We start from the raw sequence: 57,671 nt of genomic DNA, 5'->3' as shown, positions 1-57,671 counted from the left end.
CGGGGTTCCACTGCGAATCAGTTCTGCGAAGTCCTCGTTTGGAATCATGATACAAAGCGCATACAGCCGATCTGAACCTGTGTTGCGAATCTCATGAATTCCAGTCGGAGGCACGAGCAAACTATCACCCGATCGAATTGGAACTTCTTTCCCGTCACAGATCGCAATTCCTTCACCTTTCAGCACAAAGAACATTTCGATCGCGAGTTGATGTCGATTCGGGGGCGTTTTTCCTCCGATGTCGAAGATTTCAACACAGAGCGTAAGAGAAAAATTCGCGATCGTCGGATCAAATACGATCGCCAATCGGTTCGTATCTTGCGGACTGATGCGGTAGGCTTGATACTCCGTGGGGGATTTGATCACGGGAATCACACAAGATTCTTCCATCGAACGATCCTCAGCATGAAGGTCATTCGTAATTTATAGTTCGCAATTCGTAAGTTTTGTTTATTTATTACGATTTGCGAATGGATAAGTTTGAAGTTCAAGCGCATGACAGAAGCTATTGAGCCTATCAAGCAAAGCATTGTAATAAGGGTAAGCATCCTCGCGCTCAGTCTGAAGGCGGGCGTATAGCTTTAATTCTGGTTCTGGTGCTAAGTGTTGTCTTGGAATCTCTAAGCCCGCATTTGTCAGGCGAGTTGATGCGATCGCAATTAACAGCGCCCCAATCGTGTTCGTTCTTCCTAGACGAAGATCCTCTAATCCAGGCAGGATGATTTCTGCTCCTGGCAATTCTTCTAAATTCATGATGAATCGTCCTCTAGATTTTCGGCACACTGCTTAATAAAGTTCTCGACTTTAGCTCTAAGCTCATCCGGATCAAGCGAGGGAAATCGAATCAATTCAGGTGCAATGGCTTCAAAACAATCCTGTAGGGCTTCTAGGGAGAATAATTTTTGTGTGTACATCGCCCGAACATCATCTAAATCCCGATCGAATCCTCTCGATAACTTAGAGAGAGCTTGAGCGGTGAAATCGTAATGATAGAACGAGATTTGACCGCGTTTGCCAATAAAGACACTGCGGTCGCGCCATCCAGGAAGCGGCGGTAAAAAATCCTGTGGGGAAGCCAATTCGATATTAATGTTCAACTCTCGTTTGATTTTGGCAATCGCTTGGAAAATTCCTGGAGGCTCAGGATCGAGACGAATATCGATATCAACCGTAGAACTGCGCCATCCAACCAATAAGGCACTCGCTCCACCCGTGAAGTAAATGCTGCCTGAACCTTGAGCTTCCCTACCTAAGACTTGCATCAGTCGTTCTATCTTTTGAGGGTCAACGGTTGGACGCATATTTCACACACTGCATTTACTTGAAAGTGCGATCGCCAAAATATCAGAATTTCAGCGATCGCTTCACCGTTACGCTAATCCCACCAATTTCTCGCTCAATTCCCACATCCGTTGTCCTTTCGTATCATCACTTGCCTTTTCGGAAAGCTCTTGGACAAACGATTCGCGTCCTTCTTTCTGACGGTTGCCCCAACTCCAATGCACCCCAGATTGCTTAAATTGAGGATCAGCAACCACTTGAGCGACCCGCTCTCCAGCCAGTTCTTGAGACACATAGCCGCCCGTAATGTTCTTCTGGAACCAAGGGAAAACTTTTTGGAACACAGGCAAGCTATTCCGGAATAACGGAGTATCCGCGACACAGCCCGGATAGAGCGAGTTAAATACAATTCCGGTCGATTCGTGATAGCGACGATGCAGTTCGCGCACCGTAATCATGTTGCACAATTTACTATCTTTGTAGGCTTTTCCAGCTTTGAATGGCTTACCGTCGATCATTGCGATCGGGGCTTTGAATCCTGCCTCCAATCCTTCCAGGTTGCCCAAATCAGCCGGAGCCGGAATCGGAATCTTACCGCCTAATTCTTTCGAGTTCGCCGTGACAGTTCCGAGAATAATCAATCGGGGATCAGCGTGTGACGAATGCTTCAGGTCTTCGAGCATCAAATTGCACAGCAAAAAATGTCCGAAGTGATTCGTGGCAACACTGATTTCGTAACCTTCGGGGCTGCGCTGCGGCTCTTTGAGCAAAGGTAAGTAAACGGCTGCATTACAGACCAACGCATCCAGAGATTTTCCGCTTTCTCGGAACTGCGTCACAAACTTGCGAACACTATCCAGCGAACCCAAATCGATGTGCATCAATGTGTAGCTATCCAGTGACATCGAAAGCGATCGAGCGGCTTGGTCTGCCTTTTCTAAATTTCGACAAGCCATCACCACGTGCCATCCTCGATTGGAGAGCGCTTTTGCAGCGTACAAGCCGACTCCAGAGGACGCACCCGTAATCACGACGGTAGGTTTTTGATCTTGAGTCATTTTCTTAAATCTTCGTGAATCGTTGACTGACTTCATGTTCCCATAAGCGCGATCGCACGATTCGTTTCGCGGCGTTACAAAATGTTGAGTGGGGAGTAGGGGGTGGGGAGTAGGGGGTAAAGGCAAGTGCAAACAGAAATAGTGCAAAGAAAAATACTGAATTTCCTACACCTCACTCCCCACTCCCCACTCCCAATGCCCATTTCATCGCACAATAAGAAAGAAATCCTTCTATACTTTGTTCGCCCCCTTTTCCGCTTTTATGGATGCCACGCTTGAACTGACTTTGCAGATTGTCGTGACCGTAATGGCGGGAATTAGCGCTCAGGTTGTCGCGGAATGGTTAAAGATTCCTGCGATCGTATTCCTCTTACTATTTGGCGTAGTTCTTGGAGCGAGCGGAATCAATTGGCTACACCCGGATCAATTAGGTGCAGGATTAGAAGTTTTGATCGCGCTATTGGTTGCGGTAATTTTGTTTGAAGGTGGCTTTAATTTGCAGTTGCGAGAACTCGATCGAGTCTCCGGTAGCTTGCGAAATTTGGTCACGATCGGGGTTTTGGTGACGATTCTGGGTGGGGGAATTGCGGCGCACGTATTGAGCGAGTTTCCTTGGTCGATCGCCTTTCTTTACGCCTCATTGGTAGTGGTAACTGGTCCCGTTGTGATTAATTCACTGCTGCAATATGTGAAAGTCGATCGACAAGTGGCAACTCTGCTCGAAGGGGAAGGCGTGTTGATTGATCCGATCGGTGCAATTCTCGCGGTTGTTGTTTTGAATGTCGTGCTGAATGGACAATCGAACCCGTTGAATATTGCGATCGACCTAATCGTTCGATTGGGAATTGGAGCGGGAATTGGTGCGATCGGGGCGGGATTGATGGGCGTTTTGCTCAGACGAGCGACGTTTTTATCGGATGACCTCAAAACCTTAGTAGTCTTGGCAGGGTTGTGGGGCTTGTTTGGATTAGCTCAAACCATTCGCAGTGAAGCGGGATTAATGGCGACTGTGGTGGCGGGAATTGTTTTGAGAGCGTTTTCGCTGCCAGAAGAACGATTGTTAAAGCGGTTTAAAGGACAGTTAACGACGCTTGCAGTTTCAGTTCTGTTTATCTTGCTATCTGCTGATTTATCGATTCCTGGACTTTTTGCTTTAGGTTGGGGTGGATTGTCTACTGCATTCGTATTAATGCTCGTTGTTCGTCCGATTAGCGTTTTCATTTGTACTTGGAAAAGCGATCTCAATTGGCGACAAAAAATCTTTCTCAGTTGGGTTGCTCCCCGTGGAATTATTGCAGCTTCAGTTGCATCAATTTTTGCAATTCTGTTAACGCAACGAGGGATTAACGGGGGTGATTCGATTAAAGCCTTAGTATTTTTAACGATTATATTAACGGTCGTATTGCAATCTGTGAGTGCTCAAGTTGTTGCAAATCTATTAAAAATTACCGCAGAAGATACGACCGGAGCCGTGATTGTGGGCTGTAGTCCTCTAAGTTTATTAATTGCTCGATTGTTTCGCGATCGTGGAGAGTCGATCGCCCTAATCGACACCGAACCCGATTCTTATCCAACCGATGAAAACCTCAGAGTCTTTATTAGCAGTGCTTTAGACACCGAAGTATTAGAAGAAGCGGGACTCGCCTCTGTGGGCACATTTCTCGTGATGACGAACAATGGCGAAGTGAATTTGGTCTTGGCGCAAAGAGCGATCGAGGAATTTTCCCCGCCGCGTGTTTTCTCAGTTTCTCCTGCGGATTCTGCTGCTTCAGTCAAAATTCAACCTGCATTTGCACCTCAATTCAACTTAAAAACATGGAATCAGTTTCTATCCGATAACGCTGTTAAGCTCGGTGAGACTGAGTTTCAAGCGGATAACTTTGAAGTTCAGCAAGCTCGATTACGAGCAATGGTGGAATCGGAAACATTGTTGCCTGTGTTGTTAGAACGCGATCATAGTTTGCAAGTTTGTCCAGCGGATTCAAATTGGCAAGTGGGCGATCGATTAATCTACTTGCTGCATGATCCGAAGCCCAAATTGCTCAAAGTCTTGGGCGGCTCAAATCAGACTCGATTGACACTCGAAAAACTACCTGAAATCGAAGAAATTCCAGAGCCAGAAATGAAGCCTGAAGTGGTTCAATAACTCAGATTTTGAATCAGTCTCAACAAGCCATTTTCAAGGCTCTCGTTCATCGCCTTCGCCCGCCCCGGAATGAATTCGGGGCTAACAGAACAAAGTCCACTGAAGGGGACTAAGAGACGATTTCAGCTTCTTCAGTCCCGTTTAGGGGACTTCGCACCGATAGCCCCGAATTCATTCCGGGGCGAGATAGCGCAGAGGACGAAACGCCCAACATACCTCTTATTGAAAGTGGTGCAAAATTTAAGACAATCCTCTATTCCAGTTCCGCATCGCATCGATTTGATCCCTGCACTTTGAATATTGCTTTGTTACAGAGAATACATTTATTGCGATCGATGGCTTCTATAACTGTAGTCGTTGTTTCACTTCAGAAGACACATCTATCGATCGATAGATGTTGCAGGAAAACCTTGCTCCTTAGCAATCGTAAACAGCAAGGTTTATCAGTTGTTTCTTTTTTACTAAGGACATTCTACGATGCTGCGCGGATTACTGTCATTTCGAGGTCCGTATCGGATCTTAAATTTTGCTTGGTTTGCTTTCTTTCTAACCTTCGTCGTTTGGTTTAACTATGCACCATTCTCGACTGTGATTCGAGAAGATCTGCATCTTACCGTTGCTCAAGCGAGAACACTCGGACTGTGTAACTTAGCATTAACCATTCCAGCCCGAATCATTATTGGAATGTTGCTCGATCGCTTTGGTCCAAGAATTACTTACTCAGCATTGCTCATTTATGCAGCCCTTCCTTGTTGGGCATTTGCGGCAGCACAAACCTTTGATCAATTGGTTTGGAGCCGATTGGCGATGGGAATTGTAGGAGCAGGTTTTGTCGTTGGAATTCGTCTAGTTGGGGAATGGTTCTCAGCGAAACAGATTGGACTCGCACAAGGGATTTATGGCGGTTGGGGAAACTTTGGATCGTTTGCATCGGAGGCTTTCTTACCGTCGATCGCATTTGGCAGTGCCTTTCTCTATTCGGGACATGAAAATTGGAGATTCGCGATCGCGCTTTCTGGTGTGATTTCGCTAGTCTTCGGCATTCTGTTTTACATCAATGTTCGCGATACTCCGCCTGGTAAAGAGTATCAACGTCCTGCCCGGAATGGTGGCATGGAAGTGACTTCGAGAAAGAGCTTTTGGGCATTGGTTCTCACGAATGTTCCATTGTTTGCTGCAATGGGCTTGATTGCTTGGAGATTGCAGTTAGTGAAATTCCTCACTTCTACTGCAATGTATAGTGTTTGGTTTGGTTTAGTGCTGTTGTTTATATTGCAGACGTATCAAGCATTCAAAGTCAATCGTGAAGTTGTTCTTGGTGAAAAAACCTACCCGAATCGCGATCGATATGAGATCGGACAAGTCTTTGTGTTAGAGCTTGCGTATGCAGTGAGTTTCGGTTCAGAGTTAGCAGTCGTTTCAATGCTGCCAGAGTTCTTTGAACATACATTCAACCTGAGTCACCAAATTGCAGGTCCCGTTGCAGCAACTTATCCATTCATGAATTTGATTGCTCGTCCTGCGGGTGGCTTGATTTCAGATCGAATTGGTAGCCGCAAATGGACATTAACCGCGATGATTGCGGGAGTCGGAGTTGGGTACATGGTGATGAGTCAGATTCATTCGGGACTACCTTTACCGATCGCGGTTCTGTTAACAATGGGCTGTGCTTTCTTTGTCTTTGGGGGTGCAGGTGCGACTTTTGGAATTGCTCCTTTGCTCAAACGCCAGGTTACAGGACAGATTGCAGGGAATATTGGAGCTTATGGCAGTGTTGGATCAGTTCTTTATGCGACTACTTATAGTTTGTTACCGCATACGACTGAGGGAAGTCAGAGTTTCTTTCAAGTGTTGGGAATTGCGGGAATTGTAGTTGCATTCTTGTGTGCGTTCTTGCTGAAAGAGCCGAAAGCGACGAAGCAAGAGATCGCGGAAGCTGCAATGTTGGCTCACTAACGCTTCACTCGAATCCCTTGAGCATTGCAGTCTCGTAACCAAAGTTGAATTGCTTGTCCGATCGCTCCGTCGCGGCTGTCTCGTGGTGGAGTGATTGGCTGATTCGGGGTCGTTGTGCCGATTCGAGTGAACATGAGTGCGAGTTGCCACCCTTCTGAAGTTTGAGTGAGAAATAACCAGTGAAATTGTTGAATGTCGATCGCTTTTCCGCTAACAATTTCCCGCTCTAAAGTCGTGATGAAAACCTGCTTTAAAGTCGGATCAGTTGGACGATTACTATTCAATGGCAAAGGTTGAAATTCGGGTCGTCCTGCTAGAAGAACGGAATTTCTAGGGAGACGAATGGTTCCGAGGCGCGATGCCTCTGGCACACGCAGACGTGCCCGCACAATCACCCGATTGGCGTATCCAGGAAGATCAGGTAAAAGGGCTTGAACCAATGGCTCGATTTCTCTTGGACAGGCAATTCGAGCCGCTTGGACAGGGGAAATGGGGAATAGATTGGCGATCAGAATGCCGATCGCAATAATGCACGATCGCATGATTTAGTCCTCAAAACTACGCCAATTCCTCACAAATACGATCGAATGCCGCCACCGGATCATCTGCTGCTGTAATCGGTCGCCCAATCACCAAATACGAAGCTCCTGCCTGAATCGCCTGTTTCGGTGTCATAATCCGCTGTTGATCTCCCGCTGCTGCCCAAGTCGGACGCACTCCTGGACACACCAAAACAAATTCATCGCCGCAAACTTGCCGTAATTGAGCCACTTCATGCGGCGAACAAACTGCACCCGATAACCCGCTTTCTTTTGCCAATAACGCCATTTCGAGCGCATATTCTGGCAGTTCCAGCGGAATTTTCAACTCAAACGCCAGCGATCGAGCCGATAAACTCGTCAATACCGTAATCGCAATCAATCGAGAAGGCATGGAACCTTCGGGCGTATTTGAGACGATCGCTTTTTGTGCCTGTTCTAGCGCCGTTTTTCCCGCTGTGGCATGAATCGTAATGAGATCGGCTCCAAATCGTGCCGCTGCTCCACAAGCTCCCGCAACCGTGTTGGGAATATCGTGGAATTTCAGATCTAGAAAAATCCGTTTTTCGCGCTCTTTTAGAATCTTTAGAATATTCGAGCCGCTGCTGACAAACAGTTCTAAACCAACTTTCCAGAATGTAACTTGAGGAAGTCGATCGACCAGTGCGATCGCGGCTTCTTCTGACGAAACATCAAGCGGGACAATAATGCGATCGTTCATGGCACGAACCGGACGAATTTGTTTTTACCAAGCTGGAGAACTTTTCCAGTCAAAGCTTCTGGCGATTCAAACAGCAAATCGACCGTACTCATTTTTTCACCCTCAAGTTTGACTGCTCCACCTTGGATCTGTCTCCGCGCATCAGAACTAGATTTACACAAGCCCGCAGCCGCTACGAGATAGAACAATTTCGCTGGAAACTGTACTCCAGACAGCGAAAACTCTGGAACTGAATCACTTTGCGATCCTGCACCTTGAATGAGGCTTAGAGCGGCATTCTGAGCTTCTAGAGCGCGATCGTTGCCGTGATATTGAGAAACGACATCTAGCGCGAGTAATTTTTGTCGATCGCGCGGATTTTCCGGCAGTTGATCGAGCGGTAAATCGGTTAAAAGCTCGAAATATTGTTCGATCGTGCTATCCGGTACTTTCTCTAATTTCGAGTACATACTCAGCGGATCTTCAGACAATCCCACGTAATTGCCCAACGATTTCGACATTTTCTGAACGCCATCTAACCCTGGCAAAATCGGCATCAATAGTCCAAATTGCGGATTCTGTCCAAAGTGCCGCTGTAAATCGCGTCCCACTGCCAAATTAAACTTTTGATCCGTTCCGCCCAGTTCGACATCTGCTTCGAGCGCCACCGAATCGTAACCCTGCATCAACGGGTATAAAAACTCGTGCAGGTAAATCGGATTCTCCTTCCTATAGCGCTCCGCAAAACCTTCTTTTGCCAACATTTGCCCGACCGTCATCGTCGCCAGCAACTCCAGAATCTTGCTCAAATCCAGCTTTGACAACCATTCCGAGTTATAGCGAATCTCCAACCGTCCGGGCGTATCAAAATCCAAAATCGGGCGCAACTGTCTAAGGTAAGTTGCCGCATTCGCCTTCACGTCTTCCTCGGTCAATTGCTTCCGAACCTCTGATTTTCCAGTCGGATCACCGATTCTCGCGGTAAAATCACCGATCAAAAGCACTGCTGTATGTCCGGCATCTTGAAACTGTCGCAACTTCCGGTAAATCGTACTATGACCCAGATGAATATCCGTCCCCGTTGGATCAATTCCAAACTTAATCCGCAGCGGTTTATCGCTCTTTTCCAAGCGAACCCGTAAATTTTCCGTGGGTTGGTTTGAATCCGGTTGATCTGGGAAAATCTCCGTCGTGCCCCGAAACAACCAGTCAAGAGAGTGAGACATACTTTATACTTTTGAGAAAAATCAATGGTCTAAAAAATGGGCGGCTTGTACGAACCGGATCTTAGCCACATTACTATAAACGTTGGCGCTCTGAGCTTCATCGAAACTTTGTTCCATTTTTCCAAGTCTCAATTATCCTACTAGAGTTGCTTCACCTGATCCCGGAAATGCCCCAGTGTTCAAGCGTTTGGTTCAAGTTTTTGCGGAACGGTTCCTCAAATCCCTGAATCTAGTTTCTTAAGTTCCCTAAGTTCTTAGCTAAAAGAGAGTTTGCCGTGTCGTCGAATACCCTTAGACAAAAGCAGCAGAGACAACCCGAAACCACTCTAGAATTCGTCCAGTCGGTGGGCAAAGTCACAGGTGGAACGCTTCTAGCGATTACGATGCTGTCGAGTTCCGTGATCGCTGGAGGTCTGGTTGGACTGGCGATTAGTTTTCGGAATTTGCCCGATGTGCGATCGCTTCGAGGCTACAAGCCCAGCGAAACTACGCACATCTACGACATGAAAGGTAAAAAACTCGCCAGTATTCACGGAGAAGCCAACCGCGAAGTCGTGCCGCTCAATAATATTTCGCCCCATCTGAAGCGAGCGGTGATCGCGATCGAGGATAGCTATTTCTATTCGCACCAAGGGGTCAATGCGGGCGCGATCGCACGGGCAACGGTCGCTAACTTGTCAACGGGACGAACCGTGGAAGGGGGTTCTACCCTGACGATGCAGTTGGTGAAAAACCTGTTCCTGTCGCCTGAACGAGCGATTAGTCGAAAAATTGCAGAGGCGGTTCTTTCCCTCCGAGTAGAGCAGATTTTCAAGAAAGACCAAATCTTGGAAATGTACCTCAACCAGATTTACTGGGGACACAACAACTACGGAGCGCAAACCGCTGCTCGGAGCTATTTCAACAAAGACGCGGCAAATCTGAACCTGGCTGAATCCGCGATGATGGCAGGCTTGATTCAATCGCCGGAAGCGCTCAGTCCCTTTGCAAACATGAAGGCAGCAAAAGCGCGTCAAGCGGATGTGCTCAATCGGATGCGGGAATTGGGCTGGATTACGGCGCAAGAAGAAGCCCAAGCCCGAAAACAACCGATCAAACTGGGCAGAATTACCTCATTCCAAACGAGCCAAATGCCGTATGTGAGTGATGCGGTTGTCAAAGAATTAACTCAGAAATTTGGACGGGATGCGGTTCTCAAGGGCGGAATGCGGATTCAAACCACGATCGATTCGAGAATGCAGCGAATTGCAGAAGATACGGCGCGTCGCTGGCTTGGAACGCTGAACGCTCAAGGTGTGTATGCCGATCAAATGTCGATCGTTTCGGTTGATCCCCGGACTCAATTTGTGAAAGCGATGGTGGGTGGGGTCGATGCGAAAAAGAGCCAGTTCAACCGGGCGACTCAAGCGCTGAGACAACCCGGATCGGCTTTCAAACCGTTCGTATATTATGCGGCGTTTGCTTCCGGTCGATATGCGCCCGATTCGACGATTCTGGATGCGCCTGTGAGTTATCCAGATGGGTATGAAACGTATTCTCCCCAGAACTACGATCGAAGTTTTGGTGGTGCGATGACGCTCAGACGCGCTCTGGAAACTTCTCGGAATATTCCAGCGATCAAATTAGGGCAAGAAGTTGGCTTAAATAAAGTCGTCGAAATCTGTCGCAGTATTGGAATTAAAAGCCCGATCGATCCAGTCATTTCGCTCCCTCTAGGTTCGGTCGATTTAACTCCGTTGGAAATGGCGGCTTCTTACGCTGCGTTTGCGAATAATGGCTGGTACTCGGATACGACTCTGATCGCGCAAGTCACCGACAGCAGCGGCAATGTCATTTTGGACAATACGCCAAAACCAAGATTGGTACTGGATTCTTGGGCATCTGCGGCGTTGAATGATGCAATGCAAGGGGTGATTACTCGCGGTACGGCAACAGCGGCTCAAATCGGTCGTCCTGCGGCGGGTAAAACTGGAACCACTTCTTCTGAGCGGGATATCTGGTTTGTGGGCTATGTGCCTCAGCTTTCGACTGCGGTATGGGTTGGAAATGATGACTACACGCCGCTTGGACAGGGTGCGACTGGAGGAACATTTGTCGCTCCGATCTGGCGTGATTTCATGTCACAGGCGTTGCAGGATGTCCCAGTTGAACGGTTCCGTCCGCCATCGGATTTCGATCGACCGTAGAGCGAATTTGAGTAGAGGCACAGAATGTTGTACAGGTTCGCGTCTCTACGATAAATGCAGGCACGATTTGTGTAGCAGTAGAAGCTTAGAGTAGGACATCCTCGGAGTTGCCCCCAAACCCCCAATTCTGGGGGCTTAAGACTCTTGCTCCCCCAAACTTGGGGGCTGGGGGGCTTTTTAGAAGTTTCCTAACTGAAGTAGGTATCGCTACACTTTTCAAACACCCTCTAAAAAAACTCCGGTACAAAGACTCGGAGTTCCAAATATTATTTATCAATTTGCGATTTCATTCGTTCCAGCGTTTGAGTCATTTGATCAAACATCTGTTGTGGAGTCATTCCCGCCTGTCCTAGCTGAGTTTTAAGCTGCTCGACCATCATCTGAGCCGAGAAATCCTCAGAAAGCTCAAACCGCTTCATAAATACCTTATAGCGATCCATGATGGCTTCCATCTGTTCGATGTACATCAGTTTGCCTTCACGATCGAACTTTCCATAACTGCTACCTAACTGAATCAGCGATTGATAGTCCTGAAACAGTTTTTTCGCTTCTTCTTGAACAATTTCGGAGTCAAAAAATCCCATTGGTCTGAGCAAGGATGTAAATGGTGATCTATCCTGAACTCATCATATTCTATGGATTTGCCCCTCGGTAAGTAGTGTTTTCACTACCGTTTTAGAAACCATACAAAACTCGCAGTGACCATTCGACGATCGTGGGACTTGCCCGATTATTTGGATTTGAGACGATCGTAACGGAGGGACTAATATTTAAGCGATCGTTGAGCAATAATCCAAAAAATGCCTCAAAATTCGTCTGAGTTTCATTGCCTAAACGTCTCGTAATAAAGGGCTGTCCAACGGCAACTCCTGCTCTTGATCCTGGGATGAGAAAATTCTGAAAGGTCACTCCCAATGCCCAAGTTTTCGGATTGAGATCAAGGTCTTGCTGCAATAGCCTGTTAAATCCTTGATAGTTGCCAATTCCCAATCGTCCAAAGATTCCGAACACGCCAAATCGTTGTTGGATTGCCCACTCTGCACTAATCCCCGCTGCATTAATTTGAGTGCCATTGATCTCAGCATTTGTGTATTGAAGTTGAACTTTAATCGGTGCTGTCGGGACGGCGTATTCAGCTTCGACACTGGCTTGATAGCGATCGCGAAAGAGTCCCGCATTTGCATTCGAGGAATCCGCCGCAGCATATAGCGCTCTCAAAGTGAGATTACGATCGAGTGACCAAGCGATCGCGGCTCCCGCTCCTCCGAATCGATCGATTTCGTTCTGCACAATTAAGGGATTATTCGCAAAAAAGCTCGACCCGAAATTATCTCCGGTTTGATTGGCGAAAGAATTACGATCGATAAAATCACTCGGCGGCAAATTTGATCCGACTGCAATTTCTAAATTTTCAGTTGGACGAAACGCATAATACAGCTTACGAACTTTCAAATCGCGGCTTGCTCCAACCGGATCGAGTCCGCCACCATCTGCAAGAATTCCAGTCGTTCCGAGCAAATTTTGTCGATCGTTCTGTGCTCGTGCGATCGCATCTTCGCCATTGTTTCCTGCTTCAAGCTGAGTCACTAAGCGATCGTCACCTTGTAAACTGGTCAGTAAATTCAATCGCACACGAGAAATTACTGTCGTGTCTGAGTTTGTGCCATTTGTGACAACGTAATACACTTGCCCATTGAGCTTTGTGGTTGGTGAGAACTGCTGACGTTCTTGAGTGGCAATGCGGCTTTCGATATTATCAACCCGCGACCGTAGTTGCGATAATGCGCCACCATACGCATTGATCAATCGTCGAATCGTTTGCACATCGTCTGCAATCGTTGAGCCTGCATTGCCAGCGAGTAATTGCTCTTCGATCCTGCCGATTACCGTCGCGATCGTGGCTGCAAATTCATTTCGGGTTAAAGGACGATTGCCGCGAAATGTTCGGTCTGGATAGCCTGCAAGTACTCCATAGCGTTCGACGAGAGACTGTACAGCTTGAAATGCCCAATCGGTAGGACGCACATCAGACAATTCAGAAACCGAAGTCACTTGATCCATCGGATTAGACTCTTGTGACCTCGCAGGAGAAGCAATCAGCACTAAGCTACTCAAGCCGATTAAGAACCAATTCGCTTGTCTCACACACACACTCCTCACGGGCTGCCGAACTCCAATCAGTTATAACAGCCTGCGAGGAATTGTCTCAAATCAAGCGTTAGCTGTCGCAGCTTTTTTCTCAGATTCAGAGCCTTGTGTACCGAGTTGAATCAGTTCCACTTTGTATCCGTTTGGATCTTCGACAAAGGCAATCACAGTCGAGCCATGCTTCATCGGTCCCGGTTGACGAGTCACTTTTCCGCCCCGTTGTGCGATCGCGTCACAAGTTGCGTAAATGTCATCAACGCCGATCGCAATATGACCGTAAGCATCGCCTAGTTCATAGTTCTCTTTGCCCCAGTTGTAAGTGAGTTCTAGCACCGCTGTATCCGATTCATCTCCGTAACCGACGAATGCCAGCGTAAATTCTCCACCGGGATAGTCTTTTTTCCGTAACAGCTTCATGCCGAGCAAATCGCAGTAGAAATTCAGCGACTCATCAAGATTTCCGACTCGAAGCATCGTGTGTAATAACCGCATCTGATTCTCCTAATAAGCAGCGATCGACGAAAGTTCTAGACGAAATGATCCGGGTGTAAATCTCGGATTCAATCCGCCATCATATTCAAATTTACTTAGCATCAGTTGAAAAGAGCGAATCTGATTGGGAGAAATCTTCGCATCTGGGACAGTTTTTGCCCGAAATACTGGAATTAGCTCAGTGAACGGAATCTGTACCGTGATCCATTCATTCGCTACAGTATCAAACGAATGAGAATAGCCCACACTGTCCCAAGCATCTCCATCTCGGACTAAGAACTTATAGCGGTTGCCATCTCCTTTTAATCGAAGTTCGATCCCTGTGAAGTTTGAGAGATCGATCGGAGGTTCAAAATTGCGAGTCCGAATCGAGGCAAAACCGCCAGAATTTGCTGTAGAGACATTCCCAGAAAAAACTGCTGCTCCATTCTCCAATCGAACACCGCTATCACTCACGCCGCCCATCACGACATCATCGAGCGCACCCCAAGTATTTTGGATATCGATCGATAAACTGCTAAAGTCGAAAATCACTTGATTATCGTAAGTCGGTTGGGGATTGGGGCGAGGTTGAAACATTTTTTGCAGCCAACTAACAACAGGAATCGCTTCAAAGTAGTCTAATGTTTGCACGAATCGACCTAAATCCCATTGCGATCGTGGTTCATTCATGGCGTTCTCCAAGCTGAGGGACTGTTTTCATTGTAGGAAATCTACTCTTTGTCGATCAGAGTGATATCGCATTGTGATATCACTAAAAACGCTGCATATAGGAAGGACAATGCTGACTTATAAAGGCTACAGAGGGCAGATTGAGATCGATACGGATGCTGGTATTCTATTTGGTCGCGTCTTAGATATCAGAGATGTAATCACCTTTAGAGGTAAAACTGTAGAGGAAGCAGTACAAGCTTTTCAAGACTCGATCGATGATTATCTAGAGTTTTGCCAAGAACGAGGAGAAGAACCGAATAAGCCATTTTCTGGAAAGCTTCCATTTAGAACAACACCTGAGCGGCATCGACAGGTTTATATTGCGGCGCAAAAAGCAGGGAAAAGCATTAATTCTTGGATGGATGAAGTGTTAGAGCATGTTTGAAAAGTATAGGAAGATGCTTCACTTCGATGCCATTTCGCCCGTGATTGGAAATCACGGTCTATCGGAACAAAGTCCACTGAAGGGGACTGAAAGCCAGTTACAGCAAACTCTTCAGTCTGTTTCAACAGACTTCGTTCCGATAGCCCCGAATTCTATTCGAGGGGCGATTGATGCGATGAACGACTACTTTTCAAACACCCTCTTAGGTCGTGCAGCAGAAGAAGTATTGCGTGAAGGTTCTACCGAAAGTTAATTCTTCTGCCTCGATAGAATTTGCTGTAATGAAAGGGACGATTTTGGCGATCGACAAATATGCTAAGATTTCACCCCCCAGGATTCGGGCAAAAGTTCACCCAAACTAGCTTAGGCACGATCGCTTATTACACTCGCGCTCAAACTAGCGACGAAACGCCGATCGTATTCCTGCATAGTTTCGGTGGCGGTTCTTCAGCTTATGAATGGTCGAAGGTCTATCCAGTGTTTGATCCGATCGTGGCTGTGGATTTAATCGGTTGGGGAGATTCGAGCCATCCTGCTCGTGACTATCGACCGGATGACTATGTGATGTCGATCGAGGAATTTCTCAAAAAAATCTCAGACCAGCCTGTTCATTTGGTTGCCGCTTCGTTGACGGGTGCGTTTGCGATTCGGTTAGCGGTGCAGCATCCGGAATTAGTGCGATCGCTCTTTCTGATTTGCCCTTCTGGGTTCGATGATTTTGGGCAAAATGCAGGGCGGCGAATTCCGCTAGAGATCATCAATACGCCGATTTTGGATCGAATTATTTATACGATCGGGGCAACAAATGATTTGGCTGTGAGGAATTTCTTGGAAAATTTCTTGTTTGCGAATCGCGATCGTGTGACTCCAGAAATGATCAATGCCTATCTCGAATCGGCTCGAAAACCAAATGCGGATTATGCAGCGCTGTCATTTTTACGCGGTGATTTGTACTTCGATTTAGCACCTTATTTGCCACAGTTGAAAACACCAACCTCGATCGTTTGGGGTAGTCAGGCACAATTTACTGATGTGCAACTTGGACGAGAAATCGCAGCAATGAATCCGGATGCAATTCGAGAGTTTCAGATTGTGCCAGAATCGGGCGTTTTAGTGCATTTAGAACAGCCTGCGATCGTGGCTCGATTGTTACTTCAGTGGTTGAAAGCAGAAATTGATTGAGTAGATTTGTTCTGCCATTTCTCGATTAGCTGATTGAGAATTTGTCGATCGACATTCGTTAATACTTTGTGTTGCAATAGATTCGACAATTCTGTTGCCCATTCTTTGTAAGTCGATCGACCAATCACGCCCTCAGAAGTTTGAACATAATCGACTAGAACAGAGGGAAAAATGCAAAACTGTTTCCATCGATCGAGACACTGGAGAAAATATTCGTAGTCCGCAAACACTTTATAATCAGGATTCCAGCTTGGAGCATTCTCACGAAGATGGGCGAATCCATTGCTATCAAATAGAGCTTTATGCTGAACAAAATCGCTGACGGTGCTATTTAAATCTGGAGAAATAAACGGTTCTCCTTGTTTGATTAATTCACCATTTTGAACAATATTTCGTCTGCGATGTTGCTGAACCATGCAGCACCGAATTTGAGAATTTTGTTGGAAGAATGCTTTAATTTCTGCGACGAATTGAGGCGCGATCGCATTATCATCATCCAAATAAGCAACAATCTCACCTGTCGCGATCGATAACCCTAGATTTCGAGCAATACACAGCCCGAAACTTGTTTCAGAATGATCAATTTCTCGGTAAATAACGGTTGTGAATGGCTGGATTAATTCGCGGGTTTTCGCATCGCATCCGTCATTAATCACAATCCACTCGAACTCAGAATCAGACTGATTCAAAATACTGGGAAGGGCGCGAGTTTCGAGAAGATGCGATCGACGATGAGTAGCGGTAATTAGACTCAGCTTCATTCGTCGATCGCGCCTTCAATTTATCGATTTGCTGGCTGATTTGTCGGCTGATCCGCAGTCCGAGGATAAGCAACATCCACAAAGCCCATTTCGAGCAATTGTTGATAGGCTTGCTTACCTAAATCGCGGGTCGGTTGTTGGCTTCGGATAATCTGAACCAACAGCGGGACAGCTAATTCCGATTGATTCATTGCCCGATGCACCAATGCCAAACGGTAGGTCGCTTGATCTCGCAGTTGTGCAGCTTCCAACGCTTTCGTGCGCTGACTATCTGCCACACGGGTATCCACCCCAGAGAAGCTTGCCGCTAACTCTTGGTAGAAATTTGATAGCTGATTGTAGACCTGACGGGCTTCCTGGAGCTTTTTCATTGCCACAGGTAGATTCTGTGATTTGACAGCTTGATCGGCTTCATCCATCAGCCGCTGTCCACCCTGCAAACTTAATAAACCGCCACCCTGAGCAGGTGTTGGACGCACCACGTTTGGATCATTCGGACTGATCGGACGAGCTTGACCGCTTCCTGATCCGGGCGTTTGTGCCTGAACGGACGGGGCTTTGAGCATCACACCTGCAAGCATTGAGAGCGAAAGAATGCCAGCGATGGAAAGGGGTTGAATCGTTCTCAGATGAGCCATGAATTTTGCAGAATGCTAGTAGGACTACTTGGAACCTTCGGATCTTATCATTGTGAGATCCATTTTCAGGTGAAGTGATCCGATTCCTTTTTGTTCCCTAGCATTTAATTATCGGTGCAAAATCCAGTAGAAGAATGCGCTGAGAACGGCTGCGATCGGTAAAGTTAGCACCCAAGATAAGAGAATTTGAGTGAACACTTTCGCGTTTGCCTGCCGCGAAATCAATCCCACTCCAAAAATTGAGCCAACCGAAACATGAGTGGTAGACACAGGCAACCCAAATCGACTCGCAGCAATCACGAGAATTCCGGTGATCAAATTCGCGCTAAACCCTTGCCCAGAGTTCATCGCAGTGATGCGTTTACTCATCGTATCGGCAACTCGTCGAGCATTGAGCAAGCCCCCGATCGCCATTAGAACCGCGATCGCGAATGCGCCTCCCTGCATCGAAACTGCCTGAATTCCCATCATCAAAGGCACAATTTTCGGTGTATCGTTCAGACCTCTAGCAAAACTCACGACTCCAGCACTGAGAAAATGAGCGGCATCAATTAAGCGTTGATTTTTCACGCCCCATGCTTTGCCAACATAGCGTTGATTGCAATCCTCGATCGTTCCAGTGGTGAAAGACGGAGCACCTACTGCGATCGTACTATCCGCAAATTGCATCGTTGTTTCACCCACACAAACGCAATTCTCTTTCTCAATTCCAAGTTTAAGCCGAAGGTAATGGGTGATCGAATACACGATCATCCCCAACGGAATCGCTAAAACCGGACTCAATAACAACGGTAAGAGAAATGATTTTTGCAATGCTGCAAAATTAACACCCGTTCCAATTGCAACCAGTCCAGCTCCAACCAGCGCTCCGGTTAATCCATGAGTTGTCGAAATCGGAAATCCTAATTGAGTTGCCAAGATCACGGTAATTCCGGCAGAAAGCGCGATCGCTAAATGAAAGTCAGCCCCATTCGCGATCGCGTCGGGAACTAAGCCTTTCCCTGAGAAGCTTTTAACCAATGCTGAAGCTAAGAAAATCGAACAGATTGAGCCAGCGAAGGTTGTGATCGTTGCCCAAGCGATCGCGGTTTTGTAGTTGGTGGTTTGGCTGCCAAATAGGGTGGCAACTCCCTTGAAATTATCATTTGCGCCGTTGGAATAGGCTAGAAACAATGTGGCAAGAAAAAGCAGTGCTAGATACACGGAAAACTTTCCTGAAACGACATCCCAAAATCATCGAAGCAATTACCGTTTCTTGGTCTAGCATTAACTCTTTCTTAACCTTACTGTCAAAAATAAAGCGCGATCTTAATTGCAGGATCGCGCTCAAACCTAGAGTCAGCAACAACTTTGGGGGCTGCAACAATCGCTGCTAGATTGCTCGATCGTATCTCGATAATCCATTCCTTTTGTCACTTGCGGATCGCGAATTTGATCACCAGAACAGCGAAACGGTTCCGCTTCCTCTAATGAAATCTCAACACGAGGCTCAACCGGAATGATATCAGCTTGATAAGCACCATTTGGATTGGTGTAGATGTGAAACGTTTTATCACAGACTGCCATGCGTTCACCCCGATAAAGGGTATGTCCATCGTCGTCTTGCACCGCTTTCCAAGGACCGCGATAAATTACTGCTTGATTGCGTTCCCAACATTCGCCCTGTTTGCCTTTGAACGCTCGAACGGTGAGCGATCGAAATTCCACTCCATCAAGCACTTGCCAAGGTTCACTCTGCCGCGCCAAAATTTCCACTCCATAAAATCCAGCTTGCTCAAACATTTCTAGAAATTCGTGTTCGAGAAATGCTCCAGCAATACAACCGCTCCAGAGTTCAGGATCGTTCAGGATTTTTTCAGTTGGAGGCTCATCACAGACAATATCTGAGATTACAGCGCGTCCACCACGTTTGAGAACACGAAAGATTTCTTGAAACAATTGTTTTTTATCTTGAGGACGAACGAGATTAAGTACACAGTTGGAAATAACAACATCAACGCTATCTGAAGCGATTAAAGGTTGAGATTGACGTAAGCGATCGCATTCCGCTTCAAATGCTGCGATCTCGGCAACTGAACGGATAGGACTCTGATCTAGCCACTGTTGGACTAAATCTAAGTTCAGCGCTAAATCCTGAATCTTGCCTTTGACAAATTCTACATTCTGATAGCCGAGCTTTTCGCTCATTGGAAGCAGATATTTACGCGATAGACCGAGCATTTCATCGTTCATATCGACCCCGATGATCTTCCCAGTTGCGCCCACTTTTTGCGCCAGAATGTAGCAATTCTTTCCTGCTCCAGAACCCAGATCGACCACTGTTTCACCGGAATTTACATAGCGAGTTGGATCGCCACAACCATAGTCTTTTTCAATGATTTCCTGCGGCAAGATCTCTAGATAACGCGAGTCATAGCCATCAGTCGGACAACAGAGAGAAGCTTGAGGCTGCTGTGCGCCTGCTTCGTACCGTTCGCGGACGGCTTGCTCGATATCGTAAGGAATTGCAGTATCAGTCATGTTGGTAGCTCCTAAATTATTTAACGGTAAAAGAACGATCGCTAATTGATCGTTCTTCTACGCTCATTTTCACATTCCATTTCCCAGCTTGCGATTGGGGTGTGAGCGGTGCATTGCAAGTCACAACCCAAGGCGATCGACTAATTTCCTCAGTTTGGTAACGGCTTTGATGGACAATTTGACCTGTTGAATTACTCCACCGACAGCTAATTCTAAGTCGATTATTGATAGGAGCATTTTTTAGGGTCACGCGGTAAAAAATTTGCTGATCTTTTTGTCGATCGAATTGTGTCACGGGCTTGGCTGAACTTTCCAAAGTCACAATGTGCTGAATTGCTCCAATTCGATTGAGTTGATTTTCACGCTTCTGATGAACAACCGCGATCGTAGTGGTTAAGCCTGCAATCATAATCGCGATCGTAGACAGCACAATCTTCTTTCGCTGCTGTTTCTGAAACAACAATCGACGGTGATGAACCTGAGCGATCGCAGCTTCGAGCAAATCGTTTGGCAGGTCTAAGGTTTGGAGAATTTCTTTAATCTGGTGATCATCGAATTCGCTGTCGTCTTGTAAACGATCGAGTTCTGCGACGATTTGATCAAGTTGGGCTTCGGTCAGGGTAGCCATACGCAAAACAGGGAGGTATGGATCAGTCATACCATGAGAACTTTAGGCTGAATTTAACTCTTAAAGATTTCCTCGTAAAGCTTGCTCACGCTCGATCGCTTCAAATAACGATTTGAAATTTCCTTCGCCAAAACCTTGTGAGCCATGCCGTTCAATGATTTCAAAAAATAAGGTTGGTCGATCTTGAACCGGACGAGTGAAGATTTGTAGTAGATAACCTTCACGATCGCGATCGACTAAAATTCCAAGTTCCGCTAATTGCTCGATCGATTGATCAATCTTGCCGATTCTCGCTTCTAAATCGGTGTAATACGATCGCGGCACGTTCAAAAATTCAATTCCTAACTGTTTGAGTTTTGTCACCGTATCGATAATGTCATGCGTCAGATACGCGACGTGCTGCACTCCGCCGCCGTGGTTGTAATCGAGAAATTCCTGGATCTGAGATTTTCCTTTCCCGATCGCAGGTTCATTAATCGGTAGTTTGATCGCTCCGGTTGTATTCTGCATTACCGATGATGTTAGCGCAGAATAATTCGTGGTAATCACGCTTTCGTCAAATTGTACTAACAAATCTAATTCCAACACGTTTCTAAAGAAGTTGACCCAGTGTTCCATCTTTCCTTTTTCGACATTGCCAACCACGTGGTCAATTTTGATCAATCCAGCATTCATCTGTGATTGGGTCAAACGAGGAACAAATCCAGGCGCAAAGATGCCGTAATATCGATCGCGTTCCACAAATTTGATTAAGGTATTGCCATAGCCGTAGATTGTGGCATATCGATAAATTCCGTTTTCGTCTCGTTCTTCTGTGGGTGGAACGGCTGATAATGCTCCTCGTGCAGTACTGATAGAAAAAGCTCGATCGACGTTTTTCACGCTCAAGGCAATGATCGCAACATGATCGCCGTGTTTAGCTGTTTTTAATGCGATCGGATGGTCGGGATCAAGCGCAGCACTTAGAACTAATCGAATCTCACCTTGTTGCAGCACATAAGAAGCGACAGAGCGCGATCCGGTATCGAGTCCGCGATAAGCGATCGACTGAAACCCAAATGCGCGATCGTAAAACATCGCTGCCTGTTTTGCATTACCGACATACAGTTCTAAATGATCAAACGATTGAATCGAAACAGCATCACTCATGCAAAGCGTCACTATCCATAAAACTCAGCCTAGAGAAAGTCATAGCATTTCAGCAAGATCGACCCTGATTTTTTTACCGATAACTATAGAATTGTCGTGAAACGCTCTACTAGGCTATTCCTAAACTTAGGACAAATAAATATACCTCCAGAGAGATTGCCAGAATTTTGAACTATCCGACGTTTGTTTCAAAACTCGATGAATCATTCCTCAATGTCCCATCCTGATTCTGAAGATCGAGTGTTCTATTCCACCGTGGTCTTAGAACATATTGTCCCCAACTGTAATAAAGCTGCATTTCGGAATTGGCAACGCGCCTTAATTCGGAATGCAAAACAGCATGAAGGATTTGCTAGAGCAGATCTTTCTGCTCCGTTGCACTGTGAAAACGGGGTGATGAAATGGTATTCGATCGTACATTTCAACACGCCCGATCACTTAAACGACTGGCTGAATTCTGACGATCGCGCTGAGGTCGTTCAATCCGGTCGATCGATTTTCGAGAACTATAAATTTAAGTCATTCACGACGGGACTCGAAGGATGGTTTTCGACCGAAGTGGGAGAAGAGCGATCGAGCTTGGGTCCGCCACCTTGGAAACAAGTGATGGCAGTCGTTCTAGGACTGTATCCGCTGGTAATGATTCAGTCGAAATTGTTCGCGTTCTGGGGTTGGCAACCGTCCGCAAGCCTGACGCTATTGAGTAACTTCATCACATCCTCGCTCTTAACTTGGGCAGTGATGCCAAACATTACGAAAGGCTTCCGCTTCTGGTTGCAGCCTGCTTTTCGAGCCTCTGAGCGCAAAAATGATCTAATCGGTGCAGCGATCGTATTGACTGCACTCGGATTGATGGTGTCTTTGTTCTCTCAGCTTTAGGAAACACTCGATCGAGCTTCTTCCTCGGCATTGAACCAAGAGCGATCGACAGTGCAGCCCAAATACTCTTGAATCCGTAGTAAATCTTTTTCTGCGTTGCCCAAACAAGTCGTCGCACCCGGTGAAGGCGTGACATTAAATCGAATCCCGTTGCCAGGATCAATCTCGGCTTGTCCCAGAATCAATTTGCCCTGTGGTTTATCAATCAACTGTGGACGAATTCCACCCACACCATGAGCAAATTCCAAATCCTCAAGCTTCAGAGAAGGCACAATCTTCCGCGCATCTTGCAGGAACAATCGACGATTCACCCCTGGCACTTCAAACGCCATATTTTTGAAAATATAGTTGCGAATGTCCCGCACTTTGAACAAATCCCAAACAACAGCACTCACTGTTCGATCGAGCCGTAGTACTTCCAGATAATCCACAAAGGTTTGCAAGTTACGACGCTCTAACAATGGTAGCGGGAGCGCAGTCGGACCAAATCGAGTTTTTCCAGGCTGACTTACATCCGGATCACCATGAATCGCCGCAAACGGAAGCTTATCATTCTGAACGGTATAAACCTTACCATTTAGAACTTGCGGCGTGTAGTAAAAGTTTCCCGCCACAGGTAAACAAGAATATTCCAGCCCGATCCCCATCCGATGCGCGAACAATAAACTATGTCCGCCAGCAGACACGACTACATATCGAGCCATCATTGAACTATCAGCCGTGGTAATCCGATACTGATTGCCCACAGGCTCGATCGATTGCACTGGACTGCCCAATCGCAGATCAACAGTTTTATCGCTCACTGCTTGAGCTTGCTGAACCATCGATTGCGCCAAGGTTCCATAGTTAATTGCGGTGTAATCATCGAGAACCGCGATCGCTGCTAATTCTTCCGGTCGATCGTGCCCTTGGACTTTCACCACACTCGGCTCAATCTCTGCAATCTGAGCTTTGTCTAAAAGCTGCATTCCAGCAAAATGTGGCTTAAAAGTTTCATATCGTTGCCGGATTAAATCGCTTTCCGTCGCTCCCACCCCCATTACCATTTTGTGATAGCGGAAGATGACACGATCGCGCATTTCAGCAGGCAATTGAGCCGCATATCGAACCAGCATATTTGCCGATCGTCGTACCTTGAGTGCTTTTTCCAGGCTGTAGTTCGTTTCGATGTCGCCGCAGTGAATCGTTTGACTATTGTTGCTCGATTTAGAATTAACAGCCGCCACCTGGGGATATTTTTCGACCAATGCAACTCGCTTCAAATCCGTAAAGGTGGCAAGCGAATACAGTAAAGCGGCTCCCGTGACACCACCGCCAATCACCACGACATCATAAACCTGATCAGTCATCTCTTTGAAGTACGATACATAAGCTCATTCAGCCTATCGTAGCGCACTTCAAATGACTTCTGATGTTTGGGAAAATGTTGACGCAACAAAAAAACCGTCCGAGAATTGAACGGTGTCAAAATGATTGGATAGACCAGATTTGGGATTAGTTCCCAAATGTGCTTCTAAAGGTTTTCATGTTGGCATCCACCGCGTTCATAAAACCACGATCGCTTAAAATGCTCTCCGGTAAACGATTCGCTCGAATTGCGGCTCTCACGACATCGTTTGCAGTCAAAGTCCCTTGATTACAACCATCAGTAAACACTCCATAGCCCCGTAAGCCTTGCTCGCGGAAATAGCCTTGATAGGCTAGATTCACGACATTATAGGGAGTCAGGAGCGGAGTCGTAACTGTCGAAGCAGTCGAAGTGGTCGCGGCAATCGGTTCAGCTTTCGCGATCGAGACCGGAAGCAGAACAGAAGTTAGGATCAAGCCCAGCATGAGTTTCCAGTTGTACATATCCTTTCTCCCAAGGTTGCGTTCAAGAAAGTATGACATCTGCGGATGACTTAACTTGTAGCCTGAGAAACAAGCTGGAAACTGTAGCTTTTTCGCTGTTTATTTGTTGTTTAGACTAAAGTTTTAATCATAAGAACACTCAGCAAAGTCGCTACTCGATCGGTTGAAATCACAAAGCCTTTCTTTCTCCAGACAGATGCCCCCTATTTCTACGACCAAAATTGGCACTTGTCAACTCTCAAAACTTGATTGAAAGGATTGAAAAAAAAGAAGTCCGCATAGGCGAACTTTCTCAGGGAAAATAAATTTTCATGCTAGGCGCGAGCCTAACTTAGCTCTAGAAGAGCGCTTTGATGTATCTTCGATGACTTTATCTTCGATCGACTTAAAGACCGGGAGTTTCTTCTTTTTGAACTTCAGGAACGATATCGGGGCGTTCTTTATCTTCCCAACCCACCGGGCGCTTTGAGTTGTACCATGCGAGCGAACCGAACGTTACGGCAGCAATAAATCCAACCACATAAACAACAGTAAACGACACCGGGAACTGCATTCCAGGCTTCGTTGCGACTTCTAATAGAAGGTTCATGTAAAATGCTCCTGTGAATTTTTTTACTGAAACCAGAGTATCAGAGACATACCATCAAGTCATCTTTCGACAGTCCGATCATCTAGCCACAACCGGGTAATATTCCCTAGTTCCCAGGGGGAGGAAGGGGATCAGCCGATGCGGGAGGTGCAGGTTCAGGTGGAGCCGCAGGAGCACTAGGAGCAGCGGGTTCTGGAGCGGGGGCAGGTTCGGGAGGCGCAGCCGCCGCAGGAGGGTCTGGAGCAGGAGCAGGTTCGGGTTCAGGTTCAGAACGTCGTGGCTCAGAGTACGCAGGTTCAGAATAAGCGGGTTCGGGTGCAGGCTCTTCGTAATAGCGACCTCTACTGGGTTGCTCTGCTTCTGGATCAGGACCTTGACCGAGCGATCGAGTCCGATTCGGTTTGACAGGTTGCGGCTTGATCGTGCCTTTGCGATCTTCGATGTTCTCCGGCAGTTCGGCAAATTTCTGGACGGGCATTCCCTGAACGGCTTCTTTCATGAATTCGTGCCAGGTAAAGGCGGCGGTTCCACTGCTTCCCCAAGTCGGTGAATTATCGTCGTTTCCAAGCCAAACACCTGTCACCAGTTGAGGAATATAGCCGATAAACCAAAGGTCACGAGCATTTTCTGAGGTTCCAGTTTTGCCAGCAACAGGTCGATCGAGTCGGGCAGGTCTTCCGGTTCCTTCGCTGACCACTTCGCGCATCATCCAGTTGGTAATCGCTGCGGTGTCTGCATCTAAGACGCGCTTCGGCTTGTAATTGGAGTCGTAAAGAACATTGCCGTTACGATCGATGATTCGTCGAATGGCGTGGGGTTTGACGTGATTGCCTTGGGTTGCAAAGACTCCGTACGCGCTGGTTAATTCCAGCGGATTCACTTCATACGCGCCCAGTGCCAGCGAGTAAGTCGGTTCCATCTTCGATCCGATTCCCATACTCTGAGCCAGCTTAATCACAGGCTGGAATCCGACATCGATCAGCACTCTCACTGCAACGGTATTAATCGACTTGGTGAGCGCGGATTTCATGCTCTGCCAGCCCGAATACTTGTTGCCGTAGTTCTTCGGCTGATAGCCATCGACCATAAACCGTTCATCCAGGTACGATCGATTCGGAGAGAATCCAGCCCCGACTGCTGTGGCATACACGAACGGTTTGAAGGTCGATCCAGGCTGTCTTTGTGCCTGAGTTGCCCGGTTAAACTGACTTTCTTTGTAAAAATCGTAGCCGCCGACCATTGATCGAATTTCGCCATTGCGCGGATCGATCGCGACCAGTGCCGCTTGTTTGAATCCTTCGGCATTGCCATCGACCGTAATGGCGTTCCGAATTGCTTTGTCTGCCGCTTTTTGCCATCTCGCGTTCAGAGTAGTCTCAACCGTGACTCCACCTTCTGCAATTTTTTCTTTTGGAACGAGTTTCTCAAGCTCTTGCTGTACGTAGTAGGTGAAATACGGAGCAGAACTTTGAATATTTCTGGGTGTACTTGGCTTTACGGCAAGTATTTCAGCTTGTGCCGCTTGCGACTCTGCCTCGGTAATGTATCCCGCGACGACCATTTTATCGAGTACGACATTTCGCCGCTCTTGTGCCATCTCTAAACTAACCAAGGGCGAATACAAGCTCGGAGCCGGAGGCAATCCTGCGATCGTTGCCATTTCTCCAAGCGTTAACTGATCGACGGATTTGCTGAAATAAATCCAAGCTGCATCCGCCACACCGTAGGCATTTGAGCCAAGATAAACAAAATTAAGATACTTCTCTAGAATCTGTTTCTTATCGACGTTGCGTTCGAGCTTCTGAGCGATCATCGCTTCTCGAATTTTTCGTCCCATACTGCGATCGTCTTGATCGAGAAACACAATCCGAGACAACTGCTGTGTAATCGTACTGCCGCCTTCGACCACATTGCGTGAGGTCAAGTTCCGAAAAACGGCGCGTCCAATCCCTTGAAAATCGATGCCATTGTGGTCGTAGAAGCGGCGATCCTCAGAGGCAACAAAGGCTTGAACTAATCGATCGGGCATTTTGTCGATCGTTAATCGATTTCTGGTTGCAGGTCCTAACTGGTGTAGTACGGTGCCATCCGAGGCGCGAATCGTTAGCGTACCCGGACGGGCGAAAGTCTTGAGTTGTCCCGGATCAGGCAGAGTTTGATCAATCTCGATCGATGCGACTCGAATGGCGGTTGCGCCAAACACCACAACCGTACCCGCAACCAGAATGTTCCGCGCTTTTTTCGTCTTCAGGGGCGCGGGAATTCTTTGCTCCAAAGATTGGAGTCGGGCGGTCGTTCCATCGAGCCAGTTGCGGAATCCTGCAAGTCGCGGATGCTCCATCAGCTTTGCCACATTACGCTTTGCCCGTTCTCGTCTGCGAGATTTGGCTGGGCGTTTTTTTCCGTCGGTTCCGTCTGTCATGGAGTCCAACCCTTTTGGGGAATGATCGTTCCGAGTGGGTTTGCTGCTTCGCTTCGGGCTACTCTTCGCCACATTCGTGCCTCACACACAAATATCTAGTTTTCCGCAAGAATCAGGCTACAACCTTCGCTAGATTGACGGAAAGAAATCTTCACGTCAACCGTAGTCACTGTATTGAATTGCAATTCTTCTGCTGCGGAGACAGAAAACATTCTGTAATTCGTGGAATTACTGAGGTTTAGTTTACAAGAGATTAACTGATTTGCGATCGCACCCTCCGAATTTTCTAACTTGCGGTTCGTCATCCGGAGGAATTTGTTCACTGCTGTGAAAGGGTTATGAGCGCGGGAGTTCGATGAAAAAGGTCGTTCCTTGATTGACGATCGATTCACAGCGCAAATTGCCATGATGCTGTTCTGTAATGATTTGATATGCGATCGAGAGTCCTAATCCGGTTCCTTTGCCGATCGATTTTGTGGTGAAAAATGGATCGAAAATTTGTGCTTGTAGGTCTTCAGGAATTCCAATTCCGTTGTCGCGAATCGAAATCTGGATGTGCTGATTTACTTCTGTTTGAATGATAATTTGGGGATGGGCTTGATGTTCGATCGCATCGATCGCGTTACTCAGCAGATTGAGAAACACCTGGTTCAAAGCGCTGGCATAACATTCAATTTTGGGCAGATCGCCATAGTGCTTAATCACTTCAATTTTCGGATTCAATCGCGATCCAAGAATCATCAGTGTGCTATCTAGCCCTTCATGCAAATCGACTTCCTTAAGTTCTGCCTCATCCAGTCGCGAAAAGGTTCTGAGCAATCCGACAATTTCCTCGATTCGTTCCGCTCCAGTCTGCATCGATCGAAAAACTCGCGGAAAATCGTTCATCATAAACGGCAAATCGATCTCTTCGCTCAGCGTGTTCAATTCAGCGATCGACGCTTGAGATTGATATGCCTGGACAAGCTGCATCAAGTTTTCCGCATATTTCCGAGCATGGAGTAAGTTTCCATAGATAAAACTGATCGGATTGTTGATTTCATGGGCAACGCCAGCAACTAACTGCCCTAAACTGGACATTTTTTCGCTTTGAACGAGATGCGCTTGAGTTCGTTTGAGATCTGACAGAGCTTGTTCTAGTTCTTGGGCTTGATGTTGGAGCTTTTCATGGTTGTGTTGAATCGTGGCACGAGATGCCCGCAAATCTTGGATCGTTTTTCTGAGTAATGCTTCTTTACGATCGTTGGTCTGTTCCGCCTCAATTTGACTGGTGAGCGATCGCTGCAATTTTTTCTGCAAGATGCGATTCTCTTTTTCAAGCTGTTGGATGCGATTTTGAAGCTCAATTTGTTCCATCATTACGTCCCCAAAACGAGCGTCACAATGGTGTGATTGTGCAATCGAGTTATGCCAAATTCGCTCAGGGGAGACAGTTCGCCGTAAGTATAAAATCCGCTACAACTCACGCTGTCGGGTAAGGTCGATCGGATTAATTCGTATTCTTCTTTCACTCGGCTACCCAGTATTTTAAATCGACAGTCACAGCTAAAAATCAAAGCAACGTGCGGATTGCTTCCTGGATAGGTTTGTATTGCTTGTGAGATTGCAGTCTTCGAGGCTCCTAAAATTTCATCGCGGCTCGCAGTGCTGACTTGTACGATCGCACCTTCGGGCACTCCTGCGAGACATTTCAGTGTTCCATCGGCTGAATCAGGACGACATCCGCGCAGATAAAAGGAAGTCTCTTCTGGTTCAAACACTGCTAATGGATGTTCGGGAACTGGATCTAATCCACCCATTTGCGTTTTATAAAAAGGGAGTGCGGGTTGATCATCGATCGTGGAAATATCATTCCCGCCGCTCTGAGTGACTTGTCCAGGAGCGCTAATCGGTTGCCATCCGCTGAAGACACCATGCGAAAATTTCAGCGTTTCACCATAAAACAGCAAAATCGGAACCGCATCGGTGAGCACTTCAGTTTTATAAAATTGGTAAGTTGTTTCAAAGCGGTAGTCATCGGTTGCCATTCCGCCAAAAATCGGAAAAGTTTTACCAAGTGCTGTCTGCAAGCCTGTGAGAATTTCCGATCCGTTGATGCTAACTCCATCTGGAATCGTGATACAAAGTCGGGGTGGTCGATCGCAACTGGCTTGCTCGATCGCGCTTTGAGTCGCTGTGATCACATCTTGACTCATATTCCGCCCGATCCCTGCTCGAATCTCAATTTCATCTGAGCAAAAGAGCGTTAATACGATCGAGTCTTGCTGAAACCTTAATGTATCGGAGAGTTCAGCATCGCTCGTACAGCCAATCAATTCGAGATTTGGAAAGGCTTGATCGATCGCTTCTAAAATCAGTGCGTGATCAAAGTCGATCGCGCTAAACAGTAATCCAGCTTGAGGAGTTAACCCATTCAGCGCGATTTGGCATTGAGAAATGACTTCTGCGATCGCACCTTGGGAATCTGGATCGTCACTGTGTCCAAAAACGGCTGTAAACATCTTGATTTCGGGGGCTTGAAACTGGCTTTAAGGTTCCCGATTGTCTGTCAACTGCAACAGAATTTTTTACACTTCGTAATCTTGAACGGTTCCGATCCTGCCACGTTTTAGACTTGTAAAGAATCTCCAAAATTTACCCAGGCTTTGACATTCCTATGTTTCCAAATCACCGCCCTCGTCGGCTTCGCAATCATCCTCAACTGCGCCGCATGGTGCGCGAAAATGTTTTAACAACCAGTGATTTGATTTACCCGTTGTTTGCTGTGCCGGGTGACTCGATCGCGAATGAAGTCCGATCGATGCCTGGTGTGTATCAGTTATCGATCGATAAAATTGTCGAGGAAGCAAAGCAGGTTTACGATCTGGGTATTCCTTCGATCATTTTGTTCGGAATTCCCGATGATAAAGATACCGATGCGACTGGAGCTTGGCACGATTGTGGAATTGTGCAAAAAGCCGCAACTGCTGTAAAAGAAGCGGTTCCAGAATTGATCGTAATCGCGGATACTTGCTTGTGCGAATATACCTCACACGGACATTGCGGCTACCTCGAAGTCGGAGATTTAACCGGGCGAGTGTTGAATGATCCGACTTTAGAACTGCTGAAGAAAACGGCAGTCTCACAAGCAAAAGCGGGAGCCGATATCATTGCTCCATCGGGAATGATGGATGGTTTTGTCGCTGCGATTCGAGAAGGCTTAGACGAAGCAGGATTCCAAGAGATTCCGATTTTGTCTTATGCTGCGAAATATGCTTCAGCTTACTATGGTCCGTTCCGAGATGCGGCTGAATCGACTCCACAATTTGGCGATCGACGCACGTATCAGATGGACCCTGGCAATTCACGTGAAGCAATCAAAGAAATCGAATTAGACATTGCTGAAGGTGCGGATATGCTCATGGTCAAGCCTGCTTTGGCTTACATGGATATCATTCATCAAGTGAAGCAAGCCTCGAATTTGCCTGTTGCGGCTTATAACGTGTCGGGTGAGTATGCGATGGTGAAGGCGGCTGCGCTAAATGGTTGGATCGATGAAGAACGAGTTGTGATGGAGACTTTGTTGGGCTTCAAACGGGCGGGAGCGGATTTGATTTTGACCTATCACGCGAAAGATGCGGCACGTTGGTTGAATGGTTGATTGATTCGCTCAACACATTTCAGAGCATCGATCGATTCTTATCTCGATCGATGCTTTTTTGTGCTCAGATCAGTCCGCATGAGATCTGGCAAACTGAACGAAAACGCGCTATAAATCTGACGTTCGAGCTTGTAACCAGCATTCAAGGAAATCTCCCGTGAATTCGCAAAATCCTGAGCTACTAGAAAAAATTCGGCAACAGTTTGATAGTCAGCCCTATCCAAAAACATCGATCGAGATTTCACCCAAAGAAGATTTCAACGGGCTTTTTCTGCACAATTTTCTCACACCGCACTATCTCCGCAATCAAAAACTGGTCGATCCAACCGAAGTCGCGATTCTCGATGTCGGATGTGGCAGCGGTTACAAAACATTGATTCTCGCAGAAGCCAATCCAGGTGCAACGATTATCGGGATCGATTTGTCTGAGCAATCCGTTTCGCTTGCCCGTGAACGCCTGAAATTTCATGGCTTTCCAGAGGTTCAGTTTTATCGATTATCACTGGATGAAGTTGCTCAGTTAGGCATGAAGTTTGACTATATCAATTGCGATGAAATTCTCTATTTGATGCCGGATCTCACTCAAGCATTGAAAATATTGAAAACAGCATTAAAGCCCACCGGGATTTTGCGGGGGAACTTGCATAGTTTGTACCAGCGGCACAATTTCTTTCGATCGCAGCAACTTTTCCATTGGATGGGATTGATGGATGCCAACCCAGAAGCGACCGAAATCAATATTGTGCTTGATACGATGAAAGCGCTCAAAGATGATGTGCCTCTGAAACGTCAAACCTGGAGTCCGCAACAAGCTGAGGAACGCCCAGAAGAATATGTGCTGATGAACTATCTGTTTCAGGGTGATAAAGGCTACACGCTCGAACAATTATTTGAAGCATTGCGGGGAGCAAGTCTTGAATTTATTTGTATGGTGAATCAGCGGGACTGGGATTTGATGTCGCTGTTTCAAGATCCGCAAACTTTGCCGGAAGCTTGGTCATCGAGCCTGCCACAACTATCAATGGAAGATCGGCTGCAATTGTTTGAGCTAATTTCGCCTGTGCATCGATTGTTAGATTTTTGGTGCGGACATCTCGGACAAACGCCCCAATGGGAAATGCCGCGACTCTGGCAAACGAGTGAATGGGAGCACGTTCGTATCCATCTACATCCACAGTTAAAAAGCGCGATCGCGAAATCCGCTCTGATTGCTTCCATTCAGCAGCAACAGTCTTTTGATCTAAGTCAATATCTCACAGGCGCGGCTGCACTCGGTTCTCATGTGTTACTCAGTCCAAATCTTGCTTCAGCATTGTTGCCTCTCTGGGATGCTCCTCAGATGTTTTCGGAATTAGTCGATCGTATTCTCACCATTCGCCCCTGTGATCCAGTGACATTGGAGCCGACTGATTCAGAACAAGCTGCGAAAGATCTACGCGATGCGATCGTCAATCTAGAACTCAGCCTGCACGTTCTACTAGAGCGCAATTCAGTTTTTCAAAATGCAATCAGTGTCTAGAAATACGCCATACAGATTGATCACTCAACTCGCTGTACAGGTTTAAGCATCACATTGACGATCGTTGGCTTTCCTCGTGTAATTACTGGATAAGCTGAAGCGTTGCGATAGATAACTTTACCCTGAGTCACAATTTGAACTTGAATTGCGTAGAGACAATCAGCACAAATTTTTGCTGAATCATAGTCCAACTTGAATGCGATCGTCTCTGAAGTGGGATGATTGAGCGTTTGTCTTGCAATAATTCCTCCGCTACTATCCTGACGGGGAGTGACATCGACCAATGTAATGTAAGCAATTGCATCAGATGGCAATCGAGTTTTGGATGGCAACGCAATGACACCGGAAACAGTGGCAACTTTTTTAGAGGTCATCGTTCTAGGGGTTGTAGTGCGAGGAACAGAGGCGGAAATAGGCTCACAAACTGAACCAACACTTAACAGAAGTGTGCCGAAAATCATCAACCTAATGGTAGAGGCTAGTCCATTGTCTGTACTAGCAATCAATTCTTTTTGCATAGACGTTTCACAAAACTTGATTAAAGATACTCCGAAAGTCTGTTTTGTAGCTATCTCTGTACCTGAATTTACAAAAGGATTGGTAAGCTCCGACTAAAGTACTCCAAGCTATAGGGTTCCAGTACCACGTTACCGTTAATATGTCTAATCTACCAACAAGGGTTACACAATCAAGGGTTACGCAATCAGAGACTTTTTCTCTGAGCACCGCTACCATTGCTGATGTTAATCGGGCATTTCAATCAGGGGAACTGACAAGCCATGAACTAACACAGCTTTATCTCAATCGCATTCATGCTTACGATAGTAACGGTCCTGAGCTAAATTCTGTCGCTGTTCTCAATCCTGACGCGCTTGAAGATGCCGCAGATCTTGATGCACTGCGAAGAGCGGGGTTTGTTCTAGGTCCACTCCACGGCGTTCCGGTTCTGGTGAAAGATTCATTTAATGTGAAGGGATTACCTACTAGCAATGGCGTAGAAGCACTCAAACCCCTGATTGCAGCCGAGGATGCGTTTGCTGTTAAACAACTCCGCGATGCGGGAGCTGTGATTCTAGGCAAAACGAACATGAGCACATGGGCGTTTTCTTATGACGGTATCAGTGAATCCTATGGTCCCGTGATCAATCCCTATGCTCCAGATCGGACTCCTGGCGGATCGAGTAGTGGGTCTGGGGCTGCGATCGCGGCAAACTTGGCAATGTTTGCAATGGGAGGAGAAACCGGAGGTTCTATTCGAGTCCCTAGTACGCACAATGCACTTGTTGGAATTAAACCTAGTGCTGGACTCATTTCAGTGGATGGAACATGGCCCCTCACCCCAGAACGAGATGCCATTGGACCGATGGCGAAATCGGTGACAGATATTGCCTACGCGATGGATGCCCTCGTTGCTTACGACCCGAACAATATTTGGAATCCCTACATTCCCAATGTAGAAAAGGCGCGTCCGTTCACCTATACAAGCTACCTTGATGAGTATGCTTTGGAGGGTAAAGTTCTCGGCATTCCACGTCCTTATGTGGGTCAGGGAGATCCAGCAAATGGAGAAAGCTTTCCGATCGATCCGGAGGTACTAGCAGCATTTGAGAATGCGAAAGACTTTCTCGAAGCACAAGGGGCGACGCTTGTAGAAGTTGACATTCCGGCTCACAAAACCTGGTTCACTGAGTTTCCACCAGAAGGCTATCCTGAATCTAGCGCTGAGCGGATTGCCCAAACTCGTGCCTACTACTACGAACATATAATCAAAGGCTACAACAATCCAGAGATTTCCTCATTTGTTGATTTGCTTGATCTGATTCCACAAGACAATCCGAACTATGAATATGTTGCTGGAATTGCAAACACGATTTCGGAGGGGGATGCTAAACCTTGGTCAGAAGTGCCAGAGGTCGATCAAGCGCTAACTGCGATCGCGGAACTCAGAACCAATGAGTATGAGAATTTTATGTCTGAAAATGGCATTGATGCTTTTGTGTTTCCCACGCTCAACTACTTAGCTCCCCCTCAAGGTGAAGGAGCAGACGAGGTTTATTCTCTTTATGGAGCGCTTCCTGCTCGCTTCGAGGCAAACATTCTTGGAGTACCTGCGGTTACTGTGCCGATGGGTTATTCTACTGAAGGAATTCCAATGTCGTTAGAATTCATGGGCAATTATTTCGGTGAAGCTGAAATTTTGGGATACGCTTACGACTATGAGCAAGCAACCAAGCTGCGCCGATTACCCGATCTAACTCCTCCGCTGCCTGGGGAGGCTTTCCGCTACGAGATTTCCTTGGGTGAACGGAAGACAGTTTGATCTCATGCTGATGTTTTTGGAACTGAGTCTCATGTTCTGTGCGAGGGGGATTCAGTTTTCCAAAATGCACTTAGCATCCAGAACAGCAACGTTATCAGGTTTTGCGATCGCACATTTCCCCGCAATTTTCTGCATGGCTGGAATCCTTCCTGCTCCAATTGCTGACATGGCTTGACTCACATTCGGTTCAAACAATCGAAACCACCGATAGCTTTTAAGATAGTCTGGTGCGAACGCATTGGAATCGAGTAGCCAATGTGTAACTTTGTAGGTTTGAATCAGTTTTTTAGCAGGCTCTAAACTATCACTGTATTGAGCATTGATTAGATCAATTGCTCTTTGTCGCATCGGCAGATAGTAACCTAGATGAAACGGAAGTGCATATTCTTGAGCCGCCAAGGTCGATCGCAAAGATAGCATTGGTAAGTTACTACCATCTTCACCTAAGTAAGCCGTCAACGTTGATTTGGGCGTGGTTTTGAGGAATTCGTACAGGGAAGGATGACTGCCGCCACCGTATCCAGTATCGGGAAACGATCGCCAAGCGAGATGTGGATACAGCAACATCACACAAGCGAGAACTGCGATCGCACCTGTTCGCCAAGCCTTGAGGCGATCGAGCAAAATTACAATCACGATTCCTGAAGCGATCGCCATTGTAATTCGCCAACTATGCGTAATGTATCGGCTCGGAAAATGCAGTTTCACAAACATTGCATGAGCTAGAAAAAATCCGATAACTCCTGTTCCAGCCAGTTGCGGCAAGATGATCCAATCTGGATTTAGCTGTTGTAACTGAGGAAGGCGATCTCTAAAGCGTAGAAAGATTGGCAGCAACAATCCCAAAGCAATCAGCGGTGGATTAAACGACACTTGAAACCCACCATCGGTACTATCAAACCAAAATCGCAGTGGATTTGGATAGAAAAACGGTAATCGTCCTCCTGACTGAAATTCCGGCATCAATTGTGCCTGAGCCGCATTTACGGTAGGAGCAAATTCGGATTGACTAAACACGTATGGCAACAAAAGCGCGATCGTAATTCCCAGAACGATCCACTCTGCCCGATTCACCCGCCGCTTCCACAATCCCCAAATCCCTCGCATTCCCAGCCAAATGGCAACCAGAATCGCTGCTAAAGGACAAAAGAGAGCCATTGCGGTGACACAAAGCGCGATCGCAATCCAAGACCGTTTCACGAAGTAGTACACCAATGCCACGAGCAACAACGCCCACAACGATCGTGGAGCCGAGGAAGCCAGATCATCCCGTTGCCAGCAGCTTTGCAGCAAAATCACAGTACTGAAAAATCCTGCCATTGGAACTGGAAACAGCGCGATCGTCGATCGATATCCATACCAAGCCAGCAGCACACTAATCCCTACAGGCAGAAATTTACTCAGAACGATCGGCGTAATTCCAAGCTTCGATCCAACCCAAAAGAACGTTCCCAATCCCCAAGGAGTTACAGACTGGAAATACTTCGCCATCCAATCATTCGGGAACAATTCGGGATCAACAAAGCGCTGCATCCAAATGAGATAAACGCGAGCATCATCTTGAATCATCGTCGGATCAGCAAATGCCTCGCGTAATGCCATTCCAGAGTAAAGTAGGGCAATTCCTAAACTCAGAATCAGCCAAATTCTCGATCGTGTTTCCTCGGTCTTCATACGTTGGATGCCGTGAGTGCCCTACCTAGAATACTGACGATCGTGTTCCGTTTGATCTCGGAGTGTCAGCTTCAAAATATGGTCAATAAATTTAAACAGGGCAGAACGATACAAGGATTCGATGAAGATAACCGTGGAATTGCTGGACAGACGTTTTACTTTTGGTTGATAAGTAAAAGATGTACTCCGTGTGTTTGACTTTAGTTTACTCGTCCCATTCACTTCATTCCGAATCCTATGGCTTCTATCACGCAACTTCAGAAACCCAAATACGTCTACTTCGGCGGCAAAATTTGCCTTTGGGAAGACGCAAATTTTCATATCTCTAGCGAAGCAGTTTTGCGCGGTCTCAATGTATTTGAAGGTCTAAAAGGTTACTGGCAACCGGATGGAAGCTTTGGAATTGTAGCGATGCGGCGACACTACGATCGCTTACGTCGATCGGCAAAGATTCTCTACATTCCGTTCGAGATGAGCTACGAAGAATTCGAGCAAGCGAACCACGATTTGATCAAATTGTTGTATCAGCGCGATCGCAATATGTGGGTTCGTGCCACACTCTACGGCGATGAAGGATTCTGGGGCGAAGGCAGTACTAGCAATCTTGTTCTCACGGCATATCACACTCCGACCACACGCCCCAATCCAATCGATCTCGGTGTCACCCCTTGGAAACGGGGGAGTGATTTAGCGCTTCCCTGCCGTGTGAAAACCAGTACGAACTATCAAATTGCGCGATTTGTCAAGATTGAAGGACGCGATCGCGGTTATTCTGACATGATCATTCTGAATGAAGCGGGACGAGTGGCGGAAACGACGCAGACCTGTGTGCTGATGGTTCGAGATGGCAAAGTGTTTACGCCGCCATCTTGGGAAGGAGCCTTGGAAAGTATCACGGTCGATATTGTGGAAAGTATTTGTCGATCGATGGGGATTCCATTTGAGCGTCGCCCGATCGAGCGAACTGAGTTGATTATTGCCGACGAAGTGGCACTGGTCGGAACGCTGGCAGAAATTACGCCTGTGAAGTCGATCGAGAAAACGGAGTATGGTGAGAATCCAATTACTAGCGCGATTACTGAGCGGTATCACAGTGCTGTTTCAGGAGTTGATCTGCACCCTGCGGTTGATTTTTCGATCATTCCAGCCCAGACCGAATCGCTCTTGTCGTCTGCACAATTGACTGGAGTGGTTTAAGCGGATCGAGCCGTTCTAACCCGCTATCTGAATAGGAATTCCTTGAAGTGAGGAATTCCTATTTCCGTTTGTTCAGCGCTGCTAAAAGTTGAGGACGCAACTGTTTCGCCCAAAGCTCGAAATTGAAAGAGGGACTATCTGGAGTGTTGTTGGCTTGAGAAGGACGATCGTTAGTTCGGGTTTGGAGCATGGTGAAAAGCAATAAAGAGCAATCGCGATCATAGTCATTCGATTTAGTGTTGAGGTTAAGTTGAGTTGAAGGGCGTATTAAGATTTGATGACGCTTGCTTCGATCGCCATTCCCCGATTGAATGAAGGTACTGTTATTTCTGCCTTTGAATGGACTTTAGCCTGATCATTTCTAATTTTCTCAATCCGCCTGTCTTGTTCTTTTTTCTGGGAATGCTGGCGGTTTTGGTGAAATCTGATCTCGATATCCCTGCACCGATTCCGAAGCTATTTTCGCTGTATCTATTGTTGTCGATCGGGTTTAAAGGTGGAGTCGAACTAGCACGAAGTGGAGTTAGTCAGGCAGTGGTCGTGACTCTACTCGCTGCGATCGCAATGTCGATTTTGGTTCCGATTTATACGTTTTTCATTTTGCGATTGCGCTTAGATCCCTACAATTCTGCTGCGATCGCTGCAACGTATGGATCGATCAGTGCAGTAACGTTTATTACGGCTGGATCGTTTCTCGATCAATTACAGATTCCGTATGACGGTTATATGGTGGCAGCTTTGGCGTTGATGGAATCGCCTGCGATTATTATTGGATTGATTTTGGTGAATGTGTTTACCGATCGCTCTGATGAGTCTGAATCGATTCAATGGTCGGAAGTGCTGCGAGAAGCGTTTTTCAATGGTTCTGTATTTCTCTTAATTGGTAGCGTTGCGATCGGGTTTTTGACGGGCGAACAGGGTTGGCAGACTTTGAAACCGTTCACGCAAGATATGTTTTATGGTGTGTTGACGTTCTTTTTGCTCGATATGGGATTAGTCGCAGCAAAAAGAATTCAAGAATTGCAAAAAGCGGGAGTATTTTTGGTCTCGTTTGGTGTATTAATTCCATTGGTGAATGCAACGATTGGAATATTTTTAGCAAAAGCGATCGCGCTTTCTTCAGGGGATGCACTTTTATTCTCGGTACTATGTGCAAGTGCGTCTTATATTGCAGTTCCCGCAGCAATGCGATTAACGGTTCCTGAAGCGAATCCGAGCTTCTATATTTCTGCTGCGCTTGCGGTCACATTTCCATTCAATATTCTGATCGGAATTCCATTGTACGAATACGGTATTAATCTACTCTGGTGAAGTTATGCACACGGTTAAACGAATTGAAATTATTTCCGACTCGATCGAGCTTCCAAAAATTATTCGTAGCCTGAAAGACTCTAATATTGAGCGGTATACGATCTTTCGGAATGTTGAAACGAGCGGAATTTTAGGAACCGATGACGCGATCGAAATGGCATTCATCGTCGCATTCTGTCCGCCCGAACAAGTGAAAACTGCGATCGAGAAAATTCGCCCAATCCTGAATCGGTTTGGCGGATCTTGCTACGTCTCCGATGCAATGGAAGTACGATCGTTAAACTGTACGGCGCTACTATGATTAGTCTGAGAATGATGGATGCACTGTTTGGAAATAATGATTTCGCTACGGATTGCTTGTCGCTTTGCCGCAATACTGCTCAAATTGCTGATAAACTTCGGAGATTTGGTACGGCAACCGTTGCAGTTCTCCAAAAGCCGCATCAGCTTTCGCTTGTTCACCTCGCTTCGTTTCACTCAAGGAAGTCGCAAGATGATCACGACCCGCAATGACATATCCGAGAAACTGTTGATGCAGCGATCGCAGCGTGGCATCACTGAAGGTCAGACCCTCTAAGTCCTTAATTGACAGATTGAGATCCATAAGAAGATCTTCAGCGATGTCTTGTGGATCGGTAGGCTCATTGCTTGCGTCGGAGATGCGGACTTTGTAGAAAGTTCCAGAAATTGATTCAACTGATTCGTATGACTGGTCATTGCTTGTGTAGGTAGTGCGAACATGGTAGCGAGCCATCGCAGCATAAAAGGCTTGACAGTCTGAAGGCTTAGATTCGGCTTGGGCATTGAAGGGAACGAGCGTAGCGCTAGCGATCGCAAGCCCAAGAAAACAGCAACGAAGTCTCATAATGAATTAAAGTAGACAGATTCGCCTCTCCGAGGTTAGTCAGTATATTAATAGACTAGGCTATGTTTCAACTTTCACACTATTCGGATTGTGGACTGGCACACTGACAAATGATTCAAACTCGCGGCTGATGGGATTTTTGCAATGAGTTTGTAACTTAAACTAGCACTTAAACTAATACTCAATTCTTCAGCTTATGTCGTTAAACTCAAACACTTTCCCGATCGCGTCTAAACACCGTTATGTTCATCAACTGCATGGCGATGAGCGAATCGATGACTATTTTTGGTTACGCGACAAAGAAAATTCAGAGACGATCGCCTATCTTGAAGCCGAGAATACTTACACCGATGCAATGATGCAGCACACAGAATCATTGCAAACCAAGCTATACGAAGAAATGCTTTCGCGCATTCAGGAAGACGATTTATCAGTGCCCTATCTCAAAGGGGACTATTACTATTACACTCGTACTGAGACTGGAAAGGCTTACCCAATTTACTGTCGCAAGTATCAATCTTTAGATGCACCAGAAGAGGTATTGATTGATCAAAACGAGCTTGCTGAAGGCACAGAATACTTTAGCTTAGGTGTGTTAGAAGTCAGTCCAAATCAGCAGATTTTAGCGTATTCAACCGATACCACTGGAGCCGAACGCTATACTTTGTTCTTTCTAGATTTAGCGACTCGCGAACTTCATCCCGAATCGATTCCTGATACGGCTTCTTTCGCTTGGGGCAATGATAATCAGACCGTGTTCTATGCTCAGATTGACCCTGCAAATCGCCCTTACAAACTGTTTCGACATCGATTAGGTGCTGACATTGACACTGATGAACTTCTCTTTCACGAGTCTGATGATGCTTACTTTCTCGGTGTTGAGAAGACTCGGAGTGAAGCTTATCTTATCCTTGGTTTAGGAAGCAAAATTACCACAGAAGCTTACTACCTTGATGCGAACAATCCGACTGGAGAGTTTCGCGTGATTCGTCCGCGTCAAACAGGCATTGAATATCAGGTTGAACATCACACTGATACGTTTTACATTCTCACTAACGAAGATGCACTTAATTTCAAGTTAGTGAAAGCTTCAGTGAATGATCCGAGCAATTGGAAGACTGAGATCGAACACAGAGAAGATGTTTTTCTAGAAGGTGTGAGTGCCTTTGCGGATCACTTAGTAATTTACGATCGAGAATCCGGTCTGCCAAACATCCGCGTTCGCAAACTTTCCACTCAGGAAGAACATAAAATTACTTTCCCAGAACCGACCTACGAAGTCTCAGAATCAATCAATCCAGAGTTCAATACTCGTACTCTCCGGTTTGGCTACACTTCGCTGGTAACACCTGGATCAGTTTTTGACTATGATCTAGATGCAAAAACTCGTGAATTGAAAAAAGAAACACCCGTTTTAGGCGGATTCGATCGAGCAAATTACAAAAGCGAACGGCTTGAAGCGATCGCACCAGATGGTGAGAAAGTTCCATTGTCGATCGTGTACAAAGCAGGCATCGAACCAAGTGGGAACAATCCTCTTCTGATGACTGGTTATGGCTCCTATGGATTTAGCTATCCTGACTCTTTTAGTCCGGCTCGGTTAGCATTGCTCGATCGAGGAGTTGTAATTGCGATCGCACATATTCGCGGCGGCTCCGAAATGGGTCGCAGATGGTATGAAGACGGCAAATTCTTGCACAAGCAAAATACATTCGGTGACTTTATTGCTTGTGCGGAAACCTTGATCAAATCAAGATGGACAGATTCAGAACATTTAGCAATCTCTGGTGGTAGTGCAGGTGGATTGCTAATGGGGGCTGTGATCAATCAGCGTCCAGAACTGTTCAAAAGTGCGATCGCACAAGTTCCTTTCGTTGATGTGGTCACAACGATCTTAGATACCTCGTTGCCGCTCTCTGCCACTGAATGGGAAGAATGGGGCAATCCGAATGATCCAGAGTTCTACTTTTACATGAAAGGCTATTCGCCTTACGATAATGTCGAAGCGAAGAACTATCCTGCATTGCTCGTCACCGCAGGTTTGAATGATCCAAGAGTCTCTTACTGGGAGCCTGCAAAGTGGACAGCGAAACTTAGAGCAATGAAAACAGACAACAATGTGCTACTGCTGAAAACGAACATGGGAGCGGGACACGGAGGCGCATCAGGTCGATATGAGCGACTCAAAGAGATTGCTTTTGAGTATGCTTTTCTGTTGGATCAATGGAAGCTTGCCTGAGCTATTTGGCAGTAAATGTTCCATCATCTACAAACTGAGGACTACCACTATTCGCTTCAGGATAAGCTGCAATACTGTAGCTATACCGTCCAGCTAATAATGGCTCTCGTGCTTTGAAAATCACAGTGAGAGGCGTATTTTCAGGCAAAGGTGAATTGAATTCGACCCAGAGCGTACCTGTTTCATCAATGAAGGTTCCTTTCAGTACGATCGCGCTTTTTCCAGATTGTGCGATCGTATTTTGTAGATTCAATGGCAGCGGCACAACTGAATTACGATCGAGATTCATCAGAGAGAATGAAAGCTTTGTGAAACGACTTCTCGATCGTTTCGGCAGAGTCATCTTAAACGAATAAGCAGTCCCATTCACTATGGCAGAACTCTCTTCTGCTGCTTTTGGGAGCAGTGCAGGGGACTGAGCGACAGTGGATGCTGTTACGATCGTACTTGCGATCGCCAAGGTGATTACGGTTTGCATTTGATAAAGGGTGTCATTCATGAGGGGTTGTTCGATCGAAAAGAATGCTGACACCAAATCGATCTTTAAATGCTACAGATCTTGGAAGCCCCCTAAATCCCCCAGAATGGGGTAGGGCTGATTCATTCTAATCAGATGGTTTTTTCTGCTCCGATTCAGCCGTTCTGCCCTCATCCCCAACCCTTCTCCCCAAGGGAGAAGGGAGCTAGAAATCTTGTTCCCTCTCCCCAAGGGAGAGGGCTAGGGTGAGGGCAGAGAAGACTTTCGCCAGAATGAATCAGCCCTACCACTCGTGGGGGACTTTGAAGACTAAACCATTCTTAGACCTTGAGAGATTCTTCTTGCTCTTAGTCCCCCAGAATGGGGGATTTAGGGAGCGAAGGATCTCTAGCCTTAACAAACTGATTTGGCATGGGAACTGAGGTCTCCCAATTCCCAGCAGATTTACAGAGCGTCTTAGAGGATGTTTGAGAAGGATAAAAAGCGGCTTTGCTGCGTTGCCAGTCCGCCCGGAAACGAATCTCCGGGCTAATGGAAGAAACCCCGCTGAAGCGGGCTAAGAGAGCAATACGGAGTTCTTAGCCCATTTGAGTGGGCTTCCCACGATTAGCCCGGAGATTCATTTCCGGGCGGGTGAATGCAATAAACGATTACTTCTCGAACACCCTCTTAAGTGAACTGAACTACATCGCGGTTAAAGTTGATGCGATTTTCACCCGTTGGGAAGCCAGCCTTACCATCTCCATCTACATCCACATTAGTGTGAAGATTAGTGTAGAAATCACCCGCTAAGAGGGCAGCTTGCTCCGTTGGACTCAGTTCAAATTCACCAGAAATCGTCCCAGATCTTGCATCAGTTGGAGTGTTCGTAAAATAGCGAACGACGGTTGCATCTGCGAAACTTCCACGAGCATCACCAGAGGGACTAAAGTGTAGGTGAGTTCCAGAAATCGGATTGCCTTCTACATCTTTTGGCACTTTCAAGAAGCCCTCAATCAACGCTTTTGGATCAGATCCATTCAAGATTTTAGCTTTGGGATCAATCTCTTTCTCTCCTTGGCTAAACAATGGGGCAGCCTCAAGGTCTTTGTAGGAACCCTTGACGCGGAGGACACCATTCTTCAACTCTGGAGTGAGTTCTGTCGTTCCGGCAGTGTCATCTACGCGGAATGGAAACTCAGTTTTACCTGAACCTTTCGCAGTGTTGAGCTTAAAGCCATCATCGCCAACATAGAGGAAGTCATCACCCCCACCACCGATTAAGCGATCGTGTCCCTGTGTTCCTGTCAGTTTCCCATTCCCTCTTTGGGTCTTGAAGCCTTGATCTTTCAAGCCGCGTAGACTGCGATTGGCTTCCGCAGTGTTTCTAGCAAAGTTCTTCTCAGAAATGTCTGCTGCTTTGACAAACGGCAGTGAAGCAAGGATATGTCCGTTTGTTTTGTCGATGACCAGCGCATTGTTGACTGAATCGAGCGGTTGATCGAGTCCGCCTTTACCAGGGTTTTTGCCTTGAGCAATCGTGATGTTCCTGGGATTGAGTCCGGAGAGCACAAAGCGATCGTTGCCAGGGTCGAAATCCAGCACTCGGTTTGTGGTCTCTTTGCCCAGAATAACCGTGTCTTTGCCTGTTCCTGTAGTGATCGTGTTGAAGCCGCGACCTGTTCCTCGGATCACGTCACTATCACCAGAACCGATCACGACGTTGTTCCCTTCTTTGGGGTTGAGATAGTCACCTTTTGCCCCAAGATCATCCCGAAAAGAAGTGTCACGCTTGATCTGTTTGCCATTGAGCGTTTTAGCATCTGCAACCTGATTTAAGTCTACGTGCAACTGAAACTTACCCACCACAGGACCATGATCGTGATCGTCTGGAGTCGATTTCACGGCTTGACTTTCTTCGGCGGGTAGAGCTTGATTGAGTGCTTTTTCGAGTTCAGTTCCTTGAGTCGATGAACCTTTTGAAGGAATGGTTAAATCGGCATCAGGACTGAGTGCGGGGGCAGTTCCATCTGCTTTGGTCTGGTTGTGTTGTGTCTTATTGTCAAAAGCTTCCATACTGTCTCCTGGAAAGTTGAGGGGAAATGCAAAAATCGAAAATTCGATGTCAATACGGATGTAGAGGTACGATCGACTTTTACAACGTGGAAATGAATGCTGGGGCGATACGAAAATACTGCTGTTGCGAAAGTATTCGTGTTTAACGCTTTATGGTGAGGTTGTTGAGTAGTATGCCCTACACGACTTCAAGTTCAGCAATCTAATCGATGTCGCACTCAGCACCAAAGTGACGACGATAAATGCAAGGTAAGCAAAGGCTTTGGGCAAAGATGTATCTTGAACTATGTCGTCGCCCTGGACTTACTATAACAAACTCCGATCGCATTACCACCTTATTCACTTAAACTTTATAATTGGAACCTTTTAGATTATTGGTTCCAATTAATCTAGCGAACAGATTTCATGCCATCAAACGCTTTCGTAATTTCCTCAGTCACATAGCTAATCGGTGCACGTTGTCGAACCTTCACCAGTGCAGTAATCGTCATGCCGGGTTTTAGAGTAAACCGCTGCGATCGACGTTCCAGAAATTGCCGATCGAGCTTCACTTCGATCGGAAAAGCCGTCGATCGAGGGGCTTGCTCACTAATTGGAACTGCTTCACTACCCACTTTAGAAATTACGCCTTTAATTGCTCCAAATTCAGTAAATGGATAAGCATCAATGCGAATATCAACCGGAAGCCCAACCTGAATGTTCGCAATGTCCGCATTTGCTACCTGAACTCGTGCAATCAAAGACTCATTGGGAACGACTTGCAGCAAGGTTTGTCCAGGCTGTGTGACTGCGCCCGGTAGCTTCGATGCGAGTTCAAACACTACGCCATCCGCAGGCGATCGCAGTCCTTGATTTTTTAGATCGAGTTGAACTTGATTTAACTGTGCTGTGACTTCGACCAGTTGCCGCTGATTTTCTTTGATGATGCTATCGAACTTGGTATCTAGCTCTGCTAATTGCTTCTGTAAGTCTTGCTGAGTTTCATTTAATGTTTTCCCTGCTTCGACTCTGCCTTGGACTTGACCAATCTCAATCTGTTGTCTCTGTAGACTGCTCTGAACTAATTGTTTTTGCAAATCTCCGACCGAGACTTCGCGCTCTAACAAATTGACACGCGGAATTGCACCTTGATCGACTAAGGGACGAATTCGCTCTAGGAGTTCTTGTTCGCGTTGGAGTTGGAACCGGGTTTGTTGAATTTGAGCATCGGCTTCCGCAATTTTTGATTGCAGACTTGAAGCTTGTAGATTGGTTAGAGATTGTCGATCGCGTAATTGTTGCTGATATAAGACGAATCGCTGTTGTTGCTCAGGTGCAAGACTGCCTGGATTTCCAGATAGTTGAGCCACTAATAATAATCGAGTTTGAACCTGACTCATTAATTCAGGTGAGATCGTGATTTTGCTATTGCTTACAGACGCGATCGATCTTCCTTGTTGAGCTAATCGAAGTACGGCAGTTTCTTTGACCAATCGTTGGCGTTGGATTAATAGTTCTTGCAATCGATTTAACAACGTAGTGCGATCGAATTGCATTAATAGCTGTCCTTGTTTAACGGTTTCACCTTCACGGACTAAAACCGATGTGACGACTCCTCCGGCTCTTGATTGAACGATCTGCGATTGCGATTGAGGTTCGAGCTTGCCGCTGGTATTGACCACAACATCGACTCGCGCCAGAACAGACCAACCGACTCCAGCAGCGACTCCTACCAGAATGATCTGTGTGAGTCGCTTTGTCCAGTTCGCAGCACTGGGGAGTCCAGTCGCTTTTAATTCGATCGAGTGTTCGACTTGATCTTGCATGGATTGATAGCGCGATCGCAAGCTTGAAATAAATCGAGGTCGGGTCATAAGATTCCTCCTAGCTGATTTAAGAATCGTGTGATTGCTGCATATAGAGGCAATAGTAAAGTTGCCGCATTGCAATTAATTCTTGATGAGTTCCCTGCTCCGCAATGATTCCAGACTGCATAAACAAAATCCAATCCGCATGAGCGATCGTATTCAGTCGATGTGTAATAAAAAAGCAAGTTCGACCCTGAAATCGTCGCATCAAATTCACACACACACGCCGTTCAGTTTCATAATCTAAAGCACTGGTCGCCTCATCAAAGATCAGCAATCTCGGATTCCGAATGACGACACGAGCGATCGCAATTCGCTGTCGTTGTCCCCCAGATAAAGCTGATCCTCGTTCACCGATCTGAGTTTGGTAGCCGTCAGGCAATTGCATAATAAAATCGTGAGCTTCAGCAACTTTCGCTGCCTCAACCACGACTTCATCAGGTAGATGTTCAAACAAAGTAATGTTATCCCGGACGGTTCCCTGAAACAGAACTGCATCTTGGGAAACGACACCAATTTGCGATCGCAAAGAATGGAGATCGACTTTGCTCACGTCATAGTCATCGATCGTAATGTTGCCACTATCTGGTAGATACAATCGAGGGAGCAGTTTCATCAGAGTACTTTTCCCAGATCCGCTCTGTCCCACAATGCCTACAAATGTTCCTGGCTCAATCGCAAGAGAAATCTCTGAGAGTTGTCGCTGTCCGGGTTTGAATCCAAAACAAACATCGTGATACTCTACTCGTCCTGAGATTGGCGGGATCTGAAACTGTTGTCCTTGAACGAGTTCTTCCTCGATCGGGGCATCAACAATATCAGCGAGTAATTCCATTGACAGCGAAGTTTCCTGGAATCGATGCCAGAGTCTTGCAAGCCGCAGCAGGGGACCTGTCACGTAGCCTGTGAGAATCCGAAAGGCAATCATGCCACCCAGCGTTAATTCTCCTTGTAAAACGAGATCAGCACCAACCCAGAGAACGAGCAAACTGCTAATCGTATTGAGAAAATTGCTGTATGAGTAAAAAATTGTATTGATATTGGAAGTCGTAAACCCGCTGGTGAGATACTGCACATAGCGATCGCGCCAAGTTGCCTCGACTAAGGTTTCCATGTGCTGAGATTTGACCGATCCAATGCCGCTCAAGATTTCAACCACGTAGGACTGCACTTTTGCACCTTGATCCGCTTTGAGCCGAATGAGTTTTTGCTGAATCTTAGACATCAGCAACGTTGAAATAATCACGATCGGGACTGTGATCAAAACACACAATGTTAAACGGACGCTGTAGAGAAACATCACCAAAATATAAAACAGCGAAAATACAACATCCATCACGGTTGTAATCGCTGTTTCGGTCATAAATTGACGAATGTTTTCTAATTCAATCAATCGAGAAGCTAACTCTCCGACCGATCGCTGCTCAAAAAATTTCAGCGGTAAATGTAAAAGATGCCGAACAATCTCTACGCCCAGATGCAAATCTAAACGATTCGTCGTACTGACTAACATCTGAGTTCGCAAGATTGTTAAAATGCCTTCTAACAATGCAAATCCAATCATCAAAGCACCGAAAGTCGGCATTGCTCCTGAGTTTGCGCTCACGATCACATTGTCAATCACTTGCTGCACTAACAGCGGATTCCCTAAGCTCAAAAGCTGAATGACAACCGAAGCGAGTAACACTTGCACTAAGATGCTACGTTGTTTAACCACCATCGGTAAGAATCGGTGGAATCCAAATCGCTTGGTGGGTGTTGTTGTGAGTCGATCGAGAACAATTGCCTGACAAATTGCCGTTTCCCGCTTAGAACCAGGTTCGATCGTTAAACGAGCCGCTAATCGATCGGGAGTTAGCTTTAGCAATCCCGTTCGAGGGGAAGCGAGTACGGTTGTCGTTGGCGTAACATCATAAAGAACTGCAAAAATGTCTCCAAACTGAACCAATGCGGGAGTTGTGAGCCGATTAATTCCGCCGCCTGTGGGTGTAAATCGAACAATCTGAGCATTTAACCCTACTGCTTGAGCAATTCGGAGATACAAATCCATCGGGTCATATTTGTCGATCGCTTGTTGCTTTAACCATTGCCGCAATGAATCCGGACGAAATGGAATGCTCAAATGATCACAAATCATGCCAAAACAGGCGACGATATCTTCGATCGATTCGGGCGATCGAGATTTCCAAACCGGATAGTTCGTATCTGTTACAACAGGCAATTTCTCAACTGTAGAAAGCTCGGTCGATGCAGGCTTCAATTCCGATCGCCGTGCTAAACAATGTCGATCGATGCCCAGTAGCCGAACCGGATAGCGAGATGAACGGCTCTGCTGTAGTTCCCTTGTGTTCGTGATTCGAGTCCCAATCGGAACATTCAGAAACTCACCGCTACTGACAAGCCAGATCCGATCGTCTGGTAATGCTTCCGTTGCTTCAAACGTGTAATGTTTCACGATCGCGAATTGTTCCTGCTCGATATACCGCACAATTTTTGGTAAATCTGCTACAGGAGTCGATCGCTGTGATAGAGCATAATCAAGCGTGTCGAATAGTTCAAGGACGCTCACTTTCTGCATCAGAGCAGGCATCAAATACTTTAAGGCAAGTGCTTCAAACTCATCCGCAGGAAGCGCTAAAGTAAACACCGTCCGATCTACACCCTCGATCGCAGCCCGAACTTCTCCCGACCCAACTCGACGCAGCAAACTATCCCAACCGACAATTTCTCCTTTGCGAACGATCGTTAAAGTCGAGCTTTCAACCGAACCGAGAATCCGCACCGCTCCTTGAACAATGAAATGAACGGCTGAAGGCAACTCTGGAGCAGAATAAATGACTTCTCCAGCTTGAAAAGAACATAACTGCAATTTTGCTGCGATCGTGCGTTTAATCTTCAGTGGCAAATCCCGAAACAGCCAAGTCTCAAAAAACTCTGCCACACTTGCCTGTAGTCTTTCATCGCTTTGTGTCATTCAGATGACTCCTTACAAACGAATTTACGCGATCGCTAATGTTTGCTCAGACTGAACTGCGATCGCGCCTGGTGTGTTCATCACTTGCTGAATTTGTGTTTGTAGCCAGCGATTGTACAGACGCTCAATCACTTGGGTGCGAGTTGCATGAGTTAATCGTGCTGCAATCAATCGTTCGAGCCGAACAATCCAACATCGATCGCCAATGCGAACGGGTGGATAAACGACTCCAGCGCGTTGATGGCGAAATAGTGCGGCAATGTCGATCGGGAGTGTAGAAAATGGTACGGGACCGACCCATCCTTCTGATTGCTTTTCATCGCCGAGTGAATGTTCTCGTGCAAGCTTAGAAAATGCAATCCCATCATCTCGAAGCTGAAAATAAAGCTCCTGAGCGAGTGATGAATCTTCAAGCTGAATCAATGAATATTCAACTTGATCGAGATCCGGCTTCATCCGAAGAAACTCTGACTCTACTTGAGTTGCAAACTGAATTTGCTTAAATTTCTGAAGTTGCCACTCGCGGATCATCACAGTTTGGAAATACTCCAAGGTAATGTCTCGCTGTTGGCACCACTGAGCAACAAATTGCTCAAAGTTATCGGGAATCGCATCGTCTGCTCCTCCAGTTAGCGTATGAAACACTTCTTGCTTCAACAAAGGAACTTCTTTGAACACTTCATCCAACAATAGATGTCCGACGAGAGGTTCTAGAAGTTTGTACTGCACCAGTGCAGAAATCATTTGGTCGCTATCTAACAAGCGACCTCCAATCTTCAAACAATTACTCATAAGAGACTTGCAATTGAAAAGCGTTTGAGAGGATATTCCAAAAGTAATCATTAGTGATCGTTGCCTGAGCCGCTCCTCGAATAGAATTCAGAGCCATCAGAACAAAGTCTACTAAGTCCCATACCTTGCCTAGCAGGACACAGCACCCTCTCCCGCTTAGTGTTCAACTATTTCGAGTACAGAATACTCGAACCCTGATTTATCGATTCAACTCTACAGTAGTTAAAGTGCAGAATTGATACACGAATAGACTACATCACAACCTGCCCAGTGTCTAGCAATTAGTTAGAACCGCCCCTGTATTGGTTCCAATTAATTAGTGACAGCATAATTTGATCCTGATTCTGACCATTATTTATACAGTTTTCAAGCGATCTGACCCAAGATTAAACAATGTTTTAACAAGTTAATTAGAACAGACACTAAAGTTTTCAGTTCTAATTAATCCAAATTCTGCTATAAATGTGCTAAATAATCTAAGTATTCTCCAATAATGACGCTAAAATTGCATCATCTCCCTGAATCTAATGTTTCATTAGTCACCCTACTTTAGTAAAAGATCTGAGAATATCAGGTTGGCTAAACTTCTGTTTGTCTCTACGCTAGGTAGCAAGTGAAGCCGTCTTCATAGCAAAGCTGCGAATTCACATCAGAAATTAAGTTGCATCGACCCATTCCAAGAATCCTCAAGCATTGAAAGACCCACCTTTTGTCTTAAATAGTCACTTTCTTTCAAAGCTTCTAATTGCTCTTGCTGATATAGATGTCTAGCTTCGCAGCTTCATGGACTGTTCTCGATCGTTGCTGGAACACTTGCTTGTGTCTTCCTCAATTCAGCTTTTCCAGCAATCTCTTAATCCATTCATAATCAAGAAATCACATCATGGCTGATCCTCAAATTGGTTTGCAAACCGTTCTCGCATCTCTCAGTACTCCACTCCGCGATCGCGGAGGCAATACAATCGCACCTCCGGTCGCCCCTGCTGCATCAGTCCAACCTCCGATCGTCCCTGCTGCGCCAGTCCAACCCGCTCCAACTCCTGTATCACCTGCTCCCGCACCCGCCGCACAATCAACTTCCATATTCACGCCCATTGGTGGAACTGCGGGAGACGATCGGCTGAGGGGAACCGAGGGCAACGATGCCCTTTTTGGTGGAGATGGCAACGATCGTATTTTTGCCCTTGGCTCTGATGATCTACTATTTGGCTTCAACGGTGAGGATACGCTCATCGGTGGAACTGGAAACGATCAGCTATTTGGCGAAAATGGCAATGATACGTTGGTTGGTAATGAGGGTACTGATGCGCTGACCGGAGGAGCAGGACGCGATCGATTTGCCTATGTCGGAGATGCGTTTGCCAATGGAACGCCCGCACTGGCTGGACAAACAGGCATCAACGTCTTGAACAGACCAGACATCATTGGTGACTTTACGATCGGTGAAGATCAATTTGCTCTCGGCAAGTTCGATCTCAATCTCGATGACTTGAAGTTCCAAAGAGGTAGATCTTCTGAAATTTCAGGAGATAGCAATGTGATTGTGCTTACTGATCCGTTCCCGGCAGCGGGCGCGGCGGCTCGTGCGATCGCAAATAATAACAGAGTTACAGCCGATGAGGGCGCATTTGTATACTTCAATTCGACTCTCGGCTTAACTCGGTTCGTGTACTCCCAAGATCTCAGTGACGGTGGCGATATTAGTGTGCTGGCAAACCTGAATAATCAGCGAGGTGATGCTGGCTTGACGAATCTGAATGCTTTCTCAGCGAGGGATTTCACTTTGGTCTAGTTTGAGGTGAGAAATCATTCGGATGTGTCCTGGCGGTTTCTAACCGCCAAGCGCCTAACCTTGAGTTCAACGCAGGTTGGGTCTGGATTCAGCCCGATCGAACATTTTGTAAATTTCTCAATGAGGAGATATCTAGTTTTGGCACTATCCACGAATAACCCGGTTTATGCAAAGCGCAATTCTGCAACAACACTGCTGCCGAGAAAACGTCGATCGACCTTTGATTCAAAAGCAACGAATGTCAGAATTGTTGCCAGTAGCAGCATGATTCTGTGTTCTGCAATACTGATTAATCTTGGATTAGAAGCAGCGGGATCAGAAACACCTGCACCGCCCTGTGATGCCGCAACAACGAAAGAAAATCAGTGTCAAACGGCGACAGAGCAGCGGATTGATGTTTCTCCGGAGGTAAATTCTAAGCCTCAATGGAGCGATCAGCTTAAAGTCAGCAAGTCCCCCGAAAAGTTGCCCCAAGAGATGGAAACAACCTACTCGGAGCTATTGAATCGCGCTCAAGCTGCTGCCAGTCGCGATCAACTGACGACAGCGGTTGAAACTGTTTCTGGAATTCCTAAGAACAGTCAATACTTTGAAGTGGCTCAACAGCTAGAGGAAGACTGGTCAAAAGAATTAGTACGGCAAGCCACAAATCACTTTCAGCAAGCCGAAGTCACAACGTCGATCGCATTAATCGATAAGATTCCAGAGTCTAGCGAATGGCACGATCGAGGAACTGAACTAAAACAACAATGGAAGAAACAAGCTAACTTGCTGAAACAAGCAAAATCAGCAAAATCAGCAGAAGATTGGCAGGGAACCATCAATGCAATCAAAGGACTAGAAGGAACGCCGCTCTATAACAGTTTGCCTGTTCAGGAATTGTTGCAGCAAGCCATGATCAATCGGTATGAACCTGATCCAGCTTTGCTGCAAATTGCTGTCGAAGATGCTCCAATGATGCTTCAATCTGAACCTTCTCAATCTAGTGAAGTTGTCGCGGCTCGTACTCCTTAGAGGATGTTTTAAGGGAATGGCTGTTATGGCAGTAGAAGTTTAGATTAGGGCATCCTCGGAGTTGCCCCCAAACCCCCAAATTCGGGGGCTTAAGGCTCTTGCTCCCCCAAACTTGGGGGCTGGGGGGCGATCTCGAAGTGTTCTAACTGAAATAAGTACAGCTATAGTCCGCCGAGCGCGGACTTCGTTTGTGTAGCCGCGAATTCCATTCGCTTGGGCATCATCTGTTTCAATCAAAGATTGATTTGGTATGAGAGGGTGTTTCAGAAGTATAAAAAGCGGCTTTGCTGCGTTGACAGTCCGCCCGGAAATGAATCTCCGGGCTAATGGAGGAAACCCCGCTGAAGCGGGCTAAGAGAGCAATACGGAGTTCTTAGCCCAGTTTAGGAGATTTATCGAAAACAAATTACCCGCTGTCTTCGGCTTCGCTCAGTCAGCTAGAGATCGCGCCCTGAGCGAAGCCGAAGGGCGGTCTTTCAAGTGGTAAGCTCTTTCGTAGAAATCTCCTTAGTGGGCTTCCCCCGATTAGCCCGGAGATTCATTTCCGGGCGGGTGAATGTGATAAACGATTACTTCTCAAACACCCTCTTAGAGATCCGAGCTTTCTGCTGCGTTAGAAATTGGGGTGCACTTCATTTCTTTATTGGACTTCGTTCGGTGCAATTTTGGTAAAGTCAACGCCGAACAGTTTCTTGAGTACGATCGCTGGATCGCTCTGAGGCAGACTCATTTCAATAAATAAGGTATGTGCCAACTTTAATTGTGTTGCACTGTATTGTCTTCGATTTTGCGACTGAGAGACTGCCAAACTCAAATCATGGAACCACTTCATCAAGACAGGCAGCGAGTTTTCAAGCACGATCGAGCCTGAATCGGGCGAAAATCGCAAAATGCGCCGCTTAAATCGGGCATTCATCAACGTAAAACTATCTGAATCTTGAATTAATTCCCATCTCGACTGTGGCATTGCTTTCTCACTCCAAGCAACCCACAGTCGCATTCGTTTGAGAATTCCATCCGCATCGCTTGAATGGCTGAGATGAAAGGTAATAAGCTTCGGTTGCACTTCTAACACTCGACGTTGGGGTTCCGCTGGAACTGCTTCATCTGGTAAGGATACGGATTGCAAATCGAATTTTGTTGAAGTCTCAACTGTGGGTAATGGTTCAGCCACCGAAGTGGGTAACGCGCTCCGAGGCGAAACAGACTGCTCTGGGAAAAGCTCGATCGCGCTCACTTCCCAGCGATATCGGTCTAGCTCACCGCCTTCATACATACACTTCGGAAACGGATAGCTCTGTTTAGAAATTGGCTGATAAGTTTGCGGGTTGAGATACTCCAAATGCAGTTGAATGTTTGGAATATCATTCTGCTGTTTGTCGAAGGTATAGTCCGCTGCGGGTGGCTCCAGGCAAATCAAGCGCACGACTCGCAACAAATCAGCATTCTTACTATCTCGGAGTTCAAAAACATTATGTGGCGGGTTGAAAATTAAACGCTCTTCTGTATCGAGAAAGTAAGACAGAGTGCACCCTTGAGGCACATGGAACAATGCGCCAATGTATCGATCGAGCTTTGGTTTGCGTCGTCTCAAATACACAAAATATTGCGTCGGCTCGTTTAACCCACGCGATTGATAAGTGTAATCTTTCTTGAGGAGGAGACGAGTATGATGTTCGATCGGGGTATTTTCCGATCGATGCCGACTGCCAATTTCCTTGAGTCCAAACTCAACGATCGATTGAATGCTATCCGGTTCAAGCTGGCTAATCAGGTTGCGAATTAAAGCGACTTTTGCTTTAGATGAGAGCTGTGCCGCACGGTTGAGTAGAACCGTTTGATGGTCGCTTTCAGAGGTCGAATCTCCTGAATTAAGCTCAGGTTGAAGAAGTTCCTCGATCGCCGCATCAACTTCTGGTTTTATCGTTGCTTTCATCAGCCGCTCTTCAATGTCCGCTTCGGGAACTTCACGACTCATAGTTGTGGCAAATAGTTGGGGGCAAATAGCTGGGGCAAAACGTCAGGGAACTTTCAAGCTGTAAGCAGTCGATACAGTTCAATCGCTTACATTACAAACGAATTCGTTCGCGATAGGTTCATTTTATACTAAAGCTTTCTAAGACAAAATCGCATTCGATGAAAGATTGGAAAAACAAGAGGCATGATTTATGAAGAGACGATGAGAATTCACAACGCCTGAAGTCTCAAATCGCACATAAAAAAGTCAGGGTGCTAATCATCCCTGACCGGAGTTCAAAAGTACAAATGAATTCAATCGGTTAATTCTGCTTTGATCGGTTCACGATCGCTTAGTTCTACCAGCAATCCATCCAAACAAAGAAGACTGCCATTTTGATTAAAAATTCCCTGCTTCCGTTCAGCAACCCATCGAATTTCGCCATTTGCATCAATAATTCGGTATTCAATTGAATGAGGATGTCGATCGAAGATCACCTGCATCAATGAATTTTTAAGAATCGGAATATCATCTGGATGAACGATACTGAGATAGGAACGAATTTGATTATGAATAAAAACTGAGGGCGGATAACCTGTAATCGACTGAATCCGATCACTAATAGAGTGCATCATATAACTAGAATCACATCGAAATACGGCACCCATACTGTTAACAATCAGCGATCGAAACTTTTCTTCGTGATCTCTCAGTTCGATCTCCAACGCTTTACGATCGGTGATATTATGTCCGCTCAGCATGACTCCATCGATCGCTAAAGACGAAGGAAATCGCTGACCTTGAATTGCTAGAGCTACCCACCGATTCACTTTCGATCTCCACCACCATTCGACTCCAGTGGGGCTAGTTGGCACATCGTGGCTCCACAATTGCAGTACGAGATCAACTTCATTTAAATTACTCGGATGAATTAATTCTCTAATCTGCCGACCGAGCAATTCTTCAGGCTGATATCCCAAAATCGATTCAACTGCCGGACTAATATAAATAATTTGCCCACTGTTGCTGGCTTGAATAAATAGATAAGGACTGTTTAGAAACAGAGTTTTCCACTTTTCTTCAGTTCTTACAAGTGTGCTGTAAATCTTTTTGTTTTCAGTAATATCTTCAAGAATTACAGCAAAATATTGATGCCCATCGGCTGGTAATTCGATTGCCGAAATATTTAAATTGAGCCAAACAATTCCGTTGTTTTTCGTGATAAATCTTTTCTCGATCGTATAAGAACTCATTACTCGATCGAGCAAATTTTGTTTGAGTTGCTGATCGAGCAAACAATCTTCAGGATGGACAAATTGATCAAGATTAATTAGGTCTTGATCATTCGTGCCCAACCAAGCGTGTAAGTTCTCATTACACTGAATTACATTTCCGTTAAAGTGAATTAAAGCTGTCGCCAAATTCGCATGAGCCGATTGTAAGATTGCTTTCTCGTAAGCTTCAGTAAGATTACGAATATCTGTTTTCATCACTGTGAAAAACATTAATTTGGAATTCTCATCAAATTCTAGGGAACATTCCACTGCCTCATCTACGTCGTTAAATTGTGAGGTAAATTGAACAATTTCTCCCTGTGAAGCTCTTTGCCAAAAATCCGCTAACCTCGATCGCATTACAGACGGGAAACAATCAAAGAAATTAACTTGTTTCGCGCGCGTTTTTAACAATGTTAAGAAGCTGCGACTGGTGTAAACCTGGTGTCCGCGATCGTTGTACACGCAGATCGGTTTGAGCGATCGTTCTAAGAACTCTGTCAATTTATAAGACTGAAGTTCGGGAGTCTTCCAAAATGGTGAAATCATTGTTATGCCAGTATTACGGTTTTGCAGTGCTGTGAGTTTTCCATAAGCTAGTAGAGCTTACTTCTGTGGTTAACTCGATGAATTTGCAGTCACTCAAAGTCGTTCGTTCGCCTTAATTGTTGAACTTTCTGGCAGCTACACCCACATTCATGCAAATTGCCTAGCTTTTCAGTACATTAGCTGGATTGTTAATTCCTACTACTGATACCCTTATGATACGCAGTTCTAGTGTGATCGCCCTGATTTCTGAGTTTAGACTCATGGATTATGGCACAATCATAGACTAGCCTTATGCCACTTTGCGAATCGTCACAAGTATAAAACGGCTTGATTCACTTGCTTTTTTTTCTTAGACATAATTAGAACCTTCTTTCTAATATTTTGGTTCCAATTAACACTTAATGATTTTTTTAAGCTATTCTCTGCAAAGTGGGTAGTTAAAAACAGCGCGAGTTGCTATAATTCTTGCCAAGCATCTAATCCATCCTTGTGAGTTCGCCTTCATCAGCGCAGAGCATCATTCCACTCGCTGCCTCTACCCAAGTTTCGATCGTACTAACCGAACCGAGCTGAAAGAATTGCTGCTGGATACAGCAACCTCACCTGAATGTCCAGCGAATCGAATTCGTTAGGGCGCAAAGATTATTAATTAATTTTTTAATTCACAAACTGTGCTGCTCAGCATTGTGCATTGAGGCTTAACGACTATGATTGGGCAACTCTT

51 protein-coding genes (2 of these 51 cut by a window edge) are annotated in these 57,671 nt (G+C 46.2%); 17 read left to right on the top strand and 34 right to left on the bottom strand.

Annotation, left to right across the window (positions count from 1 at the left end):
• From ACQ4M5_RS11125 to ACQ4M5_RS11110, 4 genes are all read right to left on the bottom strand, one after another.
• Positions 1-390: the 5' portion of a cupin domain-containing protein gene (locus tag ACQ4M5_RS11125; protein WP_430675677.1), read on the bottom strand. Its footprint begins 69 nt before the window's first position; the window shows 390 of its 459 coding nt (coding positions 1-390); its start codon is at positions 388-390; its stop codon lies off the left edge, out of view.
• A gap of 60 nt (positions 391-450) precedes the next feature.
• Complete coding sequence (locus ACQ4M5_RS11120) at positions 451-753, bottom strand: hypothetical protein (protein WP_430675676.1); 303 nt, start codon at positions 751-753, stop codon at positions 451-453.
• Positions 750-1,301 (bottom strand): DUF6036 family nucleotidyltransferase, encoded by a 552-nt coding sequence (locus tag ACQ4M5_RS11115; protein ID WP_430675675.1) that lies wholly within the window; start codon positions 1,299-1,301, stop codon positions 750-752. Before ACQ4M5_RS11115 ends, ACQ4M5_RS11120 begins: the two co-directional genes overlap by 4 nt.
• A gap of 69 nt (positions 1,302-1,370) precedes the next feature.
• Positions 1,371-2,339, bottom strand: a complete 969-nt coding sequence (locus tag ACQ4M5_RS11110; protein ID WP_430675674.1) for a protochlorophyllide reductase — start codon at positions 2,337-2,339, stop codon at positions 1,371-1,373.
• Positions 2,340-2,601: 262 nt separating this feature from the next.
• Between ACQ4M5_RS11110 and ACQ4M5_RS11105 the strand changes: the two genes are divergently transcribed.
• On the top strand, positions 2,602-4,485 hold the full coding sequence (locus ACQ4M5_RS11105) for a cation:proton antiporter (RefSeq protein ID WP_430675673.1): 1,884 nt from the start codon (positions 2,602-2,604) through the stop codon (positions 4,483-4,485).
• Positions 4,486-4,962: 477 nt separating this feature from the next.
• A complete protein-coding gene (locus ACQ4M5_RS11100) occupies positions 4,963-6,441 on the top strand; it encodes a NarK family nitrate/nitrite MFS transporter (RefSeq protein ID WP_430675672.1) in 1,479 nt (492 codons plus the stop codon).
• On the opposite strand, the gene ACQ4M5_RS11095 is transcribed toward ACQ4M5_RS11100, so the two are convergent.
• From ACQ4M5_RS11095 to tyrS, 3 genes are read right to left on the bottom strand one after another with little or no spacing between them, the layout of a single operon-like run.
• Entirely contained in the window at positions 6,438-6,983 is a 546-nt protein-coding gene (locus ACQ4M5_RS11095) for a hypothetical protein (protein ID WP_430675671.1), read from the bottom strand. The two genes, ACQ4M5_RS11100 and ACQ4M5_RS11095, sit on opposite strands and share 4 nt — an antisense overlap.
• Before the next feature lie 16 nt (positions 6,984-6,999).
• Entirely contained in the window at positions 7,000-7,701 is a 702-nt protein-coding gene (gene pyrF / locus ACQ4M5_RS11090; protein ID WP_430675670.1) for an orotidine-5'-phosphate decarboxylase, read from the bottom strand.
• Positions 7,698-8,906: a tyrosine--tRNA ligase gene (tyrS, locus tag ACQ4M5_RS11085; RefSeq protein ID WP_430675669.1), complete on the bottom strand. Its 1,209-nt coding sequence runs from the start codon at positions 8,904-8,906 to the stop codon at positions 7,698-7,700. The genes pyrF and tyrS overlap by 4 nt, the downstream gene beginning before the upstream one ends.
• Before the next feature lie 275 nt (positions 8,907-9,181).
• Between tyrS and ACQ4M5_RS11080 the strand changes: the two genes are divergently transcribed.
• Positions 9,182-11,092: a transglycosylase domain-containing protein gene (locus ACQ4M5_RS11080; protein ID WP_430675668.1), complete on the top strand. Its 1,911-nt coding sequence runs from the start codon at positions 9,182-9,184 to the stop codon at positions 11,090-11,092.
• A 266-nt stretch (positions 11,093-11,358) separates the two neighbouring features.
• Here the strand turns inward: ACQ4M5_RS11080 and ACQ4M5_RS11075 are convergent, their stop codons facing one another.
• The 4 genes from ACQ4M5_RS11075 to ACQ4M5_RS11060 all read right to left on the bottom strand — a co-directional run bounded on the left by ACQ4M5_RS11075 (position 11,359) and on the right by ACQ4M5_RS11060 (position 14,404).
• The gene (locus ACQ4M5_RS11075; protein WP_068380961.1) at positions 11,359-11,676 is read right to left on the bottom strand and encodes a DUF1825 family protein; all 318 of its coding nucleotides are present in this window, start codon (positions 11,674-11,676) and stop codon (positions 11,359-11,361) included.
• Positions 11,677-11,767: 91 nt separating this feature from the next.
• Complete coding sequence (locus ACQ4M5_RS11070) at positions 11,768-13,237, bottom strand: iron uptake porin (RefSeq protein WP_430675667.1); 1,470 nt, start codon at positions 13,235-13,237, stop codon at positions 11,768-11,770.
• 66 nt (positions 13,238-13,303) lie between these two features.
• Positions 13,304-13,732: a lactoylglutathione lyase gene (gene gloA, locus ACQ4M5_RS11065; RefSeq protein WP_068380956.1), complete on the bottom strand. Its 429-nt coding sequence runs from the start codon at positions 13,730-13,732 to the stop codon at positions 13,304-13,306.
• Positions 13,733-13,741: 9 nt separating this feature from the next.
• Positions 13,742-14,404, bottom strand: a complete 663-nt coding sequence (locus ACQ4M5_RS11060) for a CIA30 family protein (protein WP_430675666.1) — start codon at positions 14,402-14,404, stop codon at positions 13,742-13,744.
• A gap of 109 nt (positions 14,405-14,513) precedes the next feature.
• On the opposite strand from ACQ4M5_RS11060, the gene ACQ4M5_RS11055 reads away from it, so the two are divergent.
• From ACQ4M5_RS11055 to ACQ4M5_RS11045, 3 genes are read left to right on the top strand one after another with little or no spacing between them, the layout of a single operon-like run.
• The gene (locus ACQ4M5_RS11055; RefSeq protein ID WP_430675665.1) at positions 14,514-14,831 is read left to right on the top strand and encodes a type II toxin-antitoxin system HicB family antitoxin; all 318 of its coding nucleotides are present in this window, start codon (positions 14,514-14,516) and stop codon (positions 14,829-14,831) included.
• A complete protein-coding gene (locus ACQ4M5_RS11050) occupies positions 14,824-15,084 on the top strand; it encodes a hypothetical protein (RefSeq protein WP_430675664.1) in 261 nt (86 codons plus the stop codon). The genes ACQ4M5_RS11055 and ACQ4M5_RS11050 overlap by 8 nt, the downstream gene beginning before the upstream one ends.
• 59 nt (positions 15,085-15,143) lie before the next feature.
• Positions 15,144-16,013, top strand: a complete 870-nt coding sequence (locus tag ACQ4M5_RS11045) for an alpha/beta fold hydrolase (protein ID WP_430675663.1) — start codon at positions 15,144-15,146, stop codon at positions 16,011-16,013.
• Here ACQ4M5_RS11045 and ACQ4M5_RS11040 read toward each other — a convergent pair.
• The 6 genes from ACQ4M5_RS11040 to hppD form a co-directional block, all read right to left on the bottom strand.
• Positions 15,986-16,774, bottom strand: coding sequence for a glycosyltransferase family 2 protein (locus ACQ4M5_RS11040; protein ID WP_430675662.1), 789 nt, complete (start codon positions 16,772-16,774; stop codon positions 15,986-15,988). The two genes, ACQ4M5_RS11045 and ACQ4M5_RS11040, sit on opposite strands and share 28 nt — an antisense overlap.
• Before the next feature lie 20 nt (positions 16,775-16,794).
• Entirely contained in the window at positions 16,795-17,412 is a 618-nt protein-coding gene (locus tag ACQ4M5_RS11035; protein WP_430675661.1) for a hypothetical protein, read from the bottom strand.
• Positions 17,413-17,520: 108 nt separating this feature from the next.
• Positions 17,521-18,615, bottom strand: coding sequence for an inorganic phosphate transporter (locus ACQ4M5_RS11030; protein ID WP_430675660.1), 1,095 nt, complete (start codon positions 18,613-18,615; stop codon positions 17,521-17,523).
• 135 nt (positions 18,616-18,750) lie between these two features.
• The gene (locus ACQ4M5_RS11025; RefSeq protein ID WP_430675659.1) at positions 18,751-19,932 is read right to left on the bottom strand and encodes a methyltransferase domain-containing protein; all 1,182 of its coding nucleotides are present in this window, start codon (positions 19,930-19,932) and stop codon (positions 18,751-18,753) included.
• Positions 19,933-19,948: 16 nt separating this feature from the next.
• Positions 19,949-20,560: a hypothetical protein gene (locus ACQ4M5_RS11020; protein WP_430675658.1), complete on the bottom strand. Its 612-nt coding sequence runs from the start codon at positions 20,558-20,560 to the stop codon at positions 19,949-19,951.
• 60 nt (positions 20,561-20,620) lie between these two features.
• Entirely contained in the window at positions 20,621-21,709 is a 1,089-nt protein-coding gene (gene hppD / locus ACQ4M5_RS11015) for a 4-hydroxyphenylpyruvate dioxygenase (protein WP_430675657.1), read from the bottom strand.
• Positions 21,710-21,907: 198 nt separating this feature from the next.
• On the opposite strand from hppD, the gene ACQ4M5_RS11010 reads away from it, so the two are divergent.
• Positions 21,908-22,588 (top strand): hypothetical protein, encoded by a 681-nt coding sequence (locus ACQ4M5_RS11010; RefSeq protein WP_430675656.1) that lies wholly within the window; start codon positions 21,908-21,910, stop codon positions 22,586-22,588.
• Here ACQ4M5_RS11010 and ACQ4M5_RS11005 read toward each other — a convergent pair.
• The 6 genes from ACQ4M5_RS11005 to ACQ4M5_RS10980 all read right to left on the bottom strand — a co-directional run bounded on the left by ACQ4M5_RS11005 (position 22,585) and on the right by ACQ4M5_RS10980 (position 29,951).
• On the bottom strand, positions 22,585-23,937 hold the full coding sequence (locus ACQ4M5_RS11005; RefSeq protein WP_430675655.1) for an FAD-dependent oxidoreductase: 1,353 nt from the start codon (positions 23,935-23,937) through the stop codon (positions 22,585-22,587). The two genes, ACQ4M5_RS11010 and ACQ4M5_RS11005, sit on opposite strands and share 4 nt — an antisense overlap.
• Positions 23,938-24,082: 145 nt before the next feature.
• Positions 24,083-24,439, bottom strand: coding sequence for a hypothetical protein (locus tag ACQ4M5_RS11000; protein ID WP_430675654.1), 357 nt, complete (start codon positions 24,437-24,439; stop codon positions 24,083-24,085).
• Positions 24,440-24,824: 385 nt separating this feature from the next.
• Positions 24,825-25,028 (bottom strand): photosystem II assembly protein Psb35, encoded by a 204-nt coding sequence (gene psb35 / locus ACQ4M5_RS10995; protein WP_430675653.1) that lies wholly within the window; start codon positions 25,026-25,028, stop codon positions 24,825-24,827.
• A 106-nt stretch (positions 25,029-25,134) separates the two neighbouring features.
• Positions 25,135-27,450 (bottom strand): transglycosylase domain-containing protein, encoded by a 2,316-nt coding sequence (locus ACQ4M5_RS10990; protein WP_430675652.1) that lies wholly within the window; start codon positions 27,448-27,450, stop codon positions 25,135-25,137.
• A gap of 336 nt (positions 27,451-27,786) precedes the next feature.
• Positions 27,787-28,809: a sensor histidine kinase gene (locus ACQ4M5_RS10985; protein WP_430675651.1), complete on the bottom strand. Its 1,023-nt coding sequence runs from the start codon at positions 28,807-28,809 to the stop codon at positions 27,787-27,789.
• The gene (locus tag ACQ4M5_RS10980) at positions 28,809-29,951 is read right to left on the bottom strand and encodes an FIST signal transduction protein (protein ID WP_430675650.1); all 1,143 of its coding nucleotides are present in this window, start codon (positions 29,949-29,951) and stop codon (positions 28,809-28,811) included. The genes ACQ4M5_RS10985 and ACQ4M5_RS10980 overlap by 1 nt, the downstream gene beginning before the upstream one ends.
• A 155-nt stretch (positions 29,952-30,106) precedes the next feature.
• Here ACQ4M5_RS10980 and hemB point away from each other — a divergent pair, with 155 nt between their 5' ends.
• Both hemB and ACQ4M5_RS10970 read left to right on the top strand, forming a co-directional pair.
• Positions 30,107-31,090 (top strand): porphobilinogen synthase, encoded by a 984-nt coding sequence (gene hemB, locus ACQ4M5_RS10975; protein ID WP_430675649.1) that lies wholly within the window; start codon positions 30,107-30,109, stop codon positions 31,088-31,090.
• Positions 31,091-31,247: 157 nt separating this feature from the next.
• The gene (locus ACQ4M5_RS10970; RefSeq protein WP_430675648.1) at positions 31,248-32,609 is read left to right on the top strand and encodes a class I SAM-dependent methyltransferase; all 1,362 of its coding nucleotides are present in this window, start codon (positions 31,248-31,250) and stop codon (positions 32,607-32,609) included.
• A 20-nt stretch (positions 32,610-32,629) separates the two neighbouring features.
• On the opposite strand, the gene ACQ4M5_RS10965 is transcribed toward ACQ4M5_RS10970, so the two are convergent.
• Entirely contained in the window at positions 32,630-32,983 is a 354-nt protein-coding gene (locus ACQ4M5_RS10965; RefSeq protein WP_430675647.1) for a YbaY family lipoprotein, read from the bottom strand.
• Between the two features lie 284 nt (positions 32,984-33,267).
• Here ACQ4M5_RS10965 and ACQ4M5_RS10960 point away from each other — a divergent pair, with 284 nt between their 5' ends.
• Positions 33,268-34,929: an amidase gene (locus tag ACQ4M5_RS10960; protein WP_430675646.1), complete on the top strand. Its 1,662-nt coding sequence runs from the start codon at positions 33,268-33,270 to the stop codon at positions 34,927-34,929.
• A gap of 51 nt (positions 34,930-34,980) precedes the next feature.
• On the opposite strand, the gene ACQ4M5_RS10955 is transcribed toward ACQ4M5_RS10960, so the two are convergent.
• Positions 34,981-36,603 (bottom strand): hypothetical protein, encoded by a 1,623-nt coding sequence (locus ACQ4M5_RS10955; protein ID WP_430675645.1) that lies wholly within the window; start codon positions 36,601-36,603, stop codon positions 34,981-34,983.
• Between the two features lie 237 nt (positions 36,604-36,840).
• Between ACQ4M5_RS10955 and ACQ4M5_RS10950 the strand changes: the two genes are divergently transcribed.
• Positions 36,841-37,800 carry an aminotransferase class IV gene (locus ACQ4M5_RS10950; protein ID WP_430675644.1) on the top strand — a complete coding sequence of 320 codons (960 nt, stop codon included), beginning with the start codon at positions 36,841-36,843 and terminating at the stop codon, positions 37,798-37,800.
• Positions 37,801-37,858: 58 nt separating this feature from the next.
• On the opposite strand, the gene ACQ4M5_RS10945 is transcribed toward ACQ4M5_RS10950, so the two are convergent.
• Complete coding sequence (locus ACQ4M5_RS10945) at positions 37,859-37,990, bottom strand: hypothetical protein (RefSeq protein WP_430675643.1); 132 nt, start codon at positions 37,988-37,990, stop codon at positions 37,859-37,861.
• 149 nt (positions 37,991-38,139) lie between these two features.
• Here ACQ4M5_RS10945 and ACQ4M5_RS10940 point away from each other — a divergent pair, with 149 nt between their 5' ends.
• Positions 38,140-39,111, top strand: coding sequence for a sodium-dependent bicarbonate transport family permease (locus ACQ4M5_RS10940; RefSeq protein ID WP_430675642.1), 972 nt, complete (start codon positions 38,140-38,142; stop codon positions 39,109-39,111).
• 4 nt (positions 39,112-39,115) lie between these two features.
• On the top strand, positions 39,116-39,412 hold the full coding sequence (locus tag ACQ4M5_RS10935; protein WP_430675641.1) for a P-II family nitrogen regulator: 297 nt from the start codon (positions 39,116-39,118) through the stop codon (positions 39,410-39,412).
• Positions 39,413-39,457: 45 nt separating this feature from the next.
• Here ACQ4M5_RS10935 and ACQ4M5_RS10930 read toward each other — a convergent pair whose 3' ends face one another.
• Positions 39,458-39,976: a hypothetical protein gene (locus ACQ4M5_RS10930; protein WP_430675640.1), complete on the bottom strand. Its 519-nt coding sequence runs from the start codon at positions 39,974-39,976 to the stop codon at positions 39,458-39,460.
• 196 nt (positions 39,977-40,172) lie between these two features.
• On the opposite strand from ACQ4M5_RS10930, the gene ACQ4M5_RS10925 reads away from it, so the two are divergent.
• Positions 40,173-42,215: a S9 family peptidase gene (locus ACQ4M5_RS10925; RefSeq protein WP_430675639.1), complete on the top strand. Its 2,043-nt coding sequence runs from the start codon at positions 40,173-40,175 to the stop codon at positions 42,213-42,215.
• A gap of 1 nt (position 42,216) precedes the next feature.
• Here the strand turns inward: ACQ4M5_RS10925 and ACQ4M5_RS10920 are convergent, their stop codons facing one another.
• From ACQ4M5_RS10920 to ACQ4M5_RS10900, 5 genes are all read right to left on the bottom strand, one after another.
• On the bottom strand, positions 42,217-42,714 hold the full coding sequence (locus ACQ4M5_RS10920) for a DUF2808 domain-containing protein (protein ID WP_430675638.1): 498 nt from the start codon (positions 42,712-42,714) through the stop codon (positions 42,217-42,219).
• Between the two features lie 648 nt (positions 42,715-43,362).
• Positions 43,363-44,748 (bottom strand): hypothetical protein, encoded by a 1,386-nt coding sequence (locus tag ACQ4M5_RS10915; RefSeq protein WP_430675637.1) that lies wholly within the window; start codon positions 44,746-44,748, stop codon positions 43,363-43,365.
• A 389-nt stretch (positions 44,749-45,137) separates the two neighbouring features.
• Positions 45,138-46,601, bottom strand: coding sequence for an HlyD family type I secretion periplasmic adaptor subunit (locus ACQ4M5_RS10910; RefSeq protein ID WP_430675636.1), 1,464 nt, complete (start codon positions 46,599-46,601; stop codon positions 45,138-45,140).
• A gap of 19 nt (positions 46,602-46,620) precedes the next feature.
• On the bottom strand, positions 46,621-49,569 hold the full coding sequence (locus tag ACQ4M5_RS10905; protein ID WP_430675635.1) for a peptidase domain-containing ABC transporter: 2,949 nt from the start codon (positions 49,567-49,569) through the stop codon (positions 46,621-46,623).
• Positions 49,570-49,593: 24 nt separating this feature from the next.
• Positions 49,594-50,361 (bottom strand): peptidylprolyl isomerase, encoded by a 768-nt coding sequence (locus tag ACQ4M5_RS10900; protein ID WP_430675634.1) that lies wholly within the window; start codon positions 50,359-50,361, stop codon positions 49,594-49,596.
• 883 nt (positions 50,362-51,244) lie between these two features.
• Between ACQ4M5_RS10900 and ACQ4M5_RS10895 the strand changes: the two genes are divergently transcribed.
• Both ACQ4M5_RS10895 and ACQ4M5_RS10890 read left to right on the top strand, forming a co-directional pair.
• Entirely contained in the window at positions 51,245-52,153 is a 909-nt protein-coding gene (locus ACQ4M5_RS10895; protein WP_430675633.1) for a calcium-binding protein, read from the top strand.
• Between the two features lie 138 nt (positions 52,154-52,291).
• Entirely contained in the window at positions 52,292-53,167 is an 876-nt protein-coding gene (locus ACQ4M5_RS10890; protein WP_430675632.1) for a hypothetical protein, read from the top strand.
• Between the two features lie 640 nt (positions 53,168-53,807).
• On the opposite strand, the gene ACQ4M5_RS10885 is transcribed toward ACQ4M5_RS10890, so the two are convergent.
• On the bottom strand, positions 53,808-55,145 hold the full coding sequence (locus tag ACQ4M5_RS10885; RefSeq protein ID WP_430675631.1) for a hypothetical protein: 1,338 nt from the start codon (positions 55,143-55,145) through the stop codon (positions 53,808-53,810).
• A 293-nt stretch (positions 55,146-55,438) separates the two neighbouring features.
• A complete protein-coding gene (locus ACQ4M5_RS10880; RefSeq protein ID WP_430675630.1) occupies positions 55,439-56,947 on the bottom strand; it encodes a PAS domain-containing protein in 1,509 nt (502 codons plus the stop codon).
• Positions 56,948-57,654: 707 nt separating this feature from the next.
• Here ACQ4M5_RS10880 and ACQ4M5_RS10875 point away from each other — a divergent pair.
• Positions 57,655-57,671 carry the 5' end (the start) of a protein kinase domain-containing protein gene (locus ACQ4M5_RS10875; protein WP_430675629.1) on the top strand. It continues 1,864 nt past the right edge of the window, so only the first 17 of its 1,881 coding nucleotides appear in the window; the start codon lies at positions 57,655-57,657; the stop codon falls past the right edge of the window.

The organism is Leptolyngbya sp. AN10, from assembly GCF_050565645.1.
Taxonomy (GTDB): Bacteria; Cyanobacteriota; Cyanobacteriia; order Leptolyngbyales; family Leptolyngbyaceae; genus Leptolyngbya.
The sequence above is the reverse complement of the archived record's forward strand: the minus strand, read 5'-3'. Positions and strand labels throughout refer to the sequence as shown.

Bases quoted from the DNA above. Each gene is read 5' to 3' on its own strand.
- ACQ4M5_RS11060 (WP_430675666.1), bottom strand. From the start codon at position 14,404: ATGAATGAACCACGATCGCAATGGGATTTAGGTCGATTCGTGCAAACA.
- ACQ4M5_RS11045 (WP_430675663.1), top strand. From the start codon at position 15,144: ATGCTAAGATTTCACCCCCCAGGATTCGGGCAAAAGTTCACCCAAACT.
- ACQ4M5_RS11010 (WP_430675656.1), top strand. From the start codon at position 21,908: ATGAATCATTCCTCAATGTCCCATCCTGATTCTGAAGATCGAGTGTTC.
- ACQ4M5_RS11120 (WP_430675676.1), bottom strand. From the start codon at position 753: ATGAATTTAGAAGAATTGCCAGGAGCAGAAATCATCCTGCCTGGATTA.
- ACQ4M5_RS10960 (WP_430675646.1), top strand. From the start codon at position 33,268: ATGTCTAATCTACCAACAAGGGTTACACAATCAAGGGTTACGCAATCA.
- ACQ4M5_RS10885 (WP_430675631.1), bottom strand. From the start codon at position 55,145: ATGAGTCGTGAAGTTCCCGAAGCGGACATTGAAGAGCGGCTGATGAAA.
- ACQ4M5_RS10915 (WP_430675637.1), bottom strand. From the start codon at position 44,748: ATGGAAGCTTTTGACAATAAGACACAACACAACCAGACCAAAGCAGAT.
- ACQ4M5_RS10935 (WP_430675641.1), top strand. From the start codon at position 39,116: ATGCACACGGTTAAACGAATTGAAATTATTTCCGACTCGATCGAGCTT.
- ACQ4M5_RS10880 (WP_430675630.1), bottom strand. From the start codon at position 56,947: ATGATTTCACCATTTTGGAAGACTCCCGAACTTCAGTCTTATAAATTG.
- ACQ4M5_RS10965 (WP_430675647.1), bottom strand. From the start codon at position 32,983: ATGACCTCTAAAAAAGTTGCCACTGTTTCCGGTGTCATTGCGTTGCCA.
- ACQ4M5_RS10985 (WP_430675651.1), bottom strand. From the start codon at position 28,809: ATGATGGAACAAATTGAGCTTCAAAATCGCATCCAACAGCTTGAAAAA.
- ACQ4M5_RS10955 (WP_430675645.1), bottom strand. From the start codon at position 36,603: ATGAAGACCGAGGAAACACGATCGAGAATTTGGCTGATTCTGAGTTTA.
- ACQ4M5_RS11100 (WP_430675672.1), top strand. From the start codon at position 4,963: ATGCTGCGCGGATTACTGTCATTTCGAGGTCCGTATCGGATCTTAAAT.
- ACQ4M5_RS11005 (WP_430675655.1), bottom strand. From the start codon at position 23,937: ATGACTGATCAGGTTTATGATGTCGTGGTGATTGGCGGTGGTGTCACG.
- ACQ4M5_RS10930 (WP_430675640.1), bottom strand. From the start codon at position 39,976: ATGAGACTTCGTTGCTGTTTTCTTGGGCTTGCGATCGCTAGCGCTACG.
- ACQ4M5_RS10925 (WP_430675639.1), top strand. From the start codon at position 40,173: ATGTCGTTAAACTCAAACACTTTCCCGATCGCGTCTAAACACCGTTAT.
- ACQ4M5_RS10905 (WP_430675635.1), bottom strand. From the start codon at position 49,569: ATGACACAAAGCGATGAAAGACTACAGGCAAGTGTGGCAGAGTTTTTT.
- ACQ4M5_RS11115 (WP_430675675.1), bottom strand. From the start codon at position 1,301: ATGCGTCCAACCGTTGACCCTCAAAAGATAGAACGACTGATGCAAGTC.
- ACQ4M5_RS10940 (WP_430675642.1), top strand. From the start codon at position 38,140: ATGGACTTTAGCCTGATCATTTCTAATTTTCTCAATCCGCCTGTCTTG.
- ACQ4M5_RS11105 (WP_430675673.1), top strand. From the start codon at position 2,602: ATGGATGCCACGCTTGAACTGACTTTGCAGATTGTCGTGACCGTAATG.
- ACQ4M5_RS10910 (WP_430675636.1), bottom strand. From the start codon at position 46,601: ATGACCCGACCTCGATTTATTTCAAGCTTGCGATCGCGCTATCAATCC.
- ACQ4M5_RS11075 (WP_068380961.1), bottom strand. From the start codon at position 11,676: ATGGGATTTTTTGACTCCGAAATTGTTCAAGAAGAAGCGAAAAAACTG.
- ACQ4M5_RS10900 (WP_430675634.1), bottom strand. From the start codon at position 50,361: ATGAGTAATTGTTTGAAGATTGGAGGTCGCTTGTTAGATAGCGACCAA.
- ACQ4M5_RS11055 (WP_430675665.1), top strand. From the start codon at position 14,514: ATGCTGACTTATAAAGGCTACAGAGGGCAGATTGAGATCGATACGGAT.
- ACQ4M5_RS11020 (WP_430675658.1), bottom strand. From the start codon at position 20,560: ATGGCTACCCTGACCGAAGCCCAACTTGATCAAATCGTCGCAGAACTC.
- gloA (WP_068380956.1), bottom strand. From the start codon at position 13,732: ATGCGGTTATTACACACGATGCTTCGAGTCGGAAATCTTGATGAGTCG.
- ACQ4M5_RS10980 (WP_430675650.1), bottom strand. From the start codon at position 29,951: ATGTTTACAGCCGTTTTTGGACACAGTGACGATCCAGATTCCCAAGGT.
- ACQ4M5_RS10945 (WP_430675643.1), bottom strand. From the start codon at position 37,990: ATGCTCCAAACCCGAACTAACGATCGTCCTTCTCAAGCCAACAACACT.
- ACQ4M5_RS10990 (WP_430675652.1), bottom strand. From the start codon at position 27,450: ATGACAGACGGAACCGACGGAAAAAAACGCCCAGCCAAATCTCGCAGA.
- ACQ4M5_RS11035 (WP_430675661.1), bottom strand. From the start codon at position 17,412: ATGGCTCATCTGAGAACGATTCAACCCCTTTCCATCGCTGGCATTCTT.
- ACQ4M5_RS11000 (WP_430675654.1), bottom strand. From the start codon at position 24,439: ATGTACAACTGGAAACTCATGCTGGGCTTGATCCTAACTTCTGTTCTG.
- hppD (WP_430675657.1), bottom strand. From the start codon at position 21,709: ATGAGTGATGCTGTTTCGATTCAATCGTTTGATCATTTAGAACTGTAT.
- ACQ4M5_RS11040 (WP_430675662.1), bottom strand. From the start codon at position 16,774: ATGAAGCTGAGTCTAATTACCGCTACTCATCGTCGATCGCATCTTCTC.
- ACQ4M5_RS11050 (WP_430675664.1), top strand. From the start codon at position 14,824: ATGTTTGAAAAGTATAGGAAGATGCTTCACTTCGATGCCATTTCGCCC.
- ACQ4M5_RS10920 (WP_430675638.1), bottom strand. From the start codon at position 42,714: ATGAATGACACCCTTTATCAAATGCAAACCGTAATCACCTTGGCGATC.
- ACQ4M5_RS10895 (WP_430675633.1), top strand. From the start codon at position 51,245: ATGGCTGATCCTCAAATTGGTTTGCAAACCGTTCTCGCATCTCTCAGT.
- hemB (WP_430675649.1), top strand. From the start codon at position 30,107: ATGTTTCCAAATCACCGCCCTCGTCGGCTTCGCAATCATCCTCAACTG.
- ACQ4M5_RS11095 (WP_430675671.1), bottom strand. From the start codon at position 6,983: ATGCGATCGTGCATTATTGCGATCGGCATTCTGATCGCCAATCTATTC.
- ACQ4M5_RS10950 (WP_430675644.1), top strand. From the start codon at position 36,841: ATGGCTTCTATCACGCAACTTCAGAAACCCAAATACGTCTACTTCGGC.
- ACQ4M5_RS11110 (WP_430675674.1), bottom strand. From the start codon at position 2,339: ATGACTCAAGATCAAAAACCTACCGTCGTGATTACGGGTGCGTCCTCT.
- psb35 (WP_430675653.1), bottom strand. From the start codon at position 25,028: ATGAACCTTCTATTAGAAGTCGCAACGAAGCCTGGAATGCAGTTCCCG.
- ACQ4M5_RS11025 (WP_430675659.1), bottom strand. From the start codon at position 19,932: ATGACTGATACTGCAATTCCTTACGATATCGAGCAAGCCGTCCGCGAA.
- tyrS (WP_430675669.1), bottom strand. From the start codon at position 8,906: ATGTCTCACTCTCTTGACTGGTTGTTTCGGGGCACGACGGAGATTTTC.
- pyrF (WP_430675670.1), bottom strand. From the start codon at position 7,701: ATGAACGATCGCATTATTGTCCCGCTTGATGTTTCGTCAGAAGAAGCC.